This window comes from Faecalicatena faecalis (genome assembly GCF_012524165.2).
In the GTDB taxonomy this organism is placed as follows: Bacteria; Bacillota; Clostridia; order Lachnospirales; family Lachnospiraceae; genus Faecalicatena_A; species Faecalicatena_A faecalis.
This window is the reverse complement of sequence record NZ_JABACJ020000009.1, coordinates 57672-115342: the sequence shown is the minus strand read 5'-3', so window position 1 is coordinate 115342 and position 57671 is coordinate 57672. Positions and strand designations below refer to the sequence as shown.

Below are 57671 nucleotides of genomic sequence, written 5' to 3'. Positions count from 1 at the left end.
GTGGGGAAACTTCGAACATCTCCGCCAACTCCTGCGCGCCGATCCGCTCTTTGTCAAGAAGGATCATAATAATACTGACAAGTCTGTCTATTTTCATTTAATAACCGCCTTTCAAACGATGTTTTCAAAGCTGATGCTCCACATTCGCTTTGCTGCTTCCTTGATGTATTTTAATTGCTGCCATATTGTTGTCAATAATTGTATGATACACTAAGCAGGCAGACAAATCAAACTGCCTCTCTGGAGGAAGCACAAAGAAAATGGAGGAAAATTATGTTTACAATCTATGTTTATGTTCTTGATACTTTAGCTGACTGGGAACTGGGATATGTTACTTCAGAACTGAATTCTGGACGGTTTTTCAAAAAAGGGGCACCACGTGTGATGATTAAAACGGTCAGTTGTTCTAAAGAACCGATTCATACAATGGGCGGACTGACTATTATTCCCGACTGCCTGACCGATGATATCGCTGTGAGTCAGACAAGTCTTTTACTATTGCCAGGCGCAGATACATGGAATAATCCAAAGCATGGCGCTGTTATTAAAAAAGCAGGTGAATTTCTTGCTTCTGGCGCTGCCGTCTGTGCCATCTGTGGAGCCACCGCCGCACTCGCGGGCTTCGGGTTGTTGAATGACCGTCCGCATACCAGTAATGGACCGGGATTTCTTGAAATGTTCGTTCCTGATTATAAAGGGCAGAATTTTTATGTAGACGCCCCCTCTGTGGCGGACAACAACCTGATTACCGCTGGCTCCGCCGGAGCGTTATTGTGGGCAAAACAGATCCTTGCATATTTAGATGTTTTCCAATCAGACACACTAAAATATTGGTATGAATACTTCCATACCGGTAAGCCGGAACATTTCTTTGCCCTGATGCAGTCTCTGCCAGCCAATCACAGCCAGCTATAAAGACTTTCACCCGTTAGAGCGCGCACATAGCGCAAAGGAAAACGCAGCCCCCTTTTGTCAAGTGACTGCGTTTTTTCTAATTTCTTCCATTTTCTCTGAATTCTTTTCCCCAGGGTTGGATGCGTTTCGTCCAAAGCTGGATGCGTTTCCTTTGGAACTAATTTATACTTGTCATAACACAGCACATGATGATAGCAGTCATGTCCTCTACATAATTTACCATCTCTGCCAACTGCTTACTCTGTGGGTCCTTCTTCAACTCTTTCAGTCTGGTCTTTAAATCAGCTCCTTCGGATTTAGAAAAATACTGATTCAGATTTTTTGTTTCTTTTAGGATACAGAGAAGTGCCATATCATGCGGGGTGATCCTGCCTTCTTTGAGCACTGCTGACCTGAGAACTTCAACCAGTCTTTCCTTGCTGCCTGGCTCAGGAATATAGACGATCTTATTTCCAAATAATCCGCCTTTTTCTTCCGTTACTGCATGAACACTCAGCAGAGATTCACCGATTTCAGTTGTGAGCTCCTTGAGCCTTTTCCCTGTTGAAAACATGTAATCGTTCATTAACTTATCAATGGTACGTGGCTTCTCTTTCAGATAGGCATACAGAGATGCTATGTGTCCCAGCTCTCCGGGAATCTCTTTCACCACGGTAATTTTTTTCCTTTCTATCATAACTACCTCGTTTAACAACAAATCCATGACACCTGCTGCCACAAGTCCTGCATTTGACTCATCTGCACGCATGGACGGCATATACCCCTTTTCATTGACTGCCAAAATATAATATTCCTGTATCACTGATTTTCTGTTCATATTCTGCCTCCCATAATTTTGCTATTTTAGTAAGTATACCATACTTTGGAAGGCCGATTTTCTATTTCTGCCGCAACGGTCATTTTTCTTTCCTGAACTGTAAAAATCCCAGGAGCAGTCTTTGCACATTTTTCTATTCCAAATCTACCCGCTATTCTATCTTCCGCAGTCTTTCGACCACGCTGCCCTTATTGAATACGCTTAAGGCGATGGCAGGTACGATCAGCGCTAATAATATAAAGACTGCCAGGACTGTGCCAAGCACGGCTGAGCGCAGCACGTAGTTCAGGCATTCCAGCGTACTGAGTTTCCGAGACTATTCAGAATGAACTCAAGATATCCTGAAATAGCGGACAAAATCAACGGACACAGCGGTTTTGCTGTCATTCATCATGCCGCCAAACCATTTCTATCTTCTCTATGGAATCTATTTTTTGAGAGATGGCCTTTATTAACTCTATTACGCTTCTAAACTCTACCTCATAATTGTCCTCACCTACTAAACGTCCCTGCCATTCACCACGCTTCATATCTGTAATTGTCAGGGTAAAGGTCTGTCCTGCCATATCCTTGCCTTCTTCACACTTATCAGGAAACTCTTTCATTTTCTCCTCCTTGAATCTTGTCCTTCATTTGTTTCTTATTGGATGTTCTGCATTTTCTATTCTTACATATATCCTACCATAATTTTCCCATTTGTGGCTGTGTCGTTTACGTCGCTAACGTTGTCGTTTACGTTGTCGTTCCATTTTTCTCTTGTGGAACTTATGAAACTAAAGCAAAATAAAATCATTCATACAGAGGATTCCGTTTTCCTTATACAAACTGCATTGAAAATCCCTGAATAAAAACAAGGGTTTCTGATGCTGCAGATTCTATGATATAAAAAAACCATTGTCTCCTATGGCACAAAAAGTTGCATAGAAACAATGGGTTTATTTAACGGTTCATATACCAGACCAATGCATTCTGGAATTCTTTATAATACATTCTTCCTGTGGGCACGACCTGCCCGCCCTTGAGACAGACTTTGCTTCGTGTAACGGTTTCTACATATTCCAGATTGACCAGAAAACTGTTATGGCTTCTTGCAAAGTTATATGTTGGCAGCACTTTTTCTACTTCTTTCAAAGAAGTATATAACACTTCCTCTCTCTGCGATACAAGATGGATTGTTACTATATGGTTCTCGCTTTCTGCATAGAGGATTTCCGACAGTTTGATCCAGGTGGTTTTTCCTTTGCTTTGTATCATGACGGTTTCCGGTACTTGATTAAGCTTCCAATCGGTTTTTAGTGCATGGCGAAACCGTTCCTTATCAATGGGCTTCATCAGATAATCGATTGGCTGTACCCGATAACCTGTTTTTAAATATTCTTCCGATCCGGTGACAAAGATAATACTGATCCGGTTTTCTTCTGTCCGAAGACGCTTTGCCAGTTCCATCCCAGACATTCCATCCATCTCGATGTCCAGTATCAATAACCGGAGCTGAAGTTCCCCCTCTGTCATCGTTTCCCACAATTCTTCAGCGGATGCATATGGATATATGATGTGCTTTATTCTCTCTTCTGTTAGTATTTCTTCACAAAGTCTGCAAATTTCACGACGCACAAGTTCGTCATCTTCACAGACTGCCAAACGGTATTCCTGCATAACTCTACCCATCTTTCATCTTTGTCTGTTCTTGCTTTATCATTGAATCAAATTTTTCACATTTTATCAAAAAATGGCTAGAGATACAAGTGTTTTTGGCATTTTCTAAAAGAATTGAAATTTCCACTGTTTACCAGAGAGGTTTGCTTGCGATATGTTTGCTTCTGAGAATAAAAACAGCCGTCAATACGGATGCTGATAACGCCAGCAATCCCGCAAACCAGCCCACTGCTGTCTCATCTCCGGTCTTTACGCCCTTGGCTCCTGTATGGGAAGTGGTGTCATCTCCTGTGCTTGTATTTCCTGTACCTGTAGTTCCGGATGTATTTTTGATCACAGCCACGTTTAATACGTTACCATCTTCATACAAAGCTTCTGCTGTATAGGCCCCCCCTGTAAGCGATACCGTCGTTTCCTGGCCGGAAAGACCATAGGACACCTTTCCAAGCTTCCAGCCGCTTTCCACTTTCACTTCATAGGTCTGCTCCTTTAGCCTTGCAACTTCTATCTTCTGTGTACCGGTATAGGTCTTTCCATTCACGGTCACAGATGCATGTTCTGCTATGTTCAGCGTAACGGTGTGGGCGCTTGGTACTTCTGTCTTCACTACCGTTGCATTTTGTTCTTCAGACGCAAATGCTGTCACAGGACAAAGCAGCATGATCACTGCACACAGCATACTGAACATGGTAAATACTTTGCTGCTTTTCACACCTCCACCTCCTTTCACAAACTTTATGGCTGTGGTGTACTCGTTTCACCTAATTGCCGCAAACTGTTTCTATCTCTGCGTTAAAAGTAATTGTTCCGGTATAACTTCCCGCTTTTGCCTGCCTCCACGCATCTTCTGCTATGTATATCTTTAAGCCGATCTCTTTCGCCGCTCCCCTTAATTCTGTTTCGCTCCACATAGCTGACGAGAAAGCGACAGACTGCTCATCCTTAAGCGCATAGGTTAGATCCGTATTCTGAACCGCATTATGCAATGAGCCGCACGAAGCTGTTACCATGACCTGCTCCGTTGGAAGTACATTGCCTGTCACCTTCAGTTTTCCGGACAGCAATGTGTTCTCAGCGCCATAAGTAATGCTTGTCTCTGCCGGAACTGTAAGAATATAAGTTGAGTCCACCGTAGCCTTCACTGTAGTGCTTCCCTCCTGCGCAGATACCGGCAGTGCCGTCGTCGTCATCATCATAACACTCATGATTCCTGCTAATACTCTTTTTTTCATACTTTTTTCCTCTATGCAATCGCTAAGTTTATTCATCAACAATCGCTAAGGTATAGGTGATTGAGCCACTGTAGTTTCCTGCGGCAGTCCCTTCCTCCACCGGTGAAAAATACAGTTTGCCATCGGTTCCATTTATAAACTTTGTAGTCTGATTTTTAAACTCTGCAATAACGGTATCTCCGGTAATGAGATCCGTTTTATTTGAACCTTTACTCACTGTTGTCGTGGTGGTTGCTCCTTGGTCAGCTCTTGTTAATGTAACCGTGCCATCGGTAATACCGTTTATAGATACTTGAAGCTTTTTACCCGGTTCAATATTCATTGCTGTAGCCGCAACTGTCTGGACGACTTCATCTGTTTGGCTCAGTGTGGTCTCCGGAATGGATACTATATAGGTGCTTCCCTGCGAATATAGCACCGTCATATTTTTATCTTCCGCCATTACCGGCATCGCCATTGCACTTATAAGTGCCATACTCAAAATTCCTGCTGTTATTTTCTTCTTCATGATGTGTATCCTCCTTGAGATTTTAATTTGCAGATTGTTTCTGTATTCGTTTTATTTTCTTGAGAATCGCCTTTCTATTCCATCACCTTTAATGTTAACTTTATCTCAGAACCGTTGAGCGGTGTCTGTTTTTCATCCATAGCGAAGCACTCATATTTGAGTATCGCATCTTCATAGCTTCCGGCCGGAAGGCTCTGGAGCAGCTCCATTTCATAGATACCCTTGCCCGGCTCTACCAGATTGGATTCCCACAGCTTCGTGTCATCCTTCAGATAGAGGGACATCTTGAAATAACAGGTGTTCTGTTTCGGGTTATATAGGTTCACTGCCTGCTCGGCGGCATCTGCCTTGAAGGTCATGGAATCAAATCCCGGAATATCAATGGTATCTGTGTTCTTCTCACCTGTATAGACTTCCTGTTCTCCCGTCCAATCCTCTGCTTTTTTGTCCACTTGCCCGGTTGCAGGCGTATCCTTTTCTCCAAACCAGTTGTTCCAGTTCATGCCCACAAATACACCGCCGCAGACCAGCAGGAGTACAATGACTGCCAGAAGAACATTTTTAACTGTTTTCTTCATATTGCTTCCCCTTACTTATATGTATTTTTATGTGCCTCTTATTATTGACTGTATGAGATGCCAAACGTAACCGTTCCGCTGTAGCTTCCTGCCGGAATAGTTTCTCCAACAGATACTTTTGGTTCCTCAAAGGAGACTGGTACTGCAGTATTATCTTCGCTTTTAAATGTAGCCACACTTTTTAATGTATCTTTAAACTCCAAACCATTCACTTTCATGGCAGAGGTAATGGTATTGGCTGCGTTCTCTCTTGTCAGTGTTAACATCCCATTATTGATACCATTAGTAACCTTCACATCAACCTGCCCTCCAGCTCCTAAATCCAAAGAATCGTTATCCACCTGAATGTTTACCTCATCTCCACCTGCTGTTGCACTCTCAGGAATTGTGATGGTATAAGTTGCAACATTGGTTTGTATCACCAAAGATCCTTCCTCCGATTCGGTATATGCAACCTTTCCCGTATACTTCGCATAAACTGTATAAGACTGTGATGCTTTTAGTCCTGTAAATGTATTCGACGACTGCCACTCGTTGTTACCAAGGCTATATAGCGCTGTTCCGTAAATATTTTGATCCGGCAATGGTTCCACCGTCAGCGTACTGGCAGTCTGAGAAGCGATTGTGACGGTTGGTTTTGGTGCCGGTGACGTGGTAGTTCCCTCTGCACTTATTATCATAGAGCAGCTAACAGAGGAAGCCTTAACCGTTAACGTTGCATTCGTAGCACTAGACTTTGTATAGGTATATCCGTCTATGCCTACATCAGGGCTGAAGCTAATATAATCAGGTACAAAGTACCCCGCCTCAGCGGTAATGACAATACTAATCCCACTGGCTTCTGATGAACTGCTGTACTTGGCAAAGGTATAGGTAGTCCCGTCAATTTCTATTTTATCGGCATAAGTAGTATAGCTTAGATTGGTAAGAGTCATCTTAACAGGGTAATTACAGCCAGTTATTGTACCAGAAACCATGTTATCAATTTGTCTCAAATAATATCCACCCCTTATGGCTCTATCATTATAAACGGTTCCAGAGAAGGTTCCTACACTTATGTCTCCGTGATTATAAACGGTTCCGGAGAAGGTTCCTCCACTTATGGTTCCACCTGAGTTATTGTTAACTTCTCCGGAGAAGGTTCCTCCATTTATGTCTCCGTAATTATAAACGGCTCCGGAGAAGGTTCCTCCACTTATGGCTCCTTGTAAGCTATTCCAAACTCCTCCAGAGAAGTTTCCTCCACTTATGGCTCCTTCATTCCATATCGCTTTATCAGAAGAAGTTCCTTGAACTATGAATGTATAACCTTTCAACAGAGTAACTGTGTCGCTTTGAGAATGATACGTATATCCATCTCCATTATCTGTCACGTCATCTATATTAATTGTGATTACATCTGCATCTGCCAAATTTCCTATGCCATTTGCTTTTAAACTTCTAAAAACACCGGTTTTTTCTTCTGATCTCTGGGGTTTTCCAACTGCTGTTTCTGTCTCAGTTGATTGAATCTCTGTCTGGTTGGTTTCTGTCGTTTTAGTTTCTGTCGTTGTGGATTTTGATTCCGTTACAGGCTCTGTGCTTTCTTCTCGTATCTCCACTGGAGGTTCCATCTGGGGTTCCTCAAGCTCTGTTGGCATAAACTCTGGTTCTGATTCTGCATACACGGAAATGTCCACGTTAAACAATGAAAAAACAAGCAATGCAGATAATGTGTAAGTAATGATTCGCTGGCCTCTCCTTTTTCTCACTTTCGTATTCCTCCCATCTTCCCTTTTTGATCTCCCAGGCAATATATAGTAATTTTCAAAATGTCAACTTCTTTTCTTAAACATTTTCTATTCTTACATATATTTTATCACAGCTTTTCCATTTGTGGCTGTGTCGTTTACGTCGCTAACTTTGCCGTTTACGTTTTCGTCCCATTTTTCTCTTGTGGAACTTATGAAACCAAAGTAAAATAAAATCATTCACACAGTACAATTACAGGAAGGAGTGATATTCTCCATGCATCGAAAACAACTACAAAACTGGTGCAGTCTCATTTTGTTTTTTCTGCTCTGTGCCGCAGTGATTTGGTTTTTACATCTGTTTTCTGTGGATAACGGAAAAATTCTGCACATTGATTGGACTTCGGCTGTCCAGGTTCATGCAGACGGGACAGAAACTCCCATTTATACAGACACCCTGACCAACGATCCTGATCTTACCGGGACCTTTCTTTTTTCCGGTGAGCTTCCGAATGATCTTCCCGATGGCACGCTGGTCTTTGAAACAAGCAATGCTGAGCTTACACTTTGGCTGAATGACCTGGAAATCTATCATTCCAATGCATCAACAGCCGAAAACTCCCCCGGCATGGCACAGGCTTCCATACCGCTTCCGGCAGGGACTTCCGGCACACTGGTCATGCAATATGAGATTCTGGATGAGACAAACGTTATGTTCCCGCCGTACCTTCGTTTCTTATCTGATTTCTACTCGGAGATACAATCGGCTGCAGCAACCAATTATGCGGCGCTCCCGGCGGGTGCCTGTGCGCTTGCTTTTCTTTTGATCGTAGGGGTGTTTCTGCTTGGGCTTTCCTTTGGGCAGGCAAATCTCAGTCTCCTGCCGCTGGCTCTGTCAGCGCTTGGGCTGACCGTCTACAACATGGTGATCCCTATGGGATATTATTTCCTGCCGGCCTCTGTCACGGAAGTTCTGGGAAACCGTATGGTTGGGGTGGTGATACTGCTGTCCCTCCTTGTATATCTTATCATGAACCGCCGCCGTGATTTTCTGAAGCGTTTCGCAGTGATTGCCGCCTGCAGCTTCACTGCCCTGCTGGTTTTCTGCCTGCTGTCCTTCCTGCAGGAGGGAAAACTGATCGCTTATGTGAAAGAAGCGGTGATGGGCGCACTTTTTAACGGTTTCTATGATTCTCTGATCTACTGGCTGAGTTATTGGCTGACACTTGTATGTGCTGCCCTCTCCGCCTATGAGCTGTCCCTTTCTTTTGTGCGCCAGCGAACGGAAACACAGGCTACAGCCATCCGTAACCAGCTCCTGATGAACAACTACCGTACCCTGCAGGAGAAGACCCGGGAACAATCGGCCATGCGGCACGAGATCAGGCATCATCTTACTGCGCTTGAGAGCCTGTGTAAGAGCCAAGATTATGAACAGATGTCAGAATTATTGGAGCGGCTGAAAGGTGAAAATGAAAAATCCTCCCACCACACTTTCACGGAAAATGAAACCCTTAATATTATCCTTCAGGACATTGCACAGCGGGCCGAAAAGGAACAGATCTCTTTCACTCCCCGAATACAGGTTCCGACAAAGCTGAACATTCCGACAGATGATCTGTGCAGTTTTGTCATGAATATGTTGGAAAATGCCTTGGATGGATGCCTGTCTGTCCCAGATCCGAAAGACCGCTTTATCCGTTTCCAGATCAAAATGGTCCATGGTTTTTTGGCCATCCGGTGCGAGAATTCTTACGGTAACGATCTGATAAAAAACGAGCAGGGCGAACTTCAGACCACGAAGAAGGATACGGACCTGCATGGCTTTGGCCTGCACCAGATGAACAGGATCGCAGAAAAATACCACAGTGTTCTGAGCATCAGCCACACAGAGGATTCCGTTTTCCTTATACAAACTGCATTGAAAATCCCTGAATAATAGCAGGAGCGCCGGGAGCAGAGTCATATGAAATGTCATGAACCAGAAGTTCCGGTCTGCAAGCTGGGCAATTGCATCATTGTGCGTAATCATGGCCCGGGCAATGGAGACTCTCTGCTGCTGCCCGCCGGAGAGATTGCCCGGCAGAGCCTCGAGCTTATGTTCCAGTCCCAGCACGTCGATGACCTCCTTTAGCAGTCTCTGATCGATTCTTTTCCCGTCCAGTTTCAACGGAAGCACAATATTTTCATAGACATTTAAGACTGGAACAAGATTATAGCTCTGAAATACGAAGCCGATATGACGACGGCGGAACACAGTAAGCTGCTCCTCATTTTTCCGGGAAATATCCTCCCCATTGATCAGAACCTTTCCCGATGTGGGATTGTCCAGCCCTCCCATCATATGAAGCAGCGTGGATTTGCCGGAACCTGATGTGCCGACGATTGCGGCGAATTCCCCTGCTTCGATTTCAAGACTCACACCATCCAGGGCTTTGATCAGGTTTTCACCCTGCCGGTAATATTTTTTCAAATCAATCACTTGTAACACTGACATCTTATATACCACCTCTTTCTTTTTTGTAGCCTTATGATAAAACACAAAGGTCACGAAAATGTCGCCATTTTCCAAAAAATATCAGAAGATGGACTTCAATCTTCATTTGGAAGAAGGATGGTAAAGACAGCACCCTTACCCGACGCAGAGGTGACTTTGACACTTCCGGTCTGTTTTTTATGATTTCTCTGGTGAGATACAATCCCAGGCCGATGCCTTCTGTCTTGTGTACTTCTGGTTCCCTGTAGAACCGTTTAAATATGGCCGCCTGATGACTTTCCGGGATGCCGCGGCCCGTATCTGCGACCTCGATTTTCGTGCAGGCCGAAAGCCGGCCGGCCGTTACACGGATAGTTCCGCCTGACGGCGTATATTTGACCGCATTTCCTCTCCTTTTTCTGTATGATGATGCCAGTCTCCAATCGCGAGGCCTTCACCATCGTACGCATCAGAAAGTCCAGTTTATCTAGCTGCACGTTCATGGACTGCAGATATTCTATCTGCTGCCTGCGGGAAAAATCCCGCTCCAACAGAGTGGCAGCGGCCATTTTCAAGTTCGTAACCGGCGTTTTGACTTGATGCGAGATATCTGAAATCATTTCCTGCAGATCGGCACGCTGTTCCTCTATGCTCCTCTTACCAGCCAGGAGCATCTGATACAGGCGGTTCAGCTGATGGCTGATCTTATTCAGGAGCGTATCCTCATCAAAAATCATTCTCGGGGTTTCCCTCCCCTGCATCATATCATCAATTGTCTCACAGACCTGGTCTGTAAAAAGAGCCAGGCGGTCCTGCAGAACATGGAACTGTATTTTTTTCATCGTCCACCTCCATCTGTGAACATATAGCCCATGCCGTAGACGGTCTGAAGATACTTGTGCCCGTCTTTCTCGATTTTCCCACGGATGCGGCTGATTGCTGCAGTCAGAGTATGCTCATCCACAAAATTTTCACTGCTGTCTCACAAATTCGAGAGCAGCTTCTGGCGAGTCAGTAGAATCCTTCTATTTTCCGTAAAAACCTCCAGCATCCGGTATTCCAGAGGTGAGAAAACGATCTCCCTCCCACTCAGTTTTGCCTGAAAGGAGGAAAAATCTATCCAGAGCCGGCCGCCGTCGTATATCTTGTGAGGCGGTTCTTTTCTGGCCCCCTCCAACATAGAAAAAATTGCATTTACCTTATGGCGCAGAACACTGTTGTGAAATGGTTTCGTGATGTAATCGACAGCACCGATCTCATATCCCTTCACCATATCCTGCTCCAGATCATTTGCTGTCAAGAAAACTACTGCCGTACTGTTATCCTTTCGGATTTCCCTGCAGAGTTCATAACCGGACCCATCTGGCAGGTTAATATCTAAGATTGTAAGATCATAGACGTTTGTGTTGTAATACTGTCTGACCTCCCCTTTCGTGTAGGCAGAAGTGACCTGATATCACTCTGTCTGTAAGATATTGGAAAGCATTCTATTCATAGTTATGTCGTCCTCGACAATTAAAATCTGTTTCATATCATCACTCCCTTTTTATTCGTTTCCAGCATAAGCATACTAATTAGTATAACAGGAAAAGGTCCGCCAAATGTCGCAGCAGGCAAAAATTTTCATTCCTTGTATCAGAACGCGATTTTGTGAATAGTTCGTAAATGGCGCGTGTGACTTGTACCATCGCGCGACTTGTACCTCTTGTATAAGCAGTTCAAATATGTTATCCTAATTTCAGTATCACCACACTAACTTCTGTTCGCCTAATAAGTAAGACAAAAGTTTTTAAATGTTGTTTATACCAAAATCATATATTCATCATACCATAAGAAAGGAAAACCATGAAGATAAATGAATCCGCAGAAAATTATCTGGAGACCATACTCATTTTAAGTAAAATAAAGCCTGTCGTACGGGGAGTCGATATTGCAGAAGAGCTTGGATTTAAGAAATCAAGTGTCAGCGTTGCGATGAAGCACCTGCGTGAAAGTAACTATATCACGGTCTCAAAGGAAGGCTTTATTACTCTCACCGAATCCGGTCAAGAGATTGCAGAGATGATCTATGAACGCCATCAAATTCTCTCCGCCGGGCTGATAAAACTCGGTGTTGCCAAGGAAATTGCCCTCGAAGATGCCTGCCGAATAGAACATGTCATCAGTTCCGAAAGCTTTCAGGCTATCAAGGCTCATATGAATCTAAAAACAAAAGATGAAGACCTTTCGTGATCTTCATCTTTTGTCCTAATAAAGTCTATATCTACTTTTTATCATTCCCAGTTTCCATAACCGGATATAAATATCTGCTCATCCAGCTCTTCTTGGGATATGAACTTGATACCAAACAGATTTGCGGTTTTGATGGACACAAGCATAGCCGCACAATGGTCAATCAATATTTTTTCTAATGCCATCCTGATCCTCCCTCCTATGCCATCGTACAATGTTCCTTTAAAACGGTGTGGAGCGCGCTCGCGCTGCTGGTATGAATGCGTGCAATCGGAATTCTGTTCTTTTTTGCCTCCTGAGCAGCGGCCACCACCATTTTATGTGATGCTGTGCCAGTAAAAAGAATCAGAAGATCTGGACAGCCAATTTTCTTTTTGATCCCACCATGCTCTTTTGGAAACACCTTTGCCTTACATCCATAATTTCTACATATATCTGTATACTGACATACCATTCTTTCATTTCCGCCTATAATAACAACACTCATGCTTGACAATCCTTTCTTCCAAATTATGTTAGTCTAGGCTAACTCATAATTATAAATTTACGGCAGCCTGCTGTGCAAAGCTGCCGTAATTGTTCTAAGTCTCTTATCTTACCACTGCCTTTTTCAAGGGAACACTCAAGGTGGAGCTTTCCTTATATGGTCTAACCATCAGGTAAATAAATCCAACGACCAGAAGGAACGCGATTGCGGTCCAGATTCCAAAGCTGCCGCCCAAAATGAGACTTCCGATCTGATATACGCACAGAGATACCACATACGCGAGCAGTGTCTGGTATCCAATTGCAAACCAGAACCATTTTGCGTTGTTCATCTCTCGCTTGATTGCTCCCATTGCTGCAAAACAAGGTGCACACAGAAGGTTGAATACAAGGAAGGAATAAGCCGCAATCGCTGTCATGCTGCCTGCAAGCTGCCCCCAGATTTCTGTACCATCCTCTGCAACTTCCGCGAATCCAAACAAAATACCAAAGGTACCCACCACATTTTCTTTCGCAATCAGACCTGTCACGGCCGCAACTGCCATCTTCCAGTCTCCCCATCCCAGAGGTGTGAAAATCGGAGCGATAATACTTCCGACACTGGCTAAAATACTGCTGTCAAGCTGTTCAGCCTCCAGCATTTTCAAGGAACCATCTGCCCAGCCAAAATTCATCAGGAACCACAGAACAATGGTAGAAAGAAGAATAATCGTTCCTGCCTTTTTGATGAATGACCATCCTCGCTCCCACATACTGCGCAGCACATTGCGAACTGTCGGCCAGTGATATGCTGGAAGCTCCATTACGAACGGAGCAGGATCTCCTGCGAACATTTTTGTCTTCTTCAAAATAATGCCGGAGCATATAATCGCTGCAATTCCTACAAAGTATGCACTCGGAGCAACCCAGGAGGCTCCGTCAAAAAGGGCGCCTGCAATCAGGGCGATAATCGGGAGTTTCGCCCCGCACGGAATAAAGGTCGTAGTCATGATCGTCATCTTGCGGTCTCGGTCGTTTTCAATCGTTCTGGACGCCATAATTCCAGGAACACCACATCCTGTACCAATCAACATTGGAATAAAGGATTTTCCTGAAAGACCGAACTTTCTAAAAATGCGATCCATAATGAACGCAACCCTGGCCATATATCCACAGGACTCCAAAAATGCCAGGAACAAGAATAGGACAAGCATCTGCGGCACAAATCCGAGAACTGCACCGACACCCGCTACGATTCCGTCCAGAATCAGACCTTGAAGCCATCCTGCACAATTGATGCTTGTAAGCAGTCCTTCTATTGCAGGAGGAACAATCTCGCCAAACAGAACGTCGTTGGTCCAGTCTGTAACAAACGTACCTACCGTCGAAACTGATACATAGTACACCAGCCACATAACAGCCGCAAAAATGGGAAGTGCCAGCCAGCGGTTCGTTACAATACGGTCAATTTTATCAGAAGCAGTCAGCTTCTCTTTTCTGCCCTTTTTTACACATTCACCAAGGATAGAAGAAATATATTCATACCGCTCATTCGTAATAATGCTTTCCGTATCGTCATCAAATCTATCTTCCAGTTCCTTGATCAGCTTCGAGATATCCGGGACCGCTTTCATCTGCTCCAGGATTTTTTCGTCCTTTTCCAATAATTTAATAGCAAAGAATCGCTTCTGCTCTTCCGGGATTTCCCCTCCCAACAGATCTTCTACAGAAGAGATTGCCTGCTCTACCTCCTGATGGAACTCATGGACCGGCACTGCTGCCCTCTTTTTTTCTGCAAGCTTTACTGCCTTATCCGCAGCTTCCCTGATTCCCTTCCCTTTTAGAGCAGAGATGGTAACGACTTCACAGCCCAGCTTTTTTGCGAGTTTATCAATATGTATCACATCACCTGTCTTTTCTAGCACATCCACCATATTGACTGCCATAATTACCGGAATGCCCAATTCCATAATCTGAGTTGACAGGTACAGATTTCTCTCAATATTAGTTCCGTCAACGATATTAAGGATGGCATCCGGTCTCTCGGAAATCAGATAATTCCTCGACACGACCTCCTCCAGTGTATATGGAGATAAAGAATAGATCCCCGGAAGATCGATGATACTGACCTCCTGATATCCCTTTAATTTTCCCTCCTTTTTTTCTACTGTTACGCCTGGCCAGTTCCCAACAAACTGGTTGGAGCCTGTCAGTGCGTTGAACAATGTGGTCTTACCACTGTTCGGATTCCCCGTCAATGCAATTTTGACTGCCATGATACTGCCTTCCTTTCCTGTTTCACTGAACTTCCTATAATTAGTTGCATCTAACCTTTTATCAAAAAAATATTATTCTACTTCTATCATCTCTGCGTCTGCTTTACGCAGGGACAATTCGTACCCTCTTACTGTAACCTCTACTGGATCACCAAAAGGTGCTACTTTTCTGACGAATACATCAATGCCCTTTGTGATTCCCATATCCATAATCCTTCTCTTTATGGGCCCTTCTCCATTCAACTTTCTTACTTTGACTGTCTCTCCACATGGAATATCTTTTAATGTTTTCATGAGCGTCCCCTCCTTCCTACAACTTAGACCATAATCTTATTTGCCATATCTTTTCCAATGGCCACTCTTGAGTCTTTTACATTTACAATTAAATTTCCATTGATCTCCGATATAACACTTACAATCCCACCGGTCACAAAGCCCAGACCTTCCAGAAAACGTCTGGTCTCTTCTCTGCCCCCGACTTTTTTTATCGTATTCTCCTCACCCATACTCGCCATTGATAAAGGCATCATCTCGTCCTCCTATTTTATTGATAATCATTTTCATAATTTGTGATATTGTTAGTATATTCTAACTTCAATTAGTTGTCAATATTTTTTTGTTTTTTTACAATCAAAAAGCGCCAAAGCCTTTTTATCAGCTTTGACGCTTAGAATAAATCTAAAGTTAAAATGGAGCACGTATCTCAAGGATTTCGGCTGCCAAAAGGAAAAGACAAAGTCCGCTTATCACCCAATTATATTGGAAATCCGTCACATATGCTTTGGAATGTGTAAGGAAATATTTTATCCGCTCTCTACCACTTAAATATAAAATAATCAATTGAAGCAATGGGAATAGAAATATTTCAATACCACCCAAATAAAAATCCGCTATTCTGCCACTAAAACGTATTGGTATCATTGACGGCATGAAAAAATATATGATGGTTGTCAATACGAATCCCACACCACATATGATCCATGATAGCTTTCTACTATTTAACAGTCCCATGACTATTCCTTCTTTCTTAATTTCCTTTTATGGAGATATTGTACCACAAACGGTATACAATAGAAATCTATTCTGTATATCTGCCTCAAAAGCTCTTCGTCTCAGGGAAGCCCGTGAAAAAGAAAAAGGATGCTGTTTTCACAACATCCTTCTTTTACATAAAAGTAACACAGATATTCGTAATGTGCTTCCCCGATCAAATCAGTCTGTCCTCCACTGCTTAATCAGTTCCCTGAATTCATTGTTCTCCCAGAGGAAATCATACATTGGATTATTGGTCAGTTCCGAGATCAGCCCCGGTAGGAACTGTTTCCCAGCGTTGGGAACTTCTGTCCCGGCAGGAGCGGCCGGAGCCATATCCCTAAACAGGACTGTCTGGCTCATATCCCATGGATGGACAATCATCGGCATCAGCTTCTTTAAAAGTGAAAGCGTCGCTTCTGTATCTTTCTGCACGACAGCCGCGTGGTAGGCAAGTACCTCCGCGCTGTACTCCCACAGTCCGAATGCTTCCGCGGTCTTCTTCCAAGCCTGTGCCGCATGATCTACTGCCTCGTGATTCCCCCTGTCTGTCTCGCATTCAATCAAGTTCATCAAAAGCGCCATCACCTCATTGAGCATCGCCAGCAGGGAACGTTCCAGGGTCACCGCCGCCTCATCGGTTTTTCCTTCCTTTAAAAGAAGCCTGCTCTCCAATTGCTTTTTATCGATTCCTATCTTTTCCGGGATAAGTTCGAGCATCTCACGCGCCTTCTCATATTCCCCTCTCTGTGTATACATACTGGTCAGCCTATGGCAGGAAAGAAGACGGACCTTCTCATCCCCGACTTCTACAGCCCTTTGGTATAATCTGATCAACTTCTCTTCGTATTTCTCTTTTTCCTCTGTCGGCAGTCCCTGCATCATCAGGAAGCCATCCAGTGTAATGGCGGAACTTTGAATCAGGGCTCCGCACTTTGGATATTCGTGCATCTTCTCTTCCAGAAGTCTAAAACCGCTATCCAGACCCTCCTCCTTCGTCACATTCGTCAATTCCATGCAGAATGCGCCCAACTCTTGTTCTGTAATCTCCTCCTCGAAGCAGAACAGAACATTCATATCAATCTTTAACAGCCTGGCAAGTGGTGCCAGAAGAGTCACATCAGGAAATGTCGTGCCCTTCTCCCACTTATTGACTGCTGGAGTAGATACCCCCAGATAGTCTGCTACCTTTTCCTGGGTAAGCCCCAGTTCTTTTCTTTTATCATGAATTATCGTACTAATCGGCATCTCTTTTCCTCCTGATTTCGTTCTTATTTCTATTGGTTATCATGCTCTCAAACTGTTTTCAATCTTCTCTTCTTACAAACTTCGCCGGCTCTTTCTCGTTTGTATTTTGTTTTCCTGACATGGTTATTATACCATTTAGGGGCATTGCTCCACAATTGAGCGCTATTTAACGAAATCAGGCAAAATTTTAACCTCTGGTTTATTTTTCTTAATCTACGTCCGCAAACCGAAAGATGATCTCGAAGCCTTCCCCCTGCTCTGAATGAACATCTACCTCGATCTTTAATTTCCGAGCCATCTCCTTCACCAGATAAAGCCCCATTCCCGTCGCCTTCTTTTGATATCCATGGCTTTTTCCGGTAAATCCTTTGTCAAATAAAAAGGGCAGGTCATATGCGGGGACCCCCATACCATTGTCCCGGATATGCAGGGAAATTTCTTTTTTGTCTCTGGAACATTCCGTATACAGCAGGAGCTCATTTTTCTGTTTCATCGGATCAGTATACTTGATACTATTGCTGACGGCCTGGCTGACCATGAATAACAACCCTTTCCTATCAGAAACTACCAAAAGATCTTCCACCTCATTTTTTACGGCATACTGGTGCTCTTCCAGAAGGACCTTGTATTCTGTCAGCCCTTCCTGACAGCACTCTCTTAAGGAAATCCGTTCAAACAGACTGTCCGAATGAGGGGAGCGAAGGCCCGCATAATACAAGACCTGGCTGATATCCTCCTGCAGCTGATTCCTTGCGTATTCCAGCTTCTGATAGGCCTCGGCGGACATCTCATCCCTCCGGTTATCCAAAACGAATGTCATCAGCGCCAGGGGAGTCTTCACCTCGTGTGCCCATGCCTCCATATAATCCTCATATTCCCGGATATACCGGGCCTGCTCCTTGTTTTCCACTGCCTGCATCTGCAGCTTTTCCACTGCTGCCCGGATAATTTCTTTGTCAGCTCCCTCAAAAACACGAGGAAGCTTCTCTTCCTCAAATTCCTCCGAATATTCCAACACTTCCCGGAACACACTTTCCTTCTTCGCATCCCGGCGATACACGACCCATAGGGAGATTCCGAACAGGCACAGGGAAACGAAGACCATCGCCCCTGCCAGGACCCAGAAAGCATCTGGATTTTGCAGCCACAAAAAGAGACTGAACAGAAGATCCGTACAGATCAACATTCCAAACCAAATGATGTGGTTTTTAAAACATCCTGACCATTTTTGCAGCATCCTATTCCTCCTGCCTTAGTTCCAAATAATATCCCTCACCCCGCACCGTCACGATTCGGTGATTCAGTTCCAGCCTGCCAAGGTTCTTTTTCAGCCTTGTCATATTGACCTGGAGCGCATTCTCATCCACATATTCCACGGTACCCCAGATTGCCTGACACAGCTCTTCCCTGGACACGATATGTCCATAATGGGCCATCAGTTGTTCCATGATCTTACCCTGATTCTCAGGCAGCACGACAGACGTCTTCTCCGTATATAAGGTAAACGTATTGGGATCCAGACGGATTCCAGGTACTTCCAGAAAATGCTCCTGTACCTTAGACCTGCGCAGCAGATTGGCGATTCTGGCAAGCAAACGCTCCTTATGGCATGGCTTTGACAAATATTCGTCTGCCCCAAGCCCCAGCGCGTGCAGTTCATCTCGCATGGCATCCCGGCTCGTCAGGACCAGAATGGGGACAAGACTCTTCTGCCGAATGAACTTGCATATCTCGAACCCTGTCTGTCCAGGCAGATTAATGTCCAGAAGGACAAGGTCCGGCTCTCGTTCCATGACCTGCTTGGCCGTGTCAGAAAATTCATCCAGACAACAGGTCTCATATCCTGCCTTTTGGAGCAGATTGGCCAGTTCCTCCCGCATAAAACTCTCATCCTCCACAATTACGATCCTGCTCATATTCGTCTCTCCTGTGATCATATTCCTTTGATTACTCTTCTCTTTTACTGTCCATCCTCCGCAGGATCTGACGGATGCCAAGCCGCATCACTGCAGAAATATAAATCAATTCTACCACAACAATAAACAGAATCATAGCACCACTGATCTTGAATAACAGCGGTCCCATCGTACGAATGCTCTCTGTGAGAAATCCGGTGAACAGCGCCCGAACTCCAAAAAAGCTGCTGATCACTGCTACAACTACCGGAAGTCCAAAATACCACCTGATCTGCCTGTTGCTGCTTGCACACAGTGACTTATAAGAACTGCCCAGTCGAATCAGCGTGCGGTATCTCCTGCCTGTCTTCTGCTGGTGCATCAGATACTGTACGCCCATGACGGTATTGGCAATAATCAGGAAAATTACTGCGAGATAGATGGTAATATATCCCAGTGCGACCTGATAGAACAACTGTCTTCCCATGTTCTGCAGATAGCTCTCATACTGTAATTGGGTCTGGTCCAGTCGCTGGTTCACAGACTGCATGGCCTGCATCAACCCTTTTTCCTTCACCAGATTGGAATCCAAAACTGCATCCAGATACGTCGTATCATTGATTGTAACAATTTGATCGTATAGACTATCAGGGACAATCACTCCCAATGCGACCGTGATCGAACGATCCACCACGAAATTCGTCTGATACATCTCGGATGTCAGCTGATAGGATGTGGAACCGATTTTAACCGTCGGCATCTTCAAAAGCATCGCTTCCAGAATCTCCAGCCGTTTGCCAGAATAAAAATCATCATCACTGTATAAAGCCACCTGATGGTCTTTCAATTCGATCGGCTCTTTCCCCGCAAGCCCCAGAAGCTGGTTATAGCCGGACAGGGAGATATAGTAAGGAGAGGTGAAGAAGCCCAGGCTCTCCACGACATTTGCTTTTTCCTCCGACTCTTCCAGAGAGTCCGCTGCTCTAATTAATTTTTCACAGGAAAAAGGCATTTCCTGATCCGCCATCCCTGCTCTCACCTCAATCATTTGTGCAAAACGGTCTCTTACGCCTGCCGCTTCTAATTCCTTTTCTACCGCATCTTTCTTTCCAACAAATGTATAATCTACCGTATGAATTTCCTTCCCATTGGCCTGACTGCTGACTGACACTCCATATCCAAAACAACACAATGCCGCCAGGATCAGCAGAGATGAGACCGCCAGGGATCCCGGACGCAGAAAGACATTCTCCTGCAGCTGCCGGAAGGTGAAGGTCCAAAGCCCTCTCTTCTGCTTTCTGATCTTAAGGAGGAGCTCCAGAATCATCCCGCCTCCCCGAAATAAAAGAACTGTACCAAGACTCCCCAAAAACAGGGTCAGACCCATGTTCTTCACATCTTCCCAGGCCTTCCCCTGGATTGCCAGATAATAGGCGCCTGCAAGCAGCAGAAGCCCCAGCAGTAATTCCAGATAGTAGATGACCGGTCTTTTTACCTTCTGTTTCTCCTCCTGTGTATCCGCCAAAAGACTTACGACTTCTTTTCTCATGACACTGATACAAAAAATCAGCATGGCAGCCGACTTGATCAGAATAAATCCCACCACAGTCCACAGGACAGCTTTCCAGGAGAAGCCAAAACTGTGCCCGATGATTCCAAGTCCCACAAGCTTTGCTGTAATCAAACTGATCATTTCCGATAAAAATACAGCGGCAGGGATTCCCACCAGGAGCGCGAACAGACTGTGAAAAAAGTCTTCCGCCATCAGCATGACGAACATTCTTAAGCGCCGCATTCCCATCATAAGATACATCCCCAGTTCATGGCTTCTTAGCTCCATCTGATATCGTCCCGCAAAGTATACCAGGAAAAACAAGAGGACAAGAGATACCCCATAAAGTGCAGGCAGTAACTGATAGATTCTGTTTACTGCATCGCTCTCCATTTTCAATAAAAACTTCATAACATCCTGGTTTTCCAGTGACAGGATGATGTAAAAGGCAATAATAGAAACAATAAGTGACGCAAAGAATAGGCCGTTTTCTTTCCGGTTTTTTCTGCTGTTTTTCAATACAAGATTAAAGAACATTTGCGCTGCCTCCTCCCAACTGTGCCATGACCATCAGGATTCTTTCATAGAACTGCTGCTGTGACTCCTGTGGATACTTTCTTCGAAGCTCGTGAAAAATCTTTCCATCCTGGATGAACAGGATGCGTGAGCAGTAGCTTGCAGCATTACAGTCATGTGTCACCATAAGGATCGTGGACTGTTCTTCCTGATTTAATAAAGACAGTTTTTCCATCAGTGATTTTGCATTTTTTGTATCCAGCGCCCCTGTAGGCTCATCCGCCAGGACGATCTCTGGTGTCAGAATCATCGCTCTTGCTGCTGCGACTCTCTGCTTCTGACCGCCTGACATCTGGGACGGAAATTTATCCAGAATCTCTTCGATTTCCAGATATTCTGCCAATACCTTTAATCGTACATTTCCTTCTTTTTCCGGGATATTATGGATTGCCGGAGGAAGCAGGATATTCTCCCTTCCGGTCAGATTATCCAGCAGTTCAAAATTCTGGAATAGATAGCCGATTCGTTTTCCGCGGTAATCTGCCAGCCTCCTGCCCTTAAATCTCCCGATGTCTTCTCCTTTTAAGAGGATTCGCCCCTCTGTCGGGTGGATGGCAGTGGCTATGCAGTTCAACAGAGTCGTCTTTCCAGACCCGCTGCTTCCCATGATTCCTAAAAATTCTCCCTCTATCACCTGAAATGTAATTCCATTCAATGCTTTTGTCTGATTGCTGCCTTTTCCATAATTCTTTTTCAAAGACTGGATATCTAAAATCTTCTGTTTCATCTGTTCTACTCCCTTCTTCACCTATATTACAGCATGGGCCCTGCTGTTTTATAAGCTCATTATACAGGAAGGGCGGATGCAGTAACACTTACAGTGGATGAAAGGTTTTTATGCTCATTAGAAAAGCCGGCCATGTCATCTGCATTCCATGGACGGCTTCGTTGATGTACGTCAAAGCGGATATTCAAGATTCGCTTCACTGCTTAATTGATAAAATTAATATGTGAACAACTGTGTCCAGTAATTACGTCCGGCAGCATTCTGGTAATATCCGACTCCGATCTTTGTAAATCTCGGATTCAGAATATTTGCCCGATGTCCATCACTGTTCATCCAGCCGGTCATGACCTCCTGGGGCGTACGCTGTCCCCATGCGATATTCTCACCGGAGCCTTTGTAGGAAACACCCTGCTGGGTAAGTGCCGTGCTAAAGGAAGTCCCGTTTGGTCTTGTGTGGGAAAAGGAAATCTCGATTTCTTTGGCTCTTACCAATGCAGCGGCTTCTATGTTTTCATCCACAGTCAGCGTTGTCAGCCCTGCCTTGACCCTTTCCGCATTCACCAGGTCCACCACCTGCTGTGCAAAGGTACGGTCATGTGTACCACCGCCTGGATTACTGTTGTCGCCATCCGGCTGATTGTTCTCTCCGCCCGGCTTGTTCATATCATCCGGCTGACCATTCCCCCCATCCGGTGCTTCTGTGTCTCCACCCGGCTGGTCCACATCCGGTGTATTATGATCCGGTATGTCCGTTCCCGGCTGATCTGTTTCCGGTTGATTATCATCCGGTATGTCTGTTCCCGGCTGATTATTGTCCGGTACATCTGTTCCTGGCTGGTCTGTATCCGGTGTGCTGCCATCCGGCTGATTCGGAGTACTTCCGTCAGGAAGGGTAATATCCGGCGGGCAGACCTGCCAATAGATATCCCCCAGGCTTCCTTCGAAACCGTTCAGCCTTTCATTCAGCTTATTCTTTAAGTCCTCCAGACTACTGCCCTGGATTACCGTTACCTTCTGACTTGTGGCAAGCTTCTGTCTGTCCATCGCTGCTGTATTGGCAGCCTGCACCGGAAGTACAGTACTCCCAGCAATTGCTGCAGCTGTCGTCACTGCTAAAAATGATAATTTTTTCATGTTAACCTCCTGCTGTATTTTTATGTAATCATTACATAAATGTTACATATTTGTTACAAACAGAATATTAACATGACTGGACTTTGAATGATACAAGTAATAACTGGTTTTATTTCCGAATGCTTCCAAATGGGAAACTGGGACGATACTATGCTTTCACCGCCCAGCGCATCTTCGTGGAACGGGCACGGCTGTTCCTTACGCATTCCTCTTGAGAGGGACGAATGACATCTTTTGCCACTTCACTGTAAAGTCCCTCCTTTTGAAACTGTTTAAATGACTTCTTCACAAGCCGGTCCTCCCCGGAATGGAATGTAAGAATTGCCACGCGTCCTCCCGGTGCAAGGATGTTAGGCAGCTTATCTAAGAACTCATACAACACCTCAAACTCCTGATTCACATCGATCCGAAGCGCCTGAAATGTCCTCTGGCAGGACTTTTTCACGGCCTCCTTGCGTTCCCTCTCTGGAATAAAGCTGAGCGTCTTCTCAATCAGATCCCGAAGCTGCTTCGTTGTCCCGATCTCGTTCCCCTTCTTGACTTCTGTGACAACGGCCCGGGCAATCTCAGTCGCATATGGCTCATCTGCATTTTCCAGCAGCATGCCGGTCAGTTCCTCTTCCTTGATAGTGCGCAGGCGTTCTGCCGCCGTAATTCCCTTTAGTGGATTCATCCTAAGGTCCAGAGGGCCGTCTGTTTTATAAGAAAATCCTCTGTCTGGATTGTCGATCTGCATGGAAGATACCCCAAGATCAGCCAAAACAAAATCGAACGGTCCTGCTTCTGCCGCTACTTGGTCTATATCCTTAAAATTCAATAGCTTTACCGTCAGAATGTCCGGTCCATACCCCAGCTTTTCCAGGCGTTTTCTTGTCTTCGCAGATTCGATCGGGTCGACATCCAGGGCATAGAGATGCCCCTGACCTTCAAGGCATTTAAGCATCTCCTGGGTATGACCGCCATATCCCAGTGTCGCATCCAGCCCCTTCTGTCCCGGCTGAATCTTGAGGAAATCCAAAATCTCCTTCACACAGATGGAAATATGCATTCCTGCCGGGGTACTGCCTTTCTGGATCACCTTTTCTATGGTATCGGCATACTTCTCCGGCTGCAGCTCTTTATATTTCTCTTTATAATTTCTCGGATGCGTCCCCTTATAGCGGGGCCGTCTTTTATGTGTCTGTTCCTGATTATCCATTTCTTTTCCTTCCTGTCTATCCATTAAACCTGCTTTTTCTTAAATCCTGCCCCCCACTCTCCGGTCGGATCTTTGCGCAAAAGCTCTCTGAACTCCTCTGACGGAATCGGGCGTTCGAATACAAAGCCCTGGATTACATCACAGGCACTTTCCCTTAAGAACTCGACCTGATCCGGTTTCTCCACGCCTTCTGCCACGATGCGGATATCCAGCTCCTTTGCCAGGTGGATGATATTGGCAACGATGATACGCGCCCTCCTAACATCCGTTTCCCTTCGAAAGAACATCATATCCAGCTTCAAGACATCGATCGGCAGATCTTTCAACGTATTTAAAGAAGAATATCCTGCCCCAAAATCGTCCAGAGAACAGATAAAGCCCCTTTCCTGCAATTCGCGAGCACGTCTTCCCAGAAGTGCATTATCCTCAATTGCCAGGCTTTCTGTAAATTCCAGTTCCAGCATTCCATCGGGAATCCCATAATGGCTCTTGGTATCCGCATAAAAGTCCAGGAAATCCTCCTGGAAAATGCCCAGCCTGGATACATTGACGGCAATACGAATCGGTCTTCCTCCCTCATCCAGATAGTCTTTCAGCCAGGCACAGGCGCTCTCGAACATAAATCGGTCCAAAGGAACGATAAATCCGTTCTTCTCAAACAGCGGGATAAACTCTCCAGGACTGATCATCCCCTGTCCCGGAATCACCCATCTTACCAGCACCTCTCCGCCGGCAATTCGGTTGTTCTCCAAAGTGGCCGTCTTCGGCTGGATGAATACCTTAAATTCCCCTGCCTCCAACGCACTTTTCATACGTGCTTCCAACTCATTCTCACGCAGGAGCGTCTTGCGTATCGCTTCTGAATAGAAGGCATACTTGATATTCTTCTCCTGCTTGATCGACTTCTGGGCCATCTTCGCCCTGTTATACATCTCATTCACCGTGAGAAGATCTTCCTGAGTATCTGCACAATAAAATCCAATGCTGAACACCAGGCGGAAAGAATCCCCGTCAAACAGGGCATAATGTTCCAGCTTTTCTGTCAGCTTCTGATACCATACAATTAAATCTTCCCGACTTTCATAATACCGAATTCCGACAAAATGATCTGCTGTCTCCCTGCAGAACGTTTCTCCATCCTCCGAAAGTTCGGTCAAAAGTTCTGCCATATTTTTCAAGAACTGGTCCCCTGCTTCATATCCAAAGGTCTCATTGAATATCTTAAAATCATCGATATCTCCATACCAGAATGCAGCCTTTCTGAAATTCTCCCGCTTCAAAGATTCTTTCAGATCCATCGAGAACCTGACAAAGTTGTTCATTTCCAAAAGCGGGTCTTGATATGCCAGCTTTTCCAGGCGTCTCTCATTTCTTCTCTGCATTTGGTTCATGCCATAAATCAGAATCATAAAGATGATCATTGCAGCAGCAACTAAAGCAATCGTTCCCATGATTGAATAATATGCCGCATTCATCTGATGCTCTTCCACGATTCCAAGTACGAACCAATCGTTCATCCCCAAAGGCAGGCAGACAGCCCATGACCACTCCCCATTATCCTTATATTCCACAAATACTTCCCTGCCAGCTTCTAAGTCCTTATAAATCGTCTCCAACTGGCTCTCGCGGAACTTTCCTAGATCTTTCAAATCAGTAATATCATCAGACTTCGCGGAACGGATGATATAGGTGCCCTCCTTATCAATTAAGTTTGCGAAGCCGCCTCTGCTGTATACAGAGCTATCCAGAATATTCCTAAGCCTTTCTGTCCTGTCTGCGGCCGCCAGGACTCCGACAGTCTCTCCTTGAATCACGACCGGAACTCCATAATAATTCAGATAATTATCACTGTAAGTATCCATCACCGTCCTGGAGAATGCACTCTCGCCTCCCATAGCCTGTTGATAGAAAGGCTCCTCGGAAAAATCAATTCCCCGATGAATCGTTCCATCCATATCCACCATATCGCCTTTTCCATCATTGTGGATAAAGCCCATCCGGTAAAATGCATTCCTGTCGTTGATCTCCCGTATGACTGGAAGAAGATGGCTTAAATCTGTCACTTCAATCTCACCGATCGTCAGAGCCACACCATCCAGTGTTTCAATATTACTATTAATCAGATTGGTCAGTGAACTGTCTACACTCCAGACAGAGTCCTTAAAATATGTGATGCTCTGCTCCTTATTACGCTGCATCATATAAAGGGTCAGACCCATTCCGACTATAAAAAAACACAGGCAGATCACAATGACAGCCCGATAATAATACTTTGCTTTTTTTGTATTCATCTAATACTCCTATGACTCTCATTCTCTTATTTCTGCTTGTTGATACGTTCGGATATCTAGCATGATATCTCCTTTTATTCACCTTGTTTTATTATATATCAGATTCAGATTTGAGGCAATGCTTATTATTTATGAAGTATTACGAAAAGGAACGTGTGATTTTCGTATATCTAAGGCACAGGTCACATAAATTGTATATTAGAAATTGCCTTGAAAAGGAGTAACGATATGCAGAATGAAAACCAGAGGGAAAAAGCAGTCCGGGGACCAAGTGCAGACCCGACATCACCAAAGGAACAATTCCAGACCTTAGCACCATATCCGCCCGTGCGGGCCACCGAGCGCAATCCTCTTTATGGAAGAATGATGCTGGATAACATGGGAGGACAGCATTCCGAAATGTCCACCGTAAGCATTTATCTTTATAATAATCTGCTGATTGATGAGGATGCACGTCTCTCCGGCATTTTTAAACAGGTCAGCATCGTAGAAATGCACCATCTTCATATTTTTGGAGAGATTGCACGACTCATGGGAGAACACCCGCGGCTCTGGACGCACCAAGGAAATCAGATGCGTTACTGGTCACCGGCATATAATAATTATACGATTGAATTAAAGCCCATGCTTTTAAATTCCGTAAACAGGGAAAAAATGACCATCCAAAAATATCGGGACTAGTGCCAGAAAATCCAGGATACATATATCGTAGACTGTCTGGAACGAATCATCGCAGATGAAGAGCTTCATGTCAAATTATTCGAATCCTTATACGAAGAATACTGCTCTTAAACAGTAGGAAAGAGGAAGTGAGCATCCTGCACGCCTGCTGCTCACTTCCTCCTTACTGCTTACACCATATGTCTATATAAACTACAATATCCCGGCTGTAAGTTCATTAATATCCAACGCCTTTTGGTGGACCTGGTTCACAATCCGGTTCACCTGTTCCAAATTCCTGCTCTGCTCCTCCACTTCCTTCTCAATCTCTGTGATTTGACTTAGGACAAAATCCATGGATTCCTGCATCTTGTGTAGGCTTTCTGTCACCTCTTCCGCCGTAGACCTGGTTGACTGGGACAAGGAGCGTACTTCCTTCGCAACTACTGCAAAACCAGCCCCTTTGTCTCCTGCATGTGCCGCTTCGACTGAAGCATTCAGTGACAGTAAATTCGTCTGTCTCGCAATGCTCTGAATGGACTTAATGACGGAAAGCGCCTGATTCGCCTTCTGTTGTGTTTCATGGGCCGATTTTGTAATCTGGTTCTGCTTCATCTTAATCTCTGACATCTTCTCGGTATTTACTTCAACTGTACTTGTGATATTCTGAAGGCCCTCCGTCAATTCCCTGATATGCATTCCGATATTCTTCTCAAATATCTCTTTCGTCCGCTTTAATTCTGTGACATCCTCCAAGACTCCTGCCACCATCAGCGGTGTCCCATCTGCTTCCCGGACAGTCTTTCCTATGGATTTGAACCAATGATATGTTCCGTCTTTATGAAAGAGACGGTATTCCACATCATAAGGGGTACGGTCCGAATAGTCTCTGATATGATTCCGAAGGCTGTCCAGCACATATCTTTTATCATCCGGATGAAGCAGCTCCGCCCACGCTCCCAGTCTGTTTGGAAATTCATATTCATCCTGATATCCCAGCAGATGCCGGAATTGACTGGACCACCAGAACTCCTGATCTGGATTCATATAATCTGGTCCCGTAATCCTCATATTCCAGGAACCCTCCATCAACACAGCATCTATCGATTCAAACCGTCGAAGAGTCAGATCCAATTCTTCTTTACTCTCCCGTTCCTGGGTAATATCTACAAAAATGCCAATCAGTTGGAGAGGTGCCCCCTTCTCATCCCTTAGCACCCTCCCATTTGCACGGTACCAGCGGTAGCCTCTATTCTTGGTTAACAAACGGTATTCTACATCATAATTTGTCCGTCCAGAATGATCCCTGATACTTTTGTAGAAAACCTCCATCGTGTGCCCCTTATCCTCTGGATGCAGCAGATCTGACCAGGACTCCAGCTCATCAGGAAAATCCTCTAAATTCTGATATCCTACCATCTTGCGGAACTCACTAGACCAATATACCTTCTCGACCTCTTCCTCCTTATTAATGTACATATTCCATAGTCCCGATGAAACTGTATCATTAATCATCTGGATATTATGTACCTCATGCAGTACCCTGCTCTGATACTGCTTTAAGACCTGATTCACCGCAGCCAGCAGAGGAGAATCCTGTTCCTGCATCCCTTCTATCTGTATCCGATCCGGCAGTTCCTCTGCTTTACTGCTGTACTCAATCCTTACATCCTGCAGTGCCTCTACAATCTTTTTTGTCTCTGAAAATTTTCCCATTTTTCGTCCTAACTACTTTTTTAAGTGATTCCGATCCATTAGTTTCTATTTCATTTTGGTTTCATTATACTACCTGATACCCTAAAAAACAATGTCAATTCCGGTATTAGAATCACATAAAAATATTATGTTTTACTTATGATATGGTTCTCCATTCATGATTCGATAGCTCCTGTAGACAACATTGAATTTGTTTTAAAAAACATTTCAATCACTCACCCACTGTGCAAATTCTTCCCGGATGATAGAAAAAGGGGCTGGTCCCATATCCAGTATAAACTTATGGAATTTTTTTGCGTCAAAATTCTCACCCAGTTTCGCTTCTGCTTCTTCCCTCATCTCCTCAATCTCCATATATCCGACAACATAGGGCAGATAAACTGCCGGATTTTTACAAACATAGTCAAACATCTGATTAACCGCCCCGGCATCCAGATAATCTGAGAAGTAATCTACTGCCTCCTCTCTGTCCATACCATAATAATTCACCTTGATATCCAGAATAGCACCGACTCCGAGGTTAGCGATGGAATTATCTGCCATAATTTTCCCGACGGCAGGTTCTAATCCATTATCAAATTGATAGGCAAGATGTTCCACATAAGTGGCCCATCCCTCAGTGTACCCTGTATAATCCAAAATTTTCCGCAGATCACTTTCATTATTTCTCAAAAAATATGTTGTCTGGTACATATGTCCGGGCAGGCCTTCGTGGGCCAGAGTAATATAGAGATTCCCATTCCCCTCATATTTCCTGTTGATATAAATAACATTATCATGATAGCTGTCAATCTGTGGGGAAACATAAAAGGCAAGTGGCTGAACATCCTCCAGTTCTTCCGGCACATATTTTATTTCGTAATCCATATTCTCCAGTTTTGGAAAATCTGCCATGATTTCATTCTGTAACTGCTGCAGAATTTCTACCGGGTTTTCATATTGAATCTCCGCGCTATCCCATTCGTCCATCAGTTTCGGATTCTCATCGACCATTTCGTTCATTTCATTCATTTTAGACGTAACCATCTTCTCAAGTGCTTCCAGCAGAGAACCGATATCAGGATAAGAAGGCGCTATTTCGGATTCAATCAGATATTCATAGTATTCCTGCCCCTTTTCCCAGCCACAACCCCCATTCACATTCTGTCCGCTGCCTTTTAGTTTTTCAAGACCGTCGGATAATGTCTGATAGGCATTCAGAAAATCTTCTTTTATAATCGTTTCATTTCGACTGACAAGATTTTGTTTCTCCTCCTCCGTCAACCCTGGAACCTGCTCCAGTCTATTCTTGAAGGATTCAAGCAAAAAGGAGGATCCATTTTCATCCATATAGCTTTTACAGGATTGTATCACACTGTCCGCCGCCATATCACTCATAAAGAGCCCGGCATCTGCTTTATCCCGTTCAAATTCCAGAATCTGCACATAATATTCATCAATACTTCCCAGAAGATTTAGATATCCTTCCACATCCTCTCTGCTGTAAAACTCATATTCCGCAAGAAGCACAGGCAATTCTGCCTGGATGCCAACCGCTTCTGATAACGGTTCTTTGTAGAGTTCCAGCCCCTCACTGTTACATTCTACCTCTATCATATTTTCCAAAATGTGCGCTGTCACCTGTTGCTCTTCATTTAACTTCTCAAAGGGGAACTGACTTAATTCTTCTTTTTTTTCTTTCAGATAACGGATTTTTTCTTTCATCCCTTCTTCTGAATATTGACCAAAATCTTCAGGTACATTTTCAATTCCATATTTTTCCGAATCCTTCAGTGCATAATGAAGATCTAGAAAAGAGTCACTGACCTTTTCTTTAAAAAATGTCTCCTCAAATTCCGCAAACTTCTGTTGGTAATCTGTCTCTGACGGCCGGCCACAGGAGGTCAGCCCGAGCGTTAAAACCATCAAAAGCAGGATAACTCTGGTTTTTCTTTTTTTCATAGATGACTCCTTCGATTTGCCTTGCAGCATGTGAATTCTTATTTATGGTATGGTTCCCCTTGTATGATCCGGTAGCTTCGATAGATCTGCTCCAGCAGAATCACTCTCATCAACTGATGTGGGAATGTCATCTTGGAAAAACTGAGTGCATAGTCAGACCGCGCCATAACCGCCTTACTCAGTCCAATGGAGCCGCCGATCACGAATATGATGTGGCTGACTCCGCCCACTCCCAGTTTATCTATCTTATCAGCCAGCTCCTCAGAAGTCAGCTGTTTCCCTCGAATCTCCAGTGTGATCACAAATGCGTCGTCCTTGATATTCTTAAGCAGGCGCTCACCCTCTTTATCCCGGATCTGCTCCTCCACGACCTCACTTGCCTGGTCAGGCGTCTTCTCATCCGCCACCTCGATGATCTCCAGCTTGCAGTATTTGCTTAATCTCTTACTGTATTCTGCAATTGCATCTTTTAGATACTTTTCTTTTATTTTACCGACAGTCAAAACTGTAATCTTCATTTATCTATCCTTTTCCATATTGTCAAAACGAATATTCAATCCACTATACAACTTCCCTGATGAGTCGAAACTACTTTCTAACAGGATTCTCCTGCAGATATTCTTCTGCCAGCTCAACTGCATCTGCAATGCACTGATCACAACTGCAGATCGGTCTGTCTGAGCCGATTCCCTTCAATTCCCGGCAGAGTATGGATCTGTTCTTCTCTTTGAATTTTGCAGCACACTCTTTTACTTTTTTATAGGTATCTGCTTTCGTGGATTTCCCCTTTTCCAGATCTCCCACACTGTTCTGCAGTCCGATTATCATAAATAGGCCGGACAGCGCACCGCATACCTCCATCATCCCCATGCCAAATCCAAAACCTTCTGCGATTCGGAACATCTCTTTCTCTGCGATTCCAAAGTCTTCACAGAAAACGCATGCTACGGCCTGAGCGCAGTTGTATCCTTTTTTGTGGTATTCTAAAGCAAGTTCCTTTTTTGTCATAATTTCCTCCTGTCAAATAACTTCTCCATAAAGTAATTTCTCCATAACAGCGGCACAAATATTTATGTACCGCTGTTATGGAGAAGTATGATTCATTTTACTTTTTTATTTTATTTGTTTCTCAAATATTCGTCAATGCCCTTTGCACCTGCTTTTCCTGCACCCATTGCAAGAATAACTGTTGCTGCGCCTGTTACGGCATCTCCGCCTGCATATACAGCAGCCTTGGAGGTCTGTCCGTTCTCTTCTTCAGCAACGATACATTTTCTCTTATTGACTTCCAGTCCCTTTGTTGTGGAAGAAATCAATGGGTTCGGAGAGGTACCAAGTGACATAACGACTGTGTCAAGCTCGATCTCATATTCGGAACCTGGAATCTCGACTGGACGTCTTCTTCCTGATGCATCCGGCTCACCGAGTTCCATCTTAATCACTTTCATACCTTTCACATATCCGTTCTCATCTACAAGAATCTCCTTCGGATTTGTCAAAAGGTCGAAGATCACGCCTTCTTCTTTTGCATGATGAACTTCTTCTACTCTGGCAGGAAGCTCTGCTTCACTTCTTCTGTATACGATATGTACTTCTGCACCAAGTCTTAAGGCTGTTCTTGCAGCATCCATAGCAACGTTACCGCCGCCGACTACTGCGACCTTCTTACCTGCAACGATTGGTGTATCATAGTTATCATCGAATGCTTTCATCAGGTTACTTCTTGTCAGGTACTCATTTGCTGAGAATACGCCGTTCGCGTTCTCTCCCGGGATTCCCATGAACATCGGAAGACCTGCTCCTGAACCGATGAATACAGCCTCGAATCCTTCTTCCTCGATCAACTGATCGATGGTCGTCGACTTACCGATAACTACGTTCGGCTCAAACTTAACACCTAATTCTTTTACTTTCTCAATCTCTTTAGCAACGACTTTCTGCTTTGGAAGACGGAATTCAGGAATACCATATACCAGCACACCGCCCAGCTCATGAAGAGCTTCGAATACAGTCACATCATAACCCATCTTCGCAAGATCTCCGGCACATGTCAATCCAGACGGGCCTGAACCGATGACTGCGACCCTGTGTCCGTTGGTCGTCTCCGGGCACTCCGGCTTAATGTCATGCTCCAAGGCATAATCTGCTACGAATCTCTCCAGCTTACCGATAGAGACCGGTTCTCCTTTGATACCACGGATACATCTTCCTTCACACTGAGACTCCTGTGGACATACACGTCCGCAGATAGCCGGAAGTGCGGAAGCTTTCCCGATTACTTTGTAAGCCTCTTCAATCTTTCCTTCTTTTACTTCTTTAATAAATCCAGGAATATCAATAGCAACTGGGCATCCCTCGATACACTTTGCATTCTTGCAGCCTATGCATCTCTGAGCCTCTTCCATTGCCTCTTCCTGATTGTATCCAAGACAAACTTCCTCGAAATTAGTTGCACGTACTTTTGGATCCTGCTCTCTTACAGGCACTTTCTTTAATACATCAGCCATTAGTTGTCACCTCCACAGTTTCCGCAGCCACCATGATGAGTGTCTCCTTCTTGTAATTTCAGCATTGCACGGCCTTCTTCGGTCTTGTACATCTGGCTTCTCTTCATTGCCTGATCGAAGTCTACAAGATGTCCGTCGAACTCTGGTCCATCAACACATGCAAACTTAATCTCATCTCCTACCTGAAGACGGCATGCACCGCACATTCCTGTTCCGTCTACCATGATCGGGTTCATGCTGACGATGGTAGGAAGCTCTAACTTCTTTGTAAGCAGACATACGAACTTCATCATGATCATCGGTCCGATGGCTACACATACATCATATTTCTTACCTTCATTCTGAACCAGGTCCTCAATCACTGCTGTAACCATTCCTGAACGGCCATAAGAGCCATCATCTGTTGTCACATACAAATTACCTGCAACAGCTTCCAGTTCTTTCTCAAGAATCAACATGTCTTTAGTCTTGGAACCAACGATCACGTCAGCATCAATGCCATGCTCATGCAGCCATTTCACCTGTGGGTATACCGGTGCCGCACCTACACCGCCGGCAACGAATAACATCTTCTTCTTTTTGAGCTCTTCCAGATCTTCGTGGATAAACTCTGACGGGCATCCCAAAGGTCCTACGAAATCGCGGAAGCTGTCTCCTTCTTTTAATTCAGCCATCTTCACTGTAGAAGCTCCGACTTCCTGGAATACGATTGTAATCGTTCCTGCTTCTCTGTCATAATCACAGATTGTAAGAGGGATTCTTTCACCCTTATCATCCATCTTTACAATCACAAACTGTCCTGGCTGGCAGTGGCTTGCAACACGCGGTGCGTGTACATTCATAAGATAGATCTTATCAGCCAGTTTTTCTGCTTTTAATATCTTGTACATCTTCTTCCTCCTTATATAAATAGAGTCCCACTTCTGAAACCCATGCCTGAGGCGGCCACTTTGCGGCATTTACCCCCTATGCTGCAGTGTGCATCCCGTCCGGCGGACTTTCCTATCCATTTCGGATAAAAAAAATCACTCTTTTCTTATAATACGACATAAATAAAGGAATGGCAAGTACTCTTTCCTAAAAATAGAGCCGCCTCTGTTTTCCAGCTCCATTTTCCTTAAAAATCAATTCTAAGACTGTCCATCCTGATTTGTGACCTGTTATATACAAAACGGAGACCGCCCATATCAGGCCATCCCCGTTTTGATACTTTTTCTACCGGTTGTCCCCGGATATGTATGTGATATCTGATATTTAGAAGTCTACTTCTGTACCGTAGTAAATGCAGTTGAACAGTCTTTCCATCTCTGCTGGTGTAATGCTTCTTGGGTTGGAACCTGTACATGCATCTCCAACAGCCAGTTCGGAAATCTTTGCGATCTTCTCTTTGAATTCGTCTTCGTTGATACCGAATTCTTTCAGAGTCTTTGGAATGTTCAGCTGTACGTTGAAATCGTCAATTTTTTCACACAGGCTGTTGATCAGGGCCTTCTCAGATGCTCCCGGAAGTCCTACTCTGCGTGCGATTTCAGCATAACGCTTAGCAGCAACAGGATCTTTTGCATTGTATTTGATTACATATGGAAGGTACATTGCGTTTGCACATCCGTGTGTAATATGTCCTGTTGAAAAAGCAGCTCCTGTCTTGTGTGCCATGGAGTGTACGATACCAAGCAGTGCATTGGAGAATGCCATACCTGCCAGACACTGTGCGCTGTGCATCTGCTCTCTTGCCTCTTTGTTTCCTTTGTAGGAAGCTGGCAGATAATCGAATACCATCTCGATTGCCTGGATTGCAAGAGGATCTGTGAAAGCACAGTTTAATGTGGATACATATGCTTCGATTGCATGTGTCAGTGCGTCCATACCTGTGTAAGCAACCTGTTTTGCCGGAAGCTGTTCTACTAACTCAGAGTCAACGATTGCAACATCTGGTGTGATGTTGAAGTCAGCTAACGGATACTTCACACCTGTCTGATAGTTTGTGATGACTGAGAATGCTGTAACCTCTGTAGCTGTTCCGGATGTAGACGGAATTGCTGCAAATTTTGCTTTCTGTCTCAGTTCTGGGAAGTTAAATGGGATACATAAATCTTCGAATGTCACCTCTGGATATTCGTAGAATGCCCACATTGCCTTTGCTGCATCTATTGGTGATCCACCACCCATTGCCACGATCCAGTCCGGTTCGAAAGCACGCATAGCTTCTGCACCCTTCATAACGGTCTCTACAGATGGATCTGGCTCAACGCCTTCAAATAACTGAACTTCCATTCCTGCTTCTTTCAGGTATCCAACTGCTTTGTCAAGGAATCCCTGACGCTTCATGGAACCGCCGCCTACTACAAGGATTGCTTTCTTTCCTTTCAGATTCTTCAGTTCTTCCAAACATCCTTTTCCGTGATAAATGTCTCTTGGTAATGTAAACCTGCTCATTTTGCTGCATCTCCTTTATCAGTATGTTATTTTTTTAACGTGTTCATTATAGCACTGTTAAAGTTTTAACGCAACCGTTAGCATGTAAAAAATCCGTTAATTTTTGCACAAAAATACCGCTGTGTTTTTGTCTATTTTTTAACACAGCGGTATGATTTTTCATCGGTTCCTTACTGGGTAATCTCAAGCATATAGTTCCTCTTCGTCACCTGGGTATATTTACCAGTATTATTATTTTTAAGGACAGCTGAGAACATCGTCTGGCCTTCTGGCATATCAATCGGTCCTGTATACTCCTCAGGAGTGACAGCCGGATCTGTCGGATCTGTATTGTCTGTCGTATAATATGCTGTATATCCCTCAGGCACCGTTATCGTAATCTTGGATGCAGTCTCATACTGCCCGGTAGACGGCGTTACTGACGGTGCATCTGCAATTGGAAGCTGAATCACATAAGTGCGGGCTGCTGTCAGACTTGGCACCTTCTTCTTATTGACAGTAATCGCCTTGATGACATGACTTCCCTCTTCCTTGAGCAAAATCGGTTCCGTATATTTCTTGCTGGAGGTATCCGGCTCCGAACCATCATCTGTATAGTAAATGGTCCCTCCATCAGAACTCAGCGTCACTTGCTGCACTTCCTCATAAGTTCCCTCTTCCAGACTGAACTGTGGTTCCTTAGACACATAGTCTTTGACCCCTTCCAGAACTTCATCATATTCACAATCTGCCAATAGTTCAGAAATCTTCAATAACTGCTTTGTGTCTACATAAAACTGGATAGCCGCCTTGTAAAGCTCTACATTGGACGGCTGTGAGGCAATGGCTGTTGTAAATACAGTTTCTGCCTCTTCCAGGTCATCCTGCTGGATATAAACTTTAGAAAGACCGGTATAAGCCTCTGCCTTTTTACTGCTCTTATTGATTGCTTTCTTATAATATGACTCTGCAAGTGAATAGTCACTTGACTGGAGTGCCTGGTTTCCTTTCCGTATCTGCCCCTCATAAGAATTCTGGTAGTATACAAATCCAAGTACCCCTGCCAGGATGATCAAAAGCAAAAAGATGATCAGAGCCCTCTGACGGCGTTTCTTAGCCAATCGCTTTTTCCGGGCAATCTGCTGGCGCCGCCTTTCCTCTGCCTCACTTCTCTGGTGTATCGTTCCTGTAGCCTGCCTGCGCATAGAACCTGTATCTGCCCTATCCTGACGAATAGATCCTGTCGTGTTCCTGGAAGCCTGCCGCATGTTTCCAGTCGTCCCTCTTGCGGACTGTCGCATGGATCCTGTGGTATTCCTTCCTTCTCTGCGGCCCTGCCTCATGGCTGCATTTCTTCTTGCCCTTATCTCATCCAGTTCTCCCTGGCTTAATACTCTTGTAGAATTACTATACTCCCTTGACCCCTCACGGCGGTATCTTCTGATATCATCCGTTCTGATCTGTCTTGTGGCGTCTTCAACAGAACCCTTCACTTCCTGTGCAAGGACATCTTCCAGAGGATTATAATCCGGTACAATCTGAACTTCCATACCGCATTCCGGGCACCAAAGCATATCGTCCGGAATTATGGCACCACAATGTGTACATCTCATCTTAACTCCTCCTGCCTGCGCGCAGCAGCCACACAATTGTTCATTAACATCGCAATGGTCATAGGTCCTACCCCGCCAGGTACTGGTGTAATTGCAGAAGCCTTGCTGACGGCATCTGCATAATCAACATCCCCGCAGAGCTTATTGTTCTCATCTCTGTGCATCCCCACGTCGATGATGACTGCCCCATCTTTTATATATTCCGAATTGATAAATTCTTTCTTTCCGATTGCAACAATTAATATATCTGCGCGCTTTGCAACTTCTTTTAAGTTCTCTGTCCGGGAATGGGCTACCGTGACTGTTCCGTTCTCCCGGAGCAAAAGTGCTGCCATCGGTTTGCCGACAATATTGCTTCGCCCGATTACAACACATTCTTTTCCACTAATTTCAATTCCCGAGCGTTTCAAAAGCTGGATGATTCCAGCCGGGGTACAGGACACGAACCCCTCTTCCCCGATCCAGAGCCTTCCGACGCTGACCGGATGGAATCCATCCACATCCTTGTCCGGTGAAATCGTGCGGATAATCTTATCTTCATTCATATGGGAAGGCAGCGGGAGCTGGACCAGAATCCCGTTCACCCCGTCATCTGCATTGAGCTGCTCTACAAGAGAAATCAATTCCGCCTCTGATGTAGACTCTGGAAGCTCATATGCCCTGGACTCAATTCCAGTATAGGTGCATGCCTTCTTTTTATTATTTACATAGACAGTAGATGCCGGATCTTCCCCGACCTGTATCACAGCCAGACAGATATTGGTGCCTTCCGCCTTCATGGACTGAACCTGTTCCTTCAATTCGTCTTTTATCTGTTTTGAAATCAGCTTTCCATCAATAATCTGTGCCATCTAATTCTCCTTTAAAACAGGCCGATAATCTTACCGTCTTCTGCAACATCGATATTATTTGCCGCCGGTGCTTTTGGAAGACCCGGCATTGTCATGACCGCCCCAGTCAAGGCAACTACAAATCCTGCACCTGCACTGACATAGACTTCACGGATATGGATATCAAAATCCTCAGGACGCCCAAGCTTCTTAGCATCATCTGACAGAGAATATTGGTTCTTTGCCATGCAAACTGGAAATGAGCCAAATCCCATTGCCTCAATTTTAGCAAGCTGCTTCTCTGCAGCCGGCTCATAGACAACACCGCGTGCACCGTAGATTTCTTTTGAAATCTTTTCGATCTTCTCTTTTAATGTCAGTTCGTCTTCATATAATGGGTGGAAATGGCTTTCCTTATTCTCTAATGTATCAAGAACCTTTTTCGCAAGCTCGATACCGCCCTCTCCACCTTTTTCCCAGACCTCTGAAAGAGCAAATTCACATCCTCGCTCTTCGCAGAATCGGCGGATATACTCATTCTCCGCATCTGTATCTGTTACAAAAGAATTCAATGTGACGATTACCGGCACATCATATTTTTGTATATTTTCAATATGTTTTTCTAGATTTACAATTCCTTTTGCAAGAGCTTCCAGGTTCTCTTCTCCCAAATCGCTTTTTGCAACTCCACCATTATACTTCAAAGCCCGCACAGTTGCAACTAAAACTACAGCATCTGGTTTCAGGCCTGCTTTACGGCATTTGATATCCAGGAACTTTTCAGCACCTAAGTCTGCGCCAAAGCCTGCTTCAGTGATAGTAATATCACTGATCTTCAATGCCATCTTTGTAGCACGCACACTGTTACAGCCATGGGCAATGTTAGCGAATGGGCCGCCGTGTACCAGCGCCGGTGTGTGTTCCAATGTCTGAATGATATTCGGTTTGATAGCGTCTTTTAATAAAGCTGTCATCGCGCCTGTAGCCTGCAGGTCCTCTGCTGTCACAGGGTCGCCATCAAAGTTATAAGCAACAATAATTCTGCCAAGACGACGCTTTAAGTCTGCAAGGTCATCTGCCAGGCAGAGAATCGCCATGATCTCAGAAGCAACTGTGATGACAAAATGATCCTCTCTGACCATACCGTCCATTTTATTTCCAAGGCCGACAACGATATTACGAAGGACTCTGTCGTTCATATCCAGACAGCGTTTCCACACGACCTGGCGTGGATCGATACGAAGTGCATTGCCCTGTTGGATGTGGTTATCCAGCATTGCTGCGAGCAGATTGTTCGCAGAAGTAATTGCATGGAAGTCTCCTGTAAAGTGTAAATTCAGATCCTCCATCGGAACTACCTGGGCATAACCGCCTCCTGCTGCTCCGCCCTTGATTCCGAAGCAAGGCCCTAGAGATGGTTCTCTCAGTGCAATTAAGGCCTTCTTATCTAACTTTGCCATAGCCTGTCCAAGACCTACTGTTGTTGTTGTCTTTCCTTCTCCTGCCGGAGTCGGATTGATTGCTGTTACCAGAACAAGCTTTCCATCCTCTTTGTCCTTGATCTTATCCCACAGCTCCTCGGATAATTTTGCTTTATATTTCCCGTAAAATTCGAGGTCGTCCTCCTCAATTCCAATACTTGCTGCCACTTCTTTAATGTGCAGCATCTCTGCTTCTTGTGCAATCTGAATATCTGTTTTCATTTGTTTACCTCCTGTAATTGGTTTTATATATTTTCTTCTATGTATTGCTCAAACTCTTCGGGTGACATCAAAATCTTTCTAGGCTTTGTGCCCTCTTCTTCTCCCACAACACCAGCCTCTGCAAGCTGGTCCATGATGCGGGCCGCCCGATTGAACCCAATCTTGAACATGCGCTGCAGCATGCCGATGGATGCCTTATCTTTATCGATGATCAGCTTCCCGGCCTCTACAAAATAAGTATCTCTGTCATTCCCACCGTCAGAAGCCGCACCAGGTATTCCCGTATTAGTTCCTGTGCTGGAATTGACATGCTCCTCAATTTCCTCACTGTAAGAGGCGTTGCCGTTATGCTCGATCAGATGGTCGACCACCTTCTGTACTTCTTTATCTGAAACAAAGGAGCCCTGTACCCGGACCGGCTTTGGATATCCAGTCGGATAAAAAAGCATGTCTCCCTTCCCCAGCAGCTTCTCAGCTCCATTCATATCGATGATCGTACGTGAATCCACGCCCGACGAAACGGAAAATGCAATTCTGGAAGGCATATTCGCCTTAATCAGTCCAGTGATAACATTAACAGAAGGACGCTGGGTCGCAAGAATCAAGTGCAGCCCGGCAGCCCTGGCGAGCTGAGCCAGACGGCAGATAGCGCCTTCTACTTCTCCCGGTGCCACCATCATAAGATCAGCCAGCTCGTCTACGATAATGACGATCTTCGGCATCTTCTTCGGAACACCGTCTCCTGGTTCCATCTGTTCAATCTTCTCATTGAAGCCTTTCAAATCTCTGACATTATAATCTGCAAAAAGCTTGTAGCGCTTTTCCATCTCCGCCACTGCCCAATTCAGGGCTCCGGCTGCCTTCTTCGGATCTGTCACGACCGGAATCAGCAGATGAGGAATCCCATTATATACGCTCAGCTCAACCACTTTCGGGTCTACCATGATCAGCTTCACGTCCTCTGGACTTGCTTTATAGATGATACTCATGATCAATGTGTTGATGCAGACGGATTTACCCGATCCCGTAGCACCCGCTACAAGAAGATGGGGCATCTTAGCAATATCTGCAACGACAGTCTTACCTGCAATATCTTTCCCTACTGCAAATGAAATTCCTGACTTACTATTCTTGAACTCATTGGATTCCAGCAGATCACGCAGCATGACCGCTGTATTCTCATTATTCGGCACCTCGATTCCGACCGCAGCTTTCCCCGGAATCGGTGCTTCAATTCTTAGATCTGTCACTGCAAGGTTCAGCTTGATATCGTCGGCAAGTCCAACAATCTTACTGACCTTGACTCCCTGTTCCGGCTGAATCTCATACCTTGTAACTGAAGGGCCGCAGCTAGCATTGGTAACATGAACCTTTACTCCAAAATTCTGCAGTGTCTGCTCTAATTTCAAAGCAGTGGCCCTTAAATGAGCATCCGAATCTCCTCCGGTCTTCTTTCCACGGTTCAAAAGGGAAAGAGGAGGAGTCTTATACGCCTTCTGTGGTTTCTCCTCTTGAGCTTTGACCGTCGCTTCTACCTGATCGGCCTCTGCCGCAACAGTCTGTGCACTTTCCTGCGTCTTACGCTTCCTGGATGGTTCTAATGCCTCCATCTGCACAGGCTCCTCCGGGATAATCTCCTCTACCGGATCTGCCGGGTCAACTATCGGCTCTGGCCGGTTAATGACCAGGTCCTCGAACGGAGACGGTATAGGTGCCGTCTTCTTAAGCTCTTCTTCCGGTGTCAGCTCTTTTAGATCCGGTGATTTTCTTCCAGATGTATTGCCTGTTAAGGTTGTGGCAAAAGAGACTCCTGAGACCTTATTGTCCTGGCGCTTTGCCTTTTTGACATCCTTCTCTTCTTTCCGTTCCTGCTGACGCTCCAGCCTCCTCGTCGCGGACACTTCTTTGCGGCGTCTCGCGTCCTCATATGCCTTCTTGCTCTTATGTCCAAGCGGAGTCAGAAGTGATTTCTCCGTAATCAGAATCGTGCAGATGATCATCAGGATGACAATCACCACATAGGTCCCTGCAACACCGATCAGCGGACAGAGCAGCTTAACAATACATCCGCCCAGAAGTCCTCCGGCATTCTTATGTTCACTCGCCAGATGATAATAGGTGAGCAGTCCGGCCTTTGCATCATAGGAATTCATCACCAATTCCAGAAACGCCGTAAGCATCAGCAGCATGACCACTGCTGCGCCCACTTTTATGTACGCATGGGCATTGCCTTTATTCGATATCGTAAAGGCCGCTGCCCCAAACAGGATGAATGGCAGAAAATAAGCCATAAATCCAAATAACCCAAACATGACTGACGAAACTGCCTCCCCCGCAATTCCGCCCAGGCCAAAGTTGCTGATTACTAACAGGATACAAACTGCCAACATGGACAGAATCAAAATCTCATCTTTTAAAACAGCATTCCCCTGTGTTTTCTTTGGCTTGCCTCTTGTGCTTTTTCTCTTTTTTGTTGACTTTGCAGCCATAATACTTCCCCCTTGGCTTTTAAACATACTATATTTAGTATATCATTTTTTCAAAAGCCTGTCATTATGATTTTTTTCGTCTAAGAATTTACTTTAGCAGTTAAGGTTAAATTTTTCAAGCCTTAACTGCTAAGATTTTGTTTCCTGACAATTTCAGCAATTAGTTTCTCCCAAAATCAGTTTCTTTCATAATGACTTTTTATCCAGGTCTTTATATCGGAGGCAGCTCCAATGACTCCCTTTTGTTATCGCCCTCAATCATATCATGCAGCTTGTGAAGTGCCTGACTAATTCCTCCCACTTCATCTATGATACCTTCCCGGACTGCATCTTGTCCCTCAAGCAGTGTCCCTACATCTTTCACGAGCTGAGTGGAATCTAGCATCAGCTCTTCCAGTCTTGCCTGCGTTATCCTGGAATGGTCTGAGATAAACTTCGTGATACGATCCTGAGTCTTTTCCATATTGCGGAGACTCTGAGCCACTCCGATGAACATTCCACTGGAACGCACCGGATGGACAATCATAGTCCCGCTTGGTACGATAAAGGAATAATCTGCAGACACTGCAAGCGGCCCTCCAATGGAATGGCTCCCCCCAAGTACCAGTGAAACGGTCGGCTTGCTTAAAGATGCGATCATCTCCGCAATTGCCAGTCCTGCCTCCACATCTCCGCCCAATGTATTGAGCAGGACCAGGATTCCCTCCACCTCATCATTATCCTCCGCTTCTGCAAGTCTTGGGATTAAATGCTCGTATTTTGTCGCCTTTGTGTTTCCCGATACAGCCTCATGACCTTCAATCTCGCCAATAATCGTCATTAGCTGTATATTATGACGCCCACTCCCTTTTCCTAGACGGAGAGTTCCTGTATCTTTGATTTCTTCATTTTCCTCGGCCTGGTTCTTCTGAATCTGCTCTTCCTTCTCGCCTCTGGTGCTGTCCATATCCTGACTGTCTATATTCTGGTTGTCTATATCCTTGCTCTCCTTATTTTCCTGCTCATTCATCATATCTCATCCACTCCTGCCTTTTTAGATTTCTGCTATCCTTAGGACCGCAGTTCAAATTAAGTATCGCTTTTCATTTCTTCTCATCACGCACTACCTTACATCTCTCACGGATGAAAAGAATTGTTGACGCTTTACTTAGTATCTGAAAAAAAGCAAGAATTATACAGGGCAGATGATTTATTTTAATTAGAAAATTTCATCAAAAAAGGTATGAATGCAAATTGTATACATCCATACCATCTTATTTAAAGCAGTGCCTGCTCTACATCTGCGATAATATCATCCACATTTTCAATTCCCACACTGAATCTGATCAAATCAGGCTGAACACCTGCTTCCATCAGCTCCTGTTCGTTCATCTGACGATGTGTATGACTTGCCGGATGAAGAACACAGCTTCTTGCATCAGCAACGTGAGTTACGATCGCAACCATTTTCAATTTATCCATCATTTCCACTGCAGCTTCTCTTCCACCTTTCAGGCCAAAAGTGATAACACCGCAGGTTCCGTTCGGCATATATTTCTGTGCCAAATCGTAATATTTATCTCCTGGCAGAGATGGACAGGAAACCCATGCCACCTTCTCATGACTCTGCAGATACTTCGCCACAGCAAGTGCATTCTCGCAATGACGCGGCACACGCAAATGCAGTGTTTCAAGGCCAATATTGAGAAGAAACGCATTCTGCGGAGCCTGGATAGAACCAAGATCCCTCATCAACTGTGCCGTGGCTTTTGTAATATAAGCCCCTTTTCCAAATTTCTTAGTATATACGATCCCATGATAGGTCTCATCAGGTGTGGTCAATCCTGGGAACTTTTCAGCATGGGCATCCCAGTCAAAATTACCGCTGTCAACAATAGCGCCGCCTACGCATGCTGCATGTCCATCCATATACTTTGTTGTAGAATGAGTCACGATATCTGCGCCCCACTCAATTGGACGACAGTTGATCGGTGTTGCGAAGGTATTATCTACAATAAATGGAACACCATGTGCATGTGCTGCATCAGCGAACTTTTCAATATCAAGGACAACAAGTGCAGGATTGGCTATTGTCTCTCCGAATACTGCCTTTGTATTCTCCTGGAATGCAGCGTCTAATTCTTCTTTTGTACAATCCGGGTCCACAAAAGTAGCTTCTACTCCCATCCTCTTGATTGTATGAGCATACAGATTATAGGTCCCGCCATAGAGTGCGGATGCACATACGATATGGTCCCCTGCCTGTACGATATTCATGATGGCATAAAAATTCGCTGCCTGTCCAGATGAAGTCAGCATAGCTGCTGCCCCGCCCTCCAGATCACAGATCTTTGCTGCAACCGCATCATTCGTCGGATTCTGCAGTCTGGTATAAAAATATCCTGACTCTTCCAGGTCGAACAGTCTTCCCATCTGTTCGCTGCTTGTATATCTGAATGTTGTACTCTGATAAATAGGAAGAACTCTCGGCTCCCCGTTCCCCGGCTCATATCCTGATTGTATACATTTTGTTTCCATTTTGTAGCTGCTCATTTTCTTCCTCCTATGAATATAAATATTTCTTTTCCAGTTTGTGTACCATATCACTGTAAAGATCCTGACATTCCTTTTTTCTGCCTTCTTCGATCAGCTTGACACAGGGGCTTAAGTATTCTTCCCATATTCCTTCGTAGATCTGCGCTGCATCCTCCTGACGGTTGATGCGCTTCACGATCGTCGGTGCAATATTATAGTACTCCTCCACGGTCTTCATGCCCTCTTTTGACTCAAGCATGTATTGATCGCGGTAGTCCCGAAGCAGGCTCAGCTCATAACAATTATCCGGCTTGTCAAGGCTCTTACAAACAGCCGTAGTGATATAGCAGAGTCCTTTTTTGAATCCACCCTGAATCTGGTCTCTGCTGGAGTGACTGATTTTATTCCCCGGCATCTTCTGGTTCCAGACTGCAATCATCCGGTCTGTAAATTCCTTTGTCTTCACACTTGTGATCTCACCCATGAGCGGGACAAAATAGGATACCATGTTCATATTATAATCCAGACATACCATGTCTCTCTTCCTCTTCGATGGTATCGCCATAAGCTGCTCTTCCACATATTGGGGGATGTAAGAGGCTGTCTCCTCCAAGGATTCATCCGATTCCTCGAAAGCCTCCCGTATCCTCCCCAACAGTGCACCATGTTGGTTCAGCAGCGTATCCATATCCGTCTCATACGTACTCTTATGAAACTTCTTCGCATAATCGGCTGTCTCCCCAAAAAGGGTGATCATATCCGACCTCAAATTTTCATGGTTCATTTTATCTCCTTTTAACGTATAAACATTAGAATTCGTTTTAATATCACAAGATATTGTACCATATCCCAGTAATGCCCGCAAGATGAAATTCGGACGTAGAGTCCTTGTGCAAAGTCCTTGTTATAAAATCATAAAAAATCGAGGTAAATGACGGTGCTGCCGAACATTTTCCTCGATTTTCTTTTACATTATCTTCTTGAGCAGTTAGAATAAAGCCGCTGTATAAACACTCTTACTCATCCCAGTTGTGATATACGTCCTGTACGTCATCATCCTCATCCAGTAAATCTAATGTCTTCTGAATGTTCTTGATATCCTCTTCGCTTGTGAGTTCTACATATGTCTGCGGAATCATCGTCACTTCTGCATCTGCCATGACGATTCCTTCTTCTTCCAGTTTCAGACGGACTGCACTGAAATCTTCCGGGGCAGTAAGGATTTCAAAGCTGTCATCGTTTTCCACGAAATCTTCTGCACCTGCATCCAGCGCAAGCATCATCAGTTCATCTGCTTCCATGCTGCATTCTTCTTTATCTACCAGAATCTGTCCTTTTTCATCAAACATAAAAGATACACATCCAGGTGTTCCAACATTTCCACTTCCTTTTGTAAATGCATTCTTAACATTGGAAGCTGTACGATTCTTATTGTCTGTCAGAGTCTTAACAATGATGGCTGTACCATTCGGTCCATATCCTTCATATGTAATATGCTCATAATTGTCTCCAGAACCTTCACCTGCTGCCTTCTTGATATTTCTTTCGATGGTATCGTTCGGCATGTTATTTGATTTTGCTTTCGCAATTACATCACGAAGTCTGCTGTTATTATTAGGATCCGGACCGCCGCCCTCTTTCACTGCAACAGCAAGCTCACGACCAAGCTTCGTAAAAATCTTACCCTTAGCAGCATCATTTTTTTCTTTCTTATGCTTAATATTCGCAAATTTAGAATGTCCTGACATCTCTAATCTCCTCTTTTCGTCTTTATCTTATTTTTCTATATATTTTAACCGATAAACTCGCCTTACAATTTTATCACTCTTTATTCGATATTTCAATTATTTCTTCATATTATTTTTGTAATTGTAGAGTCAAAATGAAATATCGAACCAGCCTCGTTACATCCCAGATAGGTTAAGATACTCTTCTTTTCCTCTCCTCCATATCCATTTATAATAGGGCCACACTCTCTCTGATATCCCCCACATTACACAAGTGAGCAGAAACACAATCGTCCCTCCTCCAGACCCGTCCCCACATCCCTCACCAGAAATCTCCCCAAGTAAGCTTCTCATCGATATGGATGAAACCAGCCCGTCTGTAAGGGAAAGAAAGCCGGACATGGATGCGGACCGTTTCATCAGACCTGCTGCTTATATAAGCGGCAGGTCTGATGAAACGGCCCACATCTATGTCCGGCTTTCTTTCCCTTACAGATGGGCGTCCCCTTTCCAGCTATGACAAGCTCACTTAAAATTTCCTCATTTATGTAGAAAGTTCCAGACTGATCCGTACAGCATCGTTTACTTTCCTCATCAATCCACTGTCTACATGGCAGACAAATTCTTTGAGCCTCTGTTTATCGATTGTGCGTATCTGCTCCAACAATATCACTGAATTTTTTACAATATGATATTTCTCTGCACTGATTTCAATATGAGTCGGCAGCTTCGCCTTATTCATCCTGGATGTAATTGCCGCACAGATCACGGTAGGGCTATGCTTATTCCCCACATCGTTCTGGATGATCAGCACCGGACGGATACCGCCCTGTTCCGAACCCACTACCGGACTTAAGTCCGCATAATATATATCTCCTCTTTTTATCACCAAACCACTTCACACTCCGATTCTCATACTTTCATATACGGGTATACCATACGGCCTGCTGCCGCATAATAAAACCTGTATAGGGATACTTCTTTACAGCATCAAGCTGTAATCCCGCCCGCAAGGCATGTATAAACAATGCCCATTGGGTATACTAAAGTATTCCCTGCTTTTTCGGATGTATGCAAGTGCACGGAAAATTTTGGATATAACTCGCTAGGACAGGTATTCTACCTGTTCCACGACTTCCCCGCCTTTTGTGTAAACTCTTGGAATCCGCCTGCCGAGGCAGCAGACAAACTCATAATTAAAACGGCCGCAGACCGCGCTCAATTCCTCCACTGTTATATGTTCATTCTGATCATACCCGACAAGTACCACCTGATCCATGAACTTTACATCAGGTATATCTGTCACATCCACCATGAACTGGTCCATGCAGACACGTCCCAGGATGCGTGCACGTTTTCCATGGATCAGCACGTCCGCCTTGTTGGACAGCCCTCTGGAATACCCGTCTCCGTACCCAACAGGGACTGTAGCGACCTTCATCCTTTCCTTTGCCGTGAAGGTTCCACCGTAACTGATGGATTCCCCTGCCTCGACCTCTTTTACAAAGGTAACATGGCTTATCAGCTCCAGTGCCGGACGGAGACTCACTGCCTCCTTGTGCACTTCGTCGGAAGGATACATGCCATAAGTAGCGATCCCGGCACGCACCAGATTATGTTTCATATCCGGGAAGTCGATGATTCCAGCACTGTTATCACAATGATAATATGTAATATAGATTCCAGCCTCTTCCAGAGCATTCTTCACCCAGGTAAACTTCTCATGCTGAGTCAGTGTATAGCTTTTGTCTGTCTCGTCAGCCTTTGCAAAATGTGTGAAAACGCCTTCTACGTTCACATGAGGCAGACGACTGATCTCTGCGATTTTCTGAATGCTTTCCTGATTCGGCAAAAATCCCAGCCTTCCCATTCCGGTATCGATCTTGATGTGGAAGCAGGCTGTTTTTCCAAGCTTTTGTGCCGCTTTGGATATCTCCCGAGCTGTTTCTTCCATATAAATAGTGGTCCTGATATCATAAGTAAGCATATCCTCATACTGCTCCGGGAACACACACCCCAGAACAAGGATTGGTTTTTCAATCCCGGAATTTCTCAGAGAAATAGCTTCCTCCAGGCTCGCAGTCGCATATCCCCAGATATAGTCCTTCTCCTCGAACATTCTTGCGATCGGAGCTGCACCGTGTCCGTAGCCGTCCATTTTCACTACGGCAATAATTTGAGCATCGTCACCGATATGCTTTTTCATCTGTTCCATATTATATTCGATTGCATCCAGGTCGACTCTGGCATACACTCTGCTGTATTGTTTCATCTGTCCATACACTCCTCTGTCTTTTTTGTACAGCAGGCAATTCCTGCTATCAGATCTTCCGCCAATACACTGTAAGACCCTTTCGCCGCCTTTGCCTCATCTCCGCCGCAGGCATGTAAGTATACCCCGCAGGCCGCCGCCTCATAAGTGTCCATGTGCTGCGCCAAAAGCCCAGAAATCACTCCTGCGAGCACATCCCCTGACCCGGCCTTTGCCATGGAACTGTTCCCGGCTGTATTGACAAAAATCTGATGATTTCTTTTCACTACGATTGTTCGGGCATCCTTAAGTACACAGACCACTCCATATTTTTCCGTAAATGCCTTCACCTTCTCAAAACGCTCCTGTGCAAGCTCCGTCACAGAACAGCCCAAAAGACCGGACATTTCCTTCATATGGGGAGTCAGAATCATAGGAGTATCTTGCTCTTTTAATAATTCAAGATGACAGCTCAATAGATTCAGCCCATCTGCATCTACGACACAGGGGACCTTTACTTCTGTCAGTGTGGTCTTTAATATCTGTTCGGACACTCTGTTCTGTCCTAAGCCGCAGCCGATTCCAACGACATCTGCCCAGGAAAGGAATTTTTTTAACTTTTCTTCGTCAAAGTCTGTATAAGTAGAAATAATAGCTTCCGGCAGAAGCTGCTGCAGGACCACACGGTTATCCTCGGATGTATAGATCTGTACCAGCCCGGCGCCGCTTGTATATGCCGCCTTGGCACTTAAGTATGCCGCCCCTGCCATCCCTTTGCTCCCTGTAATCATGAGCACCTTCCCATAAGTCCCCTTGTGGGAGTTCGGTTTCCTTGGGGGAAGAAGGTCTGGAAGATCCTTTTTAGTAAAGGTATAACAAAGTGTATCTTCGTTCTTAAATATTCCGGCATCAATACCAATATCCACAGTCACCGTCTTACCTGCATACAAGTGCCCCGGATGAAGGATACAGCCCAGCTTCTCACATTGAAATGTGACTGTCAGCTCTGCCTCAAAAGCGGCCCCAAGCACTTTTCCGGTCGCGGAACAAACGCCTGACGGAATATCCACTGCTGCCTTTGCTCCTTTCAGTGCATTCATCTTCCTGATGACATCCAAATAATCCCCGGTAATCTCACGGTTCAATCCCACCCCGAAAACAGCATCCACTATAGTAGTATATTCCTCCTGGTCCACAGTTGTGACCACTAAAACGCCGGAATTTTCTGCGATCTGCCTCTGTCTTTTACAATCTTCGCTCATCGATGCCTCACGGCCCACAAATACAGCCTTTGTATCATATCCCCGATTCTTCAACAGACGCGCGATGGCAAATCCATCGCCTCCATTATTGCCGGAACCACAGAAGACCAGCGTCTTGGACAGATCAAGCTGCTCTTGTTCCATGATATCCACCATAGCAAGTGCCGCTCTTTCCATCAATACTATTGATGGAAGTCCAATTTCGTTGATCGTATAACTGTCCGCTTTCTGCATCCATTCTCCTGTAGGGAGGTATCTCATATTATCACCATCCTGACTTCCTAAGAAATGAAATAACGTGTAAAAAAGGCTGGTCAGCCTTCGTTACACGCTTTGTATTCTCTATCATTTGCCATGTTCTTCATTGTAGCGGCTGATATTGTAGGAGAGCTTCATCAAGCTGTCTGACAAATGTACGCTTTCTACAATCACATCCTCCGGCAGATTCAAATCTGTATGTGCAAAGTTCCAAATCGCCTTGATTCCGCTTGCCACTAAGATGTCTGCCACCTCAATCGCTTTTGATTTTGGAATCGTAAGTGCTGCGATTTCAATATCATTATGCTTTAAAAATGTCTTTAGATCATCCATCATACGTACTGGTATCCCGCGAATACTTACGCCTTCCAGTCTTGGATTCACATCAAACAGTCCCTTCAAATGAAAACCACTCTTCTCAAATGAAGCATAATTGGCAAGTGCCTGTCCGAGATTACCTGCGCCTATAATAATCATATTATGTTCTCTGTTCAATCCCAAAATCTTACCAATCTCCGTATAGAGATACTTTACATTATACCCATATCCCTGCTGTCCAAAACCACCGAAATTATTCAAATCCTGGCGGATCTGTGAAGCAGTGACGCTCATCTTCTTGCTCAGGTCGTTTGACGAGATTCTCTCTACGCCTGCGTCCAGTAATTCTCCCAAATATCTGTAATATCTTGGCAGCCGTCCTATTACCGCACGTGATATTTCTCTCTCTTCCACAGCAATCACCCTCCAAACTTAGTCTAATACACTGCTTTGTAAATATCTATGCGGGCTACCTCGGTCCATGCATAGGTGTTTACAAAACAATGTACCAGATTTTATTATATAGAATTGCGTTGACAAAGTCAAATTTTTAGTTGTATTTTACTTTATTTTCGTTATAATGAAAAGGGTATACCCTAAAAGTATCCCTGGATATACGCCTTTTTAGGCATGTCCACATAAATCCTGCGATACAGGGACATACATTTCCTTACACCGGTCAAAAGTCCGGCTGCAGGGTACACTTAAGATACAGGAGGTTTATTATGATACTTGCATGTCATAATCTCAATAAATCATTTGGGGATCAATTAATTGTAAAAGATGGCTCTTTTCATATAGAAGACAGAGAAAAAGCGGCATTGGTCGGTGTGAACGGTGCCGGCAAATCAACGATTTTAAAAATGATCGTAAAGGAAGAGCCGGCAGACAGCGGCGAAATCGTGCTGACAAAGGGCAAGACCCTTGGTTATCTAGCCCAGCAGCAGAATCTGGAGAGCGGACGCTCTATCTACGAGGAAGTAAAGACCGCAAAGGCCCACATCATAGAGATGGAACATCAGATTCGCTCCATTGAACATGAATTAAAGTCTTTGAGCGGGGAAGAGTTGGATAAACGGCTGGAGACTTACAACCGTCTCATGTCACAATTTGAAGCTCAGAACGGTTATGCCTATGAAAGCGAAATCGTAGGTGTTTTGAAAGGACTTGGCTTCACAGAGGATGAATTTTCCAAGAAGACCGATACCCTCTCCGGGGGACAGAAGACCCGAGTCTCTCTTGGTAAGCTGCTCCTCACCAAACCAGACATCCTGCTTCTCGATGAGCCGACTAACCATCTGGACCTGAACTCGATCACCTGGCTGGAGACCTATCTTCTGAACTATCCAGGTGCCGTATTTATCGTGTCCCATGACCGTTTTTTCTTGAACCGTGTTGTCACAAAGGTCATAGAAGTAGAAAATGGTGCCGTCCGCATGTATTCCGGCAATTACAAGGATTACGCCGACAAAAAACAGCAGATCCGCGATGCCATGCTCAAGGAGTATTTGAATCAGCAGCGTGAAATCAAACACCAGGAGGCCGTTATCGAAAAGCTCCGCTCCTTCAACCGCGAGAAATCCATCAAGCGTGCCGAGAGCCGTGAAAAGATGCTCAACAAGATGACTCTGGTAGAAAAACCACAGGATGCGGCAAAAGAAATGCATCTGTCACTGGAACCGTCCTGCATCAGCGGTAATGATGTGTTAATTGTAGAGGAGCTCTCCAAGGCATTTGACAGCCAGGTCTTATTTAGGGACATCAGTTTTGAGATCAAACGAGGAGAACATGTAGCCGTCATCGGAGATAATGGAACAGGCAAGACCACTCTGCTCAAGATCCTGAATCAGGTCGTTTCGGCTGATACCGGTTCCTTCACACTGGGGTCCAAGGTAAAAATCGGATATTATGACCAGGAACATCACGTCCTGCATGAGGATAAAAATATTTTTGATGAAATTTCCGATGATTATCCGACATTGACGAACACACAGATCCGCAATACACTGGCTGCGTTCCAGTTTACCGGAGATGATGTATATAAGCTGATCGGCGACTTGAGCGGCGGCGAAAAGGGACGTGTGTCCCTGGCGAAGCTGATGCTCTCTGAGGCCAACTTCCTGATCCTCGACGAGCCGACCAACCACTTAGATATCACCTCCAAAGAAATCTTAGAGAAGGCACTGAACGAATATACGGGAACTGTCCTTTATGTGTCCCACGACCGTTACTTCATTAATCAGACTGCTACCCGTATACTGGAACTTGTGAATCAGACATTTGTAAATTATATAGGCAATTACGATTACTATCTGGAGAAAAAGGAAGAACTGACTGCTGTATACGCTTCTACTTCCGGAAATACTGCCGCTTCATCTGGAAGCCCTTCCGCTTCCTCTGCTGGTGCATCTGTTCCGTCGTCATCATCCGCTGCTGACGGGAATGTTTCCGGCGGGAAGCTAAGCTGGCAGGAACAGAAAGAACAACAGGCAAGGGAACGAAAACGTCAGAATGCATTAAAAAAGACGGAAGAAAGAATTGCCGTGTTAGAAGAACGCAATGCAAAGATCGATGAATTGATGACCCATGAGGATGTCTATTCCAATTCCGTAAAATGCCAGGAGCTGGCCGTAGAAAAATCGCAAAACGAGGAAGAACTTGAAACGCTCTATGAAAAATGGGAAGAACTTGCAGAATAAAAACAAAACATTAAAGAACAGGGAAGGCTGATGATATGCAGCCTTCCCTGTTCGATTCTTATCTTATAAATTATCTCATAAAGAGACTCTCCTCTTATAAACGAGTCGCGATCGCCTTGATGAAATCCTCGCTGTTCAGAACCGTTGGATTCTCGATTGTTGTAATCAGTGCTAAGTCTTTTGTCATGCTGCCCGATTCAATCGTGTCGATCGTTGCCTTTTCCAGTCTGTCCGCAAATTCCATCAATTCTGTATTGCCGTCCAGTTCTCCGCGCTTTCTCAGCGCACCAGTCCATGCGAAGATCGTTGCTACAGAGTTCGTAGAAGTCTCCTCCCCTTTCAGGTGCTTGTAATAATGACGCTGAACGGTCCCGTGAGCTGCTTCATATTCATAGTATCCATCTGGAGATACCAGCACAGAAGTCATCATAGCAAGAGAACCAAATGCAGAGGATACCATATCGCTCATCACATCCCCGTCGTAGTTCTTGCATGCCCAGATGTATCCGCCCTCTGATTTCATGACACGTGCAACAGCATCATCGATCAATGTATAGAAATATTCAATTCCAGCGGCCTTGAATTTCTCATCATACTCTGCATCATAGATTTCCTGGAAAATATCTTTGAATGTGTGGTCATACTTCTTAGAAATCGTATCCTTCGTCGCAAACCACAGATCCTGCTTTGTATCCAGAGCATAGTTAAAACAGCTTCTTGCAAAGCTCTCAATCGACTGGTTGATATTGTGCATTCCCTGAACGATTCCAGGGCCTGTGAAGTTATGTACCAGTTCTTTCGTCTGTGTTCCGTCCTCTGCTGTGTAGACCAGCTCCACTTTTCCTGCACCCGGAATCTTCATCTCTGATCCCTTGTACACATCACCATATGCATGTCTGGCAATCGTAATCGGCTTCTTCCAGTTCTTCACACATGGTTCAATCCCTTTTACCACGATTGGTGCGCGGAACACTGTTCCATCCAGGATCGCACGAATTGTCCCGTTCGGGCTCTTCCACATCTCTTTCAGATCATATTCGTCCATACGTGCAGCATTTGGCGTAATCGTCGCACACTTTACGGCTACTTTGTATTTCTTCGTCGCATTGGCAGAATCAATGGTAACCTGGTCATTCGTTTCATTTCTGTATTCCAGGCCCAGGTCATAATACTCTGTGTTGAGCTCAATGTATGGCTCCAGAAGATTCTCTTTGATCATCTTCCAAAGGATACGTGTCATCTCGTCGCCGTCCATCTCAACAATCGGTGTGGTCATCTTAATCTTTTCCATCTTATCTGTCTCCTCCTAAATTTCTTCGTAACCTTGCTTTCTCAGGTTCAGTATCACATGCAGAATATGCTCATTAGCGAGCTGCTCCGCAAGGTCTGCGTCCTTATCCCGGATGGCACGTAAAAGCTGCTTATGCTCCCGGATAGACTTTCGTGCACGGTCCTCTGATACAACGGAAGTCTCACGGGCCACCTGAACATACTTATGGAAATCCAGCAGCAAGTGGCTCAAGATCCTGGAATTAGAAGCCTCATACAGAACTGCATGGAACCTGCTGTCCAGCTCTGCCATCTGTTCCGCACTGCCTCCGCCTTCTCTCTTCATATGAAATTCTGAAAGAAGCATGATCTCATCCAATTCATCCAACTGCTCATCCGATATATTCTCTGTTGCCCATCTTGCACACAATCCTTCCAGCATAGAACGGATCATGTAGATATCGCTGACATCCTTCGGTGAAATCCCCGTCACATACGCTCCCTTATTGGGAATGATCGAAACAAGCCCCTCTAACTCGAGCTGCCTTAGAGCCTCACGCACAGGAGTACGGCTGACCCCAAGCTCCTTCCCAATTGTGTTCTCCCTCAATTCGTCGTGTTCTTTATACTTACCTTTCAGAATATCGTCCCGGATTCTCTGAAAAACGCGGCTGCTTAAGGAATTATCCTGATATTCTCCCATTTTACTATTATGTCCTCCCAAGTTAGAGTGTTATATGCAGTTCACCGCATATACTATCTATTTTGGCAACTAATTCCTCATCTGTCAAGACCGTAACGCGACCTTCTTCATATTCTTTGTCTACCCAGAGCTTTACTTCCCTGACAAGCTCAGAATTTTTGTCTACTGCTCGGTCGCCCGTTAGCTTGTAATATGCATTGATCCAATAGGCAATTCCAGCAATACCAGATGTATTTGAAACAGAAACAAGTGCAGGCCGGTTCAGGAATTTATCTGTATCAAAAATATTATAGATTTCTTCGTTCTTTAGCATACCGTCTGCATGGATTCCGGCACGTGTCACATTAAAATTCTTTCCTACGAACGGAGTGCTGGCTGGAATCTCATATCCGATTTCTTTTTCATAATATTCTGCCAGCTCTGTGATGACTCTCGTGTCCATACCGTCCAGATTTCCCCGAAGCTGTGCATATTCGAATACCATTGCCTCTAAAGGTGTATTTCCAGTACGTTCTCCAATCCCAAACAAGGAACAGTTCACGCCCGATGCCCCATACAGCCATGCTGTCGTAGAATTATTGACTGCCTTGTAGAAATCATTATGTCCATGGAATTCAATCAATTCACTTGGAACACCAGCATGAGTCCTTAATCCGTAAATGATTCCCGGTACAGAACGCGGAATCACTGCTCCCGGATAATTCACACCATACCCCATTGTATCACAGGCACGGATCTTCACAGGAATCTGGTACTCTTCCATCAGCTTCATCAATTCCAGACAAAATGGAATCACAAATCCGTAGATATCTGATCTAGTGATATCCTCCAGATGGCATCTCGGGCGAACCCCAGTCTCCAGACATTCTCTGATGACAGAAAGATAATGCTCCATAGCCTCTCTTCTTGTCATCTTGAGCTTGTAGAAAATATGATAATCTGAGCAGCTCACCAGCACTCCGGTCTCCTTTAATCCGATATCCTTCACCAACTGGAAGTCCTTCTTATTCGCACGAATCCAGCTCGTGATCTCTGGGAATTCATATCCCTTTTCCATACACTTATATACTGCATCCCGATCCTTCTTGCTGTACAGGAAAAATTCACTTTGTCTGATCTTCCCGTTCGGTCCGCCCAATTTATGTAAATAATCAAAAATCGTTACGATCTGTTCTGTTGTATAAGGAGCCCGTGACTGCTGTCCGTCCCTGAACGTCGTATCCGTAATCCAGATTTCATCCGGCATATGGTGAGGTACAATTCTGTCATTGAAAGCAATCTTCGGAACCTCATCATAATGAAACAGATTTCGGAACACATTCGGAGTCTCCACATCGACCAACGGATACATATGCTCTTCTAGTTCTAACAAATTCGTGTGCTTATTTAAAAATACTTTTCTGTTTTCCATCACAAAACTCCTCCTGAATCATTCATTTATCGCTGAATATGTAATTGGATAGCATATAGTTTTTGCATCCTTGTATAATTGTATACAAATATACAACTTTTGTCAATACGTTAATTCACTAAATTTATGACTAAAAAGCGAAAAAAGGGAGGTCAGAATCTAGCATTCAACACCAAATTCTGACCTCCCTTTTTCCGCTTTTCTATAGTGATGTCTTCTTCATGAACAATACGGAGTATGAAGCAATGGATAATCTTATTGGATGACTCTGACCTTCAGAACTCCCTCGATTTTTTCCAGTGCATCTACTACCTCTGCCGCTGCAACACCATCTACATCTATCATGGTATAGGCATATCCCTTTTTGCTCTTGTTCGCCATCAAAGAGATATTCATGTTTGCTTTTGCAAGCAGTCCGGTAAACTGTCCCAGCATGTTCGGAATGTTATGGTGAAGGATCGTGATTCTGGCTCCGTCACCTTTTACACCCATATCGCAGTCCGGATAGTTCACGGAGTGTGTGATATTACCATTTTCCAGATAATCGATTGTCTCCTTGACTGCCATCTTCGCACAGTTATCCTCGGACTCTTCTGTGGATGCTCCCAGATGCGGAATGACAATTGCACCCTTCACTCCGGCGATTTCCGGGGTCGGGAAGTCTGTTACATAGCATTTTACTGCTCCAGACACAAGTGCATCTACCATATCTTCACTATTTACCAGAAGGTCTCTTGCAAGGTTCAGAATGACCACATCCTTCTTCATCAGGCTGATGGCGTCCTTATTGATCATTCCAATCGTATCCTCCAGAGCAGGAACATGAATCGTGATATAATCAGATTCT

At 44.7% G+C, this 57671-nt stretch carries 53 protein-coding genes and 2 pseudogenes (2 of these 55 cut by a window edge); 5 read left to right on the top strand and 50 right to left on the bottom strand.

Annotated elements, in window-relative coordinates:
• A protein-coding gene (locus HGO97_RS11245; protein ID WP_216241667.1) for a helix-turn-helix transcriptional regulator crosses the window boundary here: on the bottom strand, window positions 1–97 show its 5' portion. The gene continues 833 nt to the left of window position 1, outside the view; the window shows 97 of its 930 coding nt (coding positions 1–97); its start codon is at window positions 95–97; its stop codon lies off the left edge, out of view.
• Between the two features lie 176 nt (window positions 98–273).
• Between HGO97_RS11245 and HGO97_RS11240 the strand changes: the two genes are divergently transcribed.
• Window positions 274–915: a type 1 glutamine amidotransferase family protein gene (locus HGO97_RS11240; protein ID WP_216241665.1), complete on the top strand. Its 642-nt coding sequence runs from the start codon at window positions 274–276 to the stop codon at window positions 913–915.
• A 157-nt stretch (window positions 916–1072) separates the two neighbouring features.
• Here the strand turns inward: HGO97_RS11240 and HGO97_RS11235 are convergent, their stop codons facing one another.
• The 9 genes from HGO97_RS11235 to HGO97_RS11200 form a co-directional block, all read right to left on the bottom strand.
• A complete protein-coding gene (locus HGO97_RS11235) occupies window positions 1073–1732 on the bottom strand; it encodes a GOLPH3/VPS74 family protein (protein WP_216241661.1) in 660 nt (219 codons plus the stop codon).
• Window positions 1733–1883: 151 nt separating this feature from the next.
• On the bottom strand, window positions 1884–2012 hold the full coding sequence (locus tag HGO97_RS24005; RefSeq protein WP_281419949.1) for a hypothetical protein: 129 nt from the start codon (window positions 2010–2012) through the stop codon (window positions 1884–1886).
• 103 nt (window positions 2013–2115) lie between these two features.
• The gene (locus tag HGO97_RS11230; protein WP_216241658.1) at window positions 2116–2337 is read right to left on the bottom strand and encodes a hypothetical protein; all 222 of its coding nucleotides are present in this window, start codon (window positions 2335–2337) and stop codon (window positions 2116–2118) included.
• Window positions 2338–2671: 334 nt separating this feature from the next.
• Complete coding sequence (locus HGO97_RS11225; protein WP_216241656.1) at window positions 2672–3400, bottom strand: LytR/AlgR family response regulator transcription factor; 729 nt, start codon at window positions 3398–3400, stop codon at window positions 2672–2674.
• 118 nt (window positions 3401–3518) lie between these two features.
• The gene (locus tag HGO97_RS11220; protein ID WP_216241654.1) at window positions 3519–4100 is read right to left on the bottom strand and encodes a hypothetical protein; all 582 of its coding nucleotides are present in this window, start codon (window positions 4098–4100) and stop codon (window positions 3519–3521) included.
• Window positions 4101–4149: 49 nt separating this feature from the next.
• Window positions 4150–4620 (bottom strand): hypothetical protein, encoded by a 471-nt coding sequence (locus tag HGO97_RS11215; RefSeq protein WP_216241651.1) that lies wholly within the window; start codon window positions 4618–4620, stop codon window positions 4150–4152.
• 28 nt (window positions 4621–4648) lie between these two features.
• Window positions 4649–5128, bottom strand: coding sequence for a hypothetical protein (locus HGO97_RS11210; RefSeq protein ID WP_216241649.1), 480 nt, complete (start codon window positions 5126–5128; stop codon window positions 4649–4651).
• Window positions 5129–5202: 74 nt separating this feature from the next.
• Window positions 5203–5706: a tRNA (uracil-5-)-methyltransferase gene (locus HGO97_RS11205; protein WP_216241646.1), complete on the bottom strand. Its 504-nt coding sequence runs from the start codon at window positions 5704–5706 to the stop codon at window positions 5203–5205.
• A 41-nt stretch (window positions 5707–5747) separates the two neighbouring features.
• Window positions 5748–7457, bottom strand: a complete 1710-nt coding sequence (locus HGO97_RS11200) for a hypothetical protein (protein ID WP_216241643.1) — start codon at window positions 7455–7457, stop codon at window positions 5748–5750.
• A 256-nt stretch (window positions 7458–7713) separates the two neighbouring features.
• On the opposite strand from HGO97_RS11200, the gene HGO97_RS11195 reads away from it, so the two are divergent.
• Window positions 7714–9375: a GHKL domain-containing protein gene (locus HGO97_RS11195; RefSeq protein ID WP_216241641.1), complete on the top strand. Its 1662-nt coding sequence runs from the start codon at window positions 7714–7716 to the stop codon at window positions 9373–9375.
• A gap of 84 nt (window positions 9376–9459) precedes the next feature.
• Here the strand turns inward: HGO97_RS11195 and HGO97_RS11190 are convergent.
• The 4 genes and pseudogenes from HGO97_RS11190 to HGO97_RS24390 form a co-directional block, all read right to left on the bottom strand.
• A pseudogene (locus HGO97_RS11190) lies at window positions 9460–9933 on the bottom strand (ABC transporter ATP-binding protein); the annotation flags it as partial.
• A 31-nt stretch (window positions 9934–9964) separates the two neighbouring features.
• On the bottom strand, window positions 9965–10285 hold the full coding sequence (locus HGO97_RS24400; protein ID WP_334299578.1) for a sensor histidine kinase: 321 nt from the start codon (window positions 10283–10285) through the stop codon (window positions 9965–9967).
• The gene (locus tag HGO97_RS24200) at window positions 10188–10754 is read right to left on the bottom strand and encodes a histidine kinase dimerization/phospho-acceptor domain-containing protein (RefSeq protein WP_287840522.1); all 567 of its coding nucleotides are present in this window, start codon (window positions 10752–10754) and stop codon (window positions 10188–10190) included. Before HGO97_RS24200 ends, HGO97_RS24400 begins: the two co-directional genes overlap by 98 nt.
• Window positions 10751–11443 (bottom strand): annotated as a pseudogene (locus HGO97_RS24390) (response regulator transcription factor). Before HGO97_RS24390 ends, HGO97_RS24200 begins: the two are co-directional and overlap by 4 nt.
• 314 nt (window positions 11444–11757) lie before the next feature.
• Here HGO97_RS24390 and HGO97_RS11175 point away from each other — a divergent pair.
• Complete coding sequence (locus HGO97_RS11175) at window positions 11758–12144, top strand: metal-dependent transcriptional regulator (protein WP_216241638.1); 387 nt, start codon at window positions 11758–11760, stop codon at window positions 12142–12144.
• Window positions 12145–12185: 41 nt separating this feature from the next.
• Here the strand turns inward: HGO97_RS11175 and HGO97_RS11170 are convergent, their stop codons facing one another.
• From HGO97_RS11170 to HGO97_RS11110, 13 genes are all read right to left on the bottom strand, one after another.
• Window positions 12186–12329: a hypothetical protein gene (locus HGO97_RS11170; protein WP_216241636.1), complete on the bottom strand. Its 144-nt coding sequence runs from the start codon at window positions 12327–12329 to the stop codon at window positions 12186–12188.
• Window positions 12330–12343: 14 nt separating this feature from the next.
• The gene (locus HGO97_RS11165; protein ID WP_216241634.1) at window positions 12344–12631 is read right to left on the bottom strand and encodes a DUF2325 domain-containing protein; all 288 of its coding nucleotides are present in this window, start codon (window positions 12629–12631) and stop codon (window positions 12344–12346) included.
• Window positions 12632–12734: 103 nt separating this feature from the next.
• The gene (gene feoB / locus HGO97_RS11160; RefSeq protein WP_216241629.1) at window positions 12735–14885 is read right to left on the bottom strand and encodes a ferrous iron transport protein B; all 2151 of its coding nucleotides are present in this window, start codon (window positions 14883–14885) and stop codon (window positions 12735–12737) included.
• A 72-nt stretch (window positions 14886–14957) separates the two neighbouring features.
• On the bottom strand, window positions 14958–15179 hold the full coding sequence (locus HGO97_RS11155) for a FeoA family protein (RefSeq protein ID WP_216241627.1): 222 nt from the start codon (window positions 15177–15179) through the stop codon (window positions 14958–14960).
• Between the two features lie 23 nt (window positions 15180–15202).
• Window positions 15203–15415: a FeoA family protein gene (locus HGO97_RS11150; RefSeq protein ID WP_216241624.1), complete on the bottom strand. Its 213-nt coding sequence runs from the start codon at window positions 15413–15415 to the stop codon at window positions 15203–15205.
• 682 nt (window positions 15416–16097) lie between these two features.
• The gene (locus HGO97_RS11145) at window positions 16098–17165 is read right to left on the bottom strand and encodes a helix-turn-helix domain-containing protein (RefSeq protein WP_216241622.1); all 1068 of its coding nucleotides are present in this window, start codon (window positions 17163–17165) and stop codon (window positions 16098–16100) included.
• A 208-nt stretch (window positions 17166–17373) separates the two neighbouring features.
• On the bottom strand, window positions 17374–18402 hold the full coding sequence (locus HGO97_RS11140) for a sensor histidine kinase (RefSeq protein ID WP_216241620.1): 1029 nt from the start codon (window positions 18400–18402) through the stop codon (window positions 17374–17376).
• 1 nt (window position 18403) lies between these two features.
• Window positions 18404–19081, bottom strand: coding sequence for a response regulator transcription factor (locus HGO97_RS11135; RefSeq protein WP_216241618.1), 678 nt, complete (start codon window positions 19079–19081; stop codon window positions 18404–18406).
• A gap of 31 nt (window positions 19082–19112) precedes the next feature.
• On the bottom strand, window positions 19113–21149 hold the full coding sequence (locus tag HGO97_RS11130) for an ABC transporter permease (RefSeq protein ID WP_216241615.1): 2037 nt from the start codon (window positions 21147–21149) through the stop codon (window positions 19113–19115).
• On the bottom strand, window positions 21139–21915 hold the full coding sequence (locus HGO97_RS11125; protein WP_216241612.1) for an ABC transporter ATP-binding protein: 777 nt from the start codon (window positions 21913–21915) through the stop codon (window positions 21139–21141). The genes HGO97_RS11130 and HGO97_RS11125 overlap by 11 nt, the downstream gene beginning before the upstream one ends.
• A 216-nt stretch (window positions 21916–22131) precedes the next feature.
• Entirely contained in the window at window positions 22132–23049 is a 918-nt protein-coding gene (locus HGO97_RS11120) for a CAP domain-containing protein (RefSeq protein ID WP_216241610.1), read from the bottom strand.
• A 148-nt stretch (window positions 23050–23197) separates the two neighbouring features.
• Entirely contained in the window at window positions 23198–24247 is a 1050-nt protein-coding gene (gene rsmH, locus HGO97_RS11115; protein ID WP_216241767.1) for a 16S rRNA (cytosine(1402)-N(4))-methyltransferase RsmH, read from the bottom strand.
• A gap of 23 nt (window positions 24248–24270) precedes the next feature.
• Window positions 24271–26538, bottom strand: a complete 2268-nt coding sequence (locus HGO97_RS11110) for a putative bifunctional diguanylate cyclase/phosphodiesterase (RefSeq protein ID WP_216241608.1) — start codon at window positions 26536–26538, stop codon at window positions 24271–24273.
• A 228-nt stretch (window positions 26539–26766) separates the two neighbouring features.
• Here HGO97_RS11110 and HGO97_RS11105 point away from each other — a divergent pair, with 228 nt between their 5' ends.
• Complete coding sequence (locus HGO97_RS11105; RefSeq protein ID WP_246597408.1) at window positions 26767–27219, top strand: manganese catalase family protein; 453 nt, start codon at window positions 26767–26769, stop codon at window positions 27217–27219.
• A 192-nt stretch (window positions 27220–27411) separates the two neighbouring features.
• Here HGO97_RS11105 and HGO97_RS11100 read toward each other — a convergent pair whose 3' ends face one another.
• The 19 genes from HGO97_RS11100 to HGO97_RS11010 all read right to left on the bottom strand — a co-directional run bounded on the left by HGO97_RS11100 (window position 27412) and on the right by HGO97_RS11010 (window position 51156).
• Window positions 27412–28914 (bottom strand): methyl-accepting chemotaxis protein, encoded by a 1503-nt coding sequence (locus HGO97_RS11100; protein WP_216241605.1) that lies wholly within the window; start codon window positions 28912–28914, stop codon window positions 27412–27414.
• A 207-nt stretch (window positions 28915–29121) separates the two neighbouring features.
• Complete coding sequence (locus tag HGO97_RS11095) at window positions 29122–30855, bottom strand: DUF885 domain-containing protein (RefSeq protein ID WP_216241603.1); 1734 nt, start codon at window positions 30853–30855, stop codon at window positions 29122–29124.
• 38 nt (window positions 30856–30893) lie between these two features.
• Window positions 30894–31373 carry a 23S rRNA (pseudouridine(1915)-N(3))-methyltransferase RlmH gene (rlmH, locus tag HGO97_RS11090; RefSeq protein WP_216241600.1) on the bottom strand — a complete coding sequence of 160 codons (480 nt, stop codon included), beginning with the start codon at window positions 31371–31373 and terminating at the stop codon, window positions 30894–30896.
• A 70-nt stretch (window positions 31374–31443) separates the two neighbouring features.
• Entirely contained in the window at window positions 31444–31863 is a 420-nt protein-coding gene (locus tag HGO97_RS11085; protein WP_216241598.1) for a C-GCAxxG-C-C family protein, read from the bottom strand.
• A 110-nt stretch (window positions 31864–31973) separates the two neighbouring features.
• Entirely contained in the window at window positions 31974–33362 is a 1389-nt protein-coding gene (gltA, locus tag HGO97_RS11080; RefSeq protein WP_216241596.1) for an NADPH-dependent glutamate synthase, read from the bottom strand.
• Window positions 33362–34252 (bottom strand): sulfide/dihydroorotate dehydrogenase-like FAD/NAD-binding protein, encoded by an 891-nt coding sequence (locus HGO97_RS11075; RefSeq protein ID WP_216241594.1) that lies wholly within the window; start codon window positions 34250–34252, stop codon window positions 33362–33364. Before HGO97_RS11075 ends, gltA begins: the two co-directional genes overlap by 1 nt.
• A 364-nt stretch (window positions 34253–34616) precedes the next feature.
• Window positions 34617–35798 (bottom strand): iron-containing alcohol dehydrogenase, encoded by a 1182-nt coding sequence (locus tag HGO97_RS11070; RefSeq protein WP_216241592.1) that lies wholly within the window; start codon window positions 35796–35798, stop codon window positions 34617–34619.
• Between the two features lie 170 nt (window positions 35799–35968).
• On the bottom strand, window positions 35969–37390 hold the full coding sequence (locus HGO97_RS11065; protein ID WP_216241591.1) for a chitobiase/beta-hexosaminidase C-terminal domain-containing protein: 1422 nt from the start codon (window positions 37388–37390) through the stop codon (window positions 35969–35971).
• On the bottom strand, window positions 37387–38241 hold the full coding sequence (gene folD, locus HGO97_RS11060; RefSeq protein WP_216241589.1) for a bifunctional methylenetetrahydrofolate dehydrogenase/methenyltetrahydrofolate cyclohydrolase FolD: 855 nt from the start codon (window positions 38239–38241) through the stop codon (window positions 37387–37389). Before folD ends, HGO97_RS11065 begins: the two co-directional genes overlap by 4 nt.
• Window positions 38242–38252: 11 nt before the next feature.
• The gene (locus HGO97_RS11055) at window positions 38253–39923 is read right to left on the bottom strand and encodes a formate--tetrahydrofolate ligase (RefSeq protein WP_216241587.1); all 1671 of its coding nucleotides are present in this window, start codon (window positions 39921–39923) and stop codon (window positions 38253–38255) included.
• A gap of 23 nt (window positions 39924–39946) precedes the next feature.
• Window positions 39947–42412 (bottom strand): DNA translocase FtsK, encoded by a 2466-nt coding sequence (locus tag HGO97_RS11050; RefSeq protein WP_216241585.1) that lies wholly within the window; start codon window positions 42410–42412, stop codon window positions 39947–39949.
• A 211-nt stretch (window positions 42413–42623) separates the two neighbouring features.
• Complete coding sequence (locus HGO97_RS11045) at window positions 42624–43358, bottom strand: ClpP family protease (RefSeq protein WP_216241765.1); 735 nt, start codon at window positions 43356–43358, stop codon at window positions 42624–42626.
• 311 nt (window positions 43359–43669) lie between these two features.
• Window positions 43670–44944, bottom strand: a complete 1275-nt coding sequence (locus tag HGO97_RS11040) for an O-acetylhomoserine aminocarboxypropyltransferase/cysteine synthase family protein (RefSeq protein ID WP_216241582.1) — start codon at window positions 44942–44944, stop codon at window positions 43670–43672.
• Window positions 44945–44954: 10 nt separating this feature from the next.
• A complete protein-coding gene (locus HGO97_RS11035) occupies window positions 44955–45710 on the bottom strand; it encodes a CFI-box-CTERM domain-containing protein (RefSeq protein WP_216241580.1) in 756 nt (251 codons plus the stop codon).
• Between the two features lie 232 nt (window positions 45711–45942).
• A complete protein-coding gene (locus tag HGO97_RS11030; RefSeq protein ID WP_216241579.1) occupies window positions 45943–46674 on the bottom strand; it encodes a YebC/PmpR family DNA-binding transcriptional regulator in 732 nt (243 codons plus the stop codon).
• Window positions 46675–47197: 523 nt separating this feature from the next.
• On the bottom strand, window positions 47198–47545 hold the full coding sequence (locus tag HGO97_RS11025) for a type II toxin-antitoxin system PemK/MazF family toxin (RefSeq protein WP_216241576.1): 348 nt from the start codon (window positions 47543–47545) through the stop codon (window positions 47198–47200).
• Between the two features lie 213 nt (window positions 47546–47758).
• The gene (gene alr / locus HGO97_RS11020; protein WP_216241573.1) at window positions 47759–48925 is read right to left on the bottom strand and encodes an alanine racemase; all 1167 of its coding nucleotides are present in this window, start codon (window positions 48923–48925) and stop codon (window positions 47759–47761) included.
• Window positions 48922–50427, bottom strand: coding sequence for an NAD(P)H-hydrate dehydratase (locus HGO97_RS11015; protein ID WP_216241571.1), 1506 nt, complete (start codon window positions 50425–50427; stop codon window positions 48922–48924). The genes alr and HGO97_RS11015 overlap by 4 nt, the downstream gene beginning before the upstream one ends.
• An 84-nt stretch (window positions 50428–50511) precedes the next feature.
• Window positions 50512–51156 (bottom strand): redox-sensing transcriptional repressor Rex, encoded by a 645-nt coding sequence (locus tag HGO97_RS11010; RefSeq protein ID WP_168866717.1) that lies wholly within the window; start codon window positions 51154–51156, stop codon window positions 50512–50514.
• A 311-nt stretch (window positions 51157–51467) separates the two neighbouring features.
• On the opposite strand from HGO97_RS11010, the gene abc-f reads away from it, so the two are divergent.
• Entirely contained in the window at window positions 51468–53441 is a 1974-nt protein-coding gene (gene abc-f / locus HGO97_RS11005) for a ribosomal protection-like ABC-F family protein (protein WP_216241569.1), read from the top strand.
• A 94-nt stretch (window positions 53442–53535) separates the two neighbouring features.
• Here the strand turns inward: abc-f and HGO97_RS11000 are convergent, their stop codons facing one another.
• The 4 genes from HGO97_RS11000 to HGO97_RS10985 form a co-directional block, all read right to left on the bottom strand.
• Window positions 53536–54732 carry an NADP-dependent isocitrate dehydrogenase gene (locus HGO97_RS11000; protein WP_216241566.1) on the bottom strand — a complete coding sequence of 399 codons (1197 nt, stop codon included), beginning with the start codon at window positions 54730–54732 and terminating at the stop codon, window positions 53536–53538.
• A gap of 15 nt (window positions 54733–54747) precedes the next feature.
• A complete protein-coding gene (locus tag HGO97_RS10995) occupies window positions 54748–55413 on the bottom strand; it encodes a GntR family transcriptional regulator (RefSeq protein WP_216241563.1) in 666 nt (221 codons plus the stop codon).
• A gap of 22 nt (window positions 55414–55435) precedes the next feature.
• Window positions 55436–56824 (bottom strand): beta/alpha barrel domain-containing protein, encoded by a 1389-nt coding sequence (locus tag HGO97_RS10990; protein ID WP_216241561.1) that lies wholly within the window; start codon window positions 56822–56824, stop codon window positions 55436–55438.
• A gap of 255 nt (window positions 56825–57079) precedes the next feature.
• Window positions 57080–57671: the 3' portion of a phosphoglycerate dehydrogenase gene (locus HGO97_RS10985; RefSeq protein WP_216241556.1), read on the bottom strand. 572 nt of this gene lie beyond the right edge of the window; the window shows 592 of its 1164 coding nt (coding positions 573–1164); its start codon lies off the right edge, out of view — the gene reads right to left on this strand; the stop codon is at window positions 57080–57082.

Coding starts and splice junctions, on each gene's coding strand:
- HGO97_RS11240 (WP_216241665.1), top strand. CDS start 274: ATGTTTACAATCTATGTTTATGTTCTTGATACTTTAGCTGACTGGGAA.
- HGO97_RS11235 (WP_216241661.1), bottom strand. CDS start 1,732: ATGAACAGAAAATCAGTGATACAGGAATATTATATTTTGGCAGTCAAT.
- HGO97_RS11230 (WP_216241658.1), bottom strand. CDS start 2,337: ATGAAAGAGTTTCCTGATAAGTGTGAAGAAGGCAAGGATATGGCAGGA.
- HGO97_RS11225 (WP_216241656.1), bottom strand. CDS start 3,400: ATGGGTAGAGTTATGCAGGAATACCGTTTGGCAGTCTGTGAAGATGAC.
- HGO97_RS11215 (WP_216241651.1), bottom strand. CDS start 4,620: ATGAAAAAAAGAGTATTAGCAGGAATCATGAGTGTTATGATGATGACG.
- HGO97_RS11210 (WP_216241649.1), bottom strand. CDS start 5,128: ATGAAGAAGAAAATAACAGCAGGAATTTTGAGTATGGCACTTATAAGT.
- HGO97_RS11205 (WP_216241646.1), bottom strand. CDS start 5,706: ATGAAGAAAACAGTTAAAAATGTTCTTCTGGCAGTCATTGTACTCCTG.
- HGO97_RS11195 (WP_216241641.1), top strand. CDS start 7,714: ATGCATCGAAAACAACTACAAAACTGGTGCAGTCTCATTTTGTTTTTT.
- HGO97_RS24200 (WP_287840522.1), bottom strand. CDS start 10,754: ATGAAAAAAATACAGTTCCATGTTCTGCAGGACCGCCTGGCTCTTTTT.
- HGO97_RS11175 (WP_216241638.1), top strand. CDS start 11,758: ATGAAGATAAATGAATCCGCAGAAAATTATCTGGAGACCATACTCATT.
- HGO97_RS11170 (WP_216241636.1), bottom strand. CDS start 12,329: ATGGCATTAGAAAAAATATTGATTGACCATTGTGCGGCTATGCTTGTG.
- HGO97_RS11165 (WP_216241634.1), bottom strand. CDS start 12,631: ATGAGTGTTGTTATTATAGGCGGAAATGAAAGAATGGTATGTCAGTAT.
- feoB (WP_216241629.1), bottom strand. CDS start 14,885: ATGGCAGTCAAAATTGCATTGACGGGGAATCCGAACAGTGGTAAGACC.
- HGO97_RS11155 (WP_216241627.1), bottom strand. CDS start 15,179: ATGAAAACATTAAAAGATATTCCATGTGGAGAGACAGTCAAAGTAAGA.
- HGO97_RS11150 (WP_216241624.1), bottom strand. CDS start 15,415: ATGATGCCTTTATCAATGGCGAGTATGGGTGAGGAGAATACGATAAAA.
- HGO97_RS11145 (WP_216241622.1), bottom strand. CDS start 17,165: ATGCCGATTAGTACGATAATTCATGATAAAAGAAAAGAACTGGGGCTT.
- HGO97_RS11140 (WP_216241620.1), bottom strand. CDS start 18,402: ATGCTGCAAAAATGGTCAGGATGTTTTAAAAACCACATCATTTGGTTT.
- HGO97_RS11135 (WP_216241618.1), bottom strand. CDS start 19,081: ATGAGCAGGATCGTAATTGTGGAGGATGAGAGTTTTATGCGGGAGGAA.
- HGO97_RS11130 (WP_216241615.1), bottom strand. CDS start 21,149: ATGTTCTTTAATCTTGTATTGAAAAACAGCAGAAAAAACCGGAAAGAA.
- HGO97_RS11125 (WP_216241612.1), bottom strand. CDS start 21,915: ATGAAACAGAAGATTTTAGATATCCAGTCTTTGAAAAAGAATTATGGA.
- HGO97_RS11120 (WP_216241610.1), bottom strand. CDS start 23,049: ATGAAAAAATTATCATTTTTAGCAGTGACGACAGCTGCAGCAATTGCT.
- rsmH (WP_216241767.1), bottom strand. CDS start 24,247: ATGGATAATCAGGAACAGACACATAAAAGACGGCCCCGCTATAAGGGG.
- HGO97_RS11110 (WP_216241608.1), bottom strand. CDS start 26,538: ATGAATACAAAAAAAGCAAAGTATTATTATCGGGCTGTCATTGTGATC.
- HGO97_RS11105 (WP_246597408.1), top strand. CDS start 26,767: ATGCAGAATGAAAACCAGAGGGAAAAAGCAGTCCGGGGACCAAGTGCA.
- HGO97_RS11100 (WP_216241605.1), bottom strand. CDS start 28,914: ATGGGAAAATTTTCAGAGACAAAAAAGATTGTAGAGGCACTGCAGGAT.
- HGO97_RS11095 (WP_216241603.1), bottom strand. CDS start 30,855: ATGAAAAAAAGAAAAACCAGAGTTATCCTGCTTTTGATGGTTTTAACG.
- rlmH (WP_216241600.1), bottom strand. CDS start 31,373: ATGAAGATTACAGTTTTGACTGTCGGTAAAATAAAAGAAAAGTATCTA.
- HGO97_RS11085 (WP_216241598.1), bottom strand. CDS start 31,863: ATGACAAAAAAGGAACTTGCTTTAGAATACCACAAAAAAGGATACAAC.
- gltA (WP_216241596.1), bottom strand. CDS start 33,362: ATGGCTGATGTATTAAAGAAAGTGCCTGTAAGAGAGCAGGATCCAAAA.
- HGO97_RS11075 (WP_216241594.1), bottom strand. CDS start 34,252: ATGTACAAGATATTAAAAGCAGAAAAACTGGCTGATAAGATCTATCTT.
- HGO97_RS11070 (WP_216241592.1), bottom strand. CDS start 35,798: ATGAGCAGGTTTACATTACCAAGAGACATTTATCACGGAAAAGGATGT.
- HGO97_RS11065 (WP_216241591.1), bottom strand. CDS start 37,390: ATGAGATGTACACATTGTGGTGCCATAATTCCGGACGATATGCTTTGG.
- folD (WP_216241589.1), bottom strand. CDS start 38,241: ATGGCACAGATTATTGATGGAAAGCTGATTTCAAAACAGATAAAAGAC.
- HGO97_RS11055 (WP_216241587.1), bottom strand. CDS start 39,923: ATGAAAACAGATATTCAGATTGCACAAGAAGCAGAGATGCTGCACATT.
- HGO97_RS11050 (WP_216241585.1), bottom strand. CDS start 42,412: ATGGCTGCAAAGTCAACAAAAAAGAGAAAAAGCACAAGAGGCAAGCCA.
- HGO97_RS11045 (WP_216241765.1), bottom strand. CDS start 43,358: ATGGACAGCACCAGAGGCGAGAAGGAAGAGCAGATTCAGAAGAACCAG.
- HGO97_RS11040 (WP_216241582.1), bottom strand. CDS start 44,944: ATGAGCAGCTACAAAATGGAAACAAAATGTATACAATCAGGATATGAG.
- HGO97_RS11035 (WP_216241580.1), bottom strand. CDS start 45,710: ATGAACCATGAAAATTTGAGGTCGGATATGATCACCCTTTTTGGGGAG.
- HGO97_RS11030 (WP_216241579.1), bottom strand. CDS start 46,674: ATGTCAGGACATTCTAAATTTGCGAATATTAAGCATAAGAAAGAAAAA.
- alr (WP_216241573.1), bottom strand. CDS start 48,925: ATGAAACAATACAGCAGAGTGTATGCCAGAGTCGACCTGGATGCAATC.
- HGO97_RS11015 (WP_216241571.1), bottom strand. CDS start 50,427: ATGAGATACCTCCCTACAGGAGAATGGATGCAGAAAGCGGACAGTTAT.
- abc-f (WP_216241569.1), top strand. CDS start 51,468: ATGATACTTGCATGTCATAATCTCAATAAATCATTTGGGGATCAATTA.
- HGO97_RS11000 (WP_216241566.1), bottom strand. CDS start 54,732: ATGGAAAAGATTAAGATGACCACACCGATTGTTGAGATGGACGGCGAC.
- HGO97_RS10995 (WP_216241563.1), bottom strand. CDS start 55,413: ATGGGAGAATATCAGGATAATTCCTTAAGCAGCCGCGTTTTTCAGAGA.
- HGO97_RS10990 (WP_216241561.1), bottom strand. CDS start 56,824: ATGGAAAACAGAAAAGTATTTTTAAATAAGCACACGAATTTGTTAGAA.